This window comes from Streptomyces sp. NPDC088910, from assembly GCF_044749865.1.
Classification (GTDB): domain Bacteria; phylum Actinomycetota; class Actinomycetes; order Streptomycetales; family Streptomycetaceae; genus Actinacidiphila.
In genome coordinates, this window is record NZ_JBIVIV010000016.1 from 1 (window position 1) to 57,337 (window position 57,337).

The following is a 57,337-nucleotide window of genomic DNA, read 5'->3' on the forward strand; positions in this document are numbered from 1 at the left end:
ACATTCCGAACCCGGAAGCTAAGCCTTTCAGCGCCGATGGTACTGCAGGGGGGACCCTGTGGGAGAGTAGGACACCGCCGAACAATCTTTATGGACCCTCGGTCCTGGCCTAAGCGCTGGGACCGGGGGTCTTTTTTCGTTGTTCTTCGGTGCGCGTCCTCTCCGTCATGGCGAGAGACTCGCACTACAGCAGTACGATCCGACAGGAGTCACGTCGATGCCCAACTCGCCTGAAGACCGGCCCGAGCGTCCCGAACGCCGGGACTCGCGCCCGAACGGCGGCGGCGACCGCGGGGGTTACCGCAGCAGCGGTCCGCGGCGGGACGGTGACCGTCCCACCGGCGGCTTCCGTCGCGACGATCGACGTGACGACCGTCCGCGGGGCCCGCGTCGCGAAGACGACCGTGGCGGCTACCGCCCGCGCGACGACCGCCGCGACAGTGGTGGCCGTCCTCCGGCCGGCGGCGGCTACCGCCCCCGCGACGACCGCCCCCGCGACGACCGTCCGCGCCAGGACCGCCCCCGCGACGACCGCTCCGGCGGTGGCGGCGGTGGCTTCCGCCCGCGTGACGACCGGCCTCGTTTTGACCGTCCGCGTGAGGACCGTCCCGGCGGTGGTGGCGGTTTCCGTCGTGACGACCGTCCGCGTGACGACCGGCGCGACGACCGTCCCCGTGGCCCGCGCCGTGAGGACGACCGCGGCGGCTACCGCCCCCGCGACGACCGTCCCAGGGACGACCGCCCGCGCCAGGACCGCCCCCGCGACGACCGCTCCGGCGGTGGCGGCGGTGGCTTCCGTCCGCGTGACGACCGGCCTCGTTTTGACCGCCCGCGCGAGGACCGTCCCCGTGACGACAGGCCCCGTGACGACCGTCCCCGCTTCGACAGGCCGCGTGACGATCGGCGCGACGACCGGTCCGGCGGCGGCTTCCGTCCCCGTGAGGACCGGCCGCGCTACGACCGCCCGCGTGATGACCGCCCCGGTGGCGGCGGTGGCGGGTTCCGCAGGGACGACAGGCCCCGTGACGACCGTCCCCGTTTCGACGGCCCGCGTGACGACCGCCCGCGCGGTCCGCGCCGCGACGACGACCGTCCCCGTTTCGACCGGCCCCGCGATGACCGTCGCGACGACCGCCGTGACGACCGTCCGCGTGGCCCGCGCCGGGACGACGACCGGGACCGTGGCGGCCAGGGGCGTCGCCCCGTGGTCGAGGGCCGCGGCCGGTTCGAGAACCGGGGCAGGGACGACCGCCGTGAGGAGCGGGAGCCCGTCCGCAGGCTGCCGATCCCTGACGAGGTCACCGGCCACGAGATCGACCCGAGCGTGCGCCAGGAGCTGATGAGCCTGCCGAAGACGCTCGCGGAGGACGTGGCGCGCAACCTCGTCATGGTGGCCCGGCTGCTGGACGAGGAGCCCGAGCAGGCGTACGCGTACTCGCGCGTCGCGCTGCGTCTTGCGTCCCGCGTCGCGGCCGTCAGGGAAGCGGCGGGCTTCGCGTCGTACGCCAGTGAGCGGTACGCCGAGGCGCTGGCCGAATTCCGGGCGACCCGGCGGATGACCGGCACCGTCGACCTGTGGCCGGTGATGGCGGACTGCGAGCGCGGTCTCGGCCGTCCGGAGCGCGCGCTGGAGATGGCGGGCGCCCCCGAGGTGCACAAGCTGGACAAGGCCGGCCAGGTCGAGATGCGCCTGGTCGCGGCCGGGGCCCGGCAGGACATGGGCCAGGACGAGGCCGCGGTGGTCACCCTCCAGAGCTCCGAGCTGGCGTCCAACGCCGTGCACCCGTGGACCGCCCGCCTGCGGTACGCCTACGCGGACGCGCTGCTGCGCGTCGGCCGTGAGCGCGAGGGCCGCGACTGGTTCGCGAAGGCGCTCGAAGCCGACCACAACGGCACCACCGACGCCTCCGACCGCCTCGCCCAGCTCGACGGCGTGGAATTCGTCGACGCCATCGACGAGGACGACGCGGCCGAGTCCGAGTCCGAGCCCCAGCGGCCGGACACGGCGGACGAGGCGGCGGACGACGAGGACGACGCCGACGACACGGACGACGACGTTTCGGACGACGACGTTTCGGACGACGACGTCTCCGACGAGGACGACGTCGAGACCTCCGAGACCTCCGAGGAGCCCGTCGGCGGTACCGACGAGTCCGCGCCGGACGAGGACGACTCGGACGACGAGGTCGCCGACGAAAGCGCCCACGACGCAGAGGGCTCCGACGATGCCGAGAAGGCCGAGCAGAAGGCCGAGGCGGCCGACGGCACCGCCCCGTCCTCCTTCCTCGACTCGCCGTTCCGCGAGCCCGCCGCCCACGGCGAGCCGAAGAGCGACGACGAGGACTGACACCCGCACGCGTCCCACGTGAAGGGCGGCACCCGCACACCGCGGGTGCCGCCCTTTCGTATGCCCGGCTATGACCCGGCCGCGCCTCGACTCCGCCTCGCCTCCGCCCCGCCTCCGCCGCGCCTCCGCCACGACCCTGACGAGGCGCCGGATCAGCCGAGTCCGACGCTGCGCATCACCAGTCCGCTCGCCGGTTTCGGGCCGAAGGACGTGGACTTGCGAGGCATGGTCACGCCCTGGCGGGCGAGGTCGCGGACGACGTCCTCGTGCACCGGGTGCATGAGGACGGCCGTGCCGTGCAGCCGTTCCGCGAGGCCGACGGCGGCGGCCGTGTCGTGGATGTAGCGGATGTCCTCGGGGGAGTCGGGGACCTTCCAGACATCGTCGAGCAGCAGGCTGTGCAGGACGGCGGCGTCCAGGCGGCGCCATTGCGCGGGGCGGTCGGCCGGTACGCCGCGCTCGATGGCCGCCGGGTCGGGGCGGTCCAGCAGGTGGAAACCGCCGTCGCCCGCGACCAGGAAGGCGTTGCCGTCGTCCGCGGCCTGCGCCAGCGCGTCGAGCGCGCCGTCCAGCGAAGGACCGGGCAGCGGCCGTACGCGGAAGGTGGTGCGGGCGGCCTCCAGCGCGTCGGCCGGCGGCAGCCGCGGCAGGACGCGGTGGATGGCACGTACCCGCAGCGGGTAGCGGGCGGTGTCGACCAGCAGGACGAGGCCGTAGTCCCAGGGGGTGCCGGGGCGGTGGGCCGACTGGAGCAGCCGGTAGGTCGCCCAGCGGTGGTGGCCGTCGGCGATCAGGGCCTGGTGGGACGCGAGATCGGCCTCGACGGCCGCGTGGTCGACGGGGTCGGTGAGCGCCCACAGCCGGTGCCGTACCCCGTCCTCGGTGACCGTGGCCAGCAGCGGCTCGGCGTCGGCGGCGGTGCGGTCGATGACGGCGGCCGTCGCGTCGCCCTGGCGGTATGACAGCAGCAGCGGCTCCAGATTGGCGCCGGTCGCGCGCATCAGGGCCGCGCGGTCGGCGACCGGGCCGGGCATGACGTCCTCGTGCGGCAGGACGATGCCGTCCTCCGGCGGTGTGAGCCGCAGTGCGCCGATCACCCCGCGCTGGAGGTGGTCGCCGTCGCGCTGTTCGTAGACGTAGAGGGCGGGCAGCGGGTCGGCGGCGAGGACGCCCTCGTCGAGCCAGGCGGTGAGGGTCCTGGCGGCCTTGCCGTGCCGGGCGGCCGGTGTCTCGGCCTCGGGGAGGATGAGCCGGACGACGTTGTGCGGGTCGGCTGTCTCCAACCGCCGCTGGCCGTCGGGGCGTACGACGACGTCGTACGGCGGTGAGGTCACCGCGGCCAGGCTGCCGACGCGCTGTCGTACGTAGCGGAGCCCGCGGAAGGGCTTCAGACGCAGGCCGTGCTCGCCGTTGAGTCCGGAGTTGGTCATCAGCGCATGCTATGTCCGGGGCGGCCATGAGGGATGATCGGGGTCATCGACGACACCCCGAGGAGCGAGCCCGTCATGACCCACCGGACCAGTCCGAACGGCACCGAAGGACCGCTGGACACGGCGTACGACACGGCGCTCCTCGACCTCGACGGGGTCGTGTACGCGGGCGGTGACGCCATCGCGCACGCGGTCGAGTCGCTGGCCGCGGCGAGCGGGCACGGGATGCGCCTGGCGTACGTGACGAACAACGCCTCGCGTACGCCGCAGGCCGTCGCGGAGCACCTCACGGACCTCGGGGTGCCCGCGGAGGCCGACGAGGTGATCACCTCGGCGCAGGCGGTGGCGCGGCTGATCGCCGATCAGGTGCCGGAGGGGGCGAAGGTGCTCGCGGTGGGCGGCGAGGGGCTGTTCGCGGCGCTGCGCGAGCGCGGGCTGCGGCCGGTGGAGTCGGCGGACGACGAGCCGGTGGCGGCCGTGCAGGGATACGGGCCCGACCTGCGGTGGTCGCAGCTCGGGGAGATGGCGTACGCGGTGAACCGGGGCGTGCCGTGGTTCGCGTCCAACACGGATCTGACGATTCCGAGCGCGCGCGGGATCGCGCCGGGGAACGGCGCGGCGGTGGAGGTCGTACGGATCGCGACCGGCGGTGAGCCGCAGGTCGCGGGGAAGCCGCTGCCGCCGATGCACCGCGAGACGGTGATCAGGACGGGGGCGAAGCGGCCCCTGGTGGTGGGGGACCGGCTCGACACGGACATCGAGGGCGCGTACGCAGGCGAGGTGGATTCGCTGCTCGTGCTGACCGGGGTGACGGACGCGGCCCACCTGCTCGCCGCCGAGCCGCGCCACCGTCCCACGTATGTCGCCGCCGACCTGCGCGGGCTGCTGGCCGCGCAGCCGGAGGTCACGGCGGCCGACGGCGGCTTCCGCTGCGGGGGTTGGACCGCCTCCGCCGCCTCGGACGCGCTCGTGCTCGACGGTGACGGCGACGCGCTCGACGGACTGCGCGCGCTGTGCGCCGCGGCCTGGACGTCGGCGGGCGACGGCACATGCGGCCTGGACGCGGACAAGGCACTGGCGCGGCTGGGCCTTTGAGCGTGGCTGGGCCTTTGAGCCCGGCTGGGATTTTGCGGCGGGCCGGTGCTCGGAGGCGGGCCGGCGCTCTGAGCCCGGCCGGGGCTCTGAGGCGGGCTCCATGATGCGGGCCCGGACCGGCACTTGAGCCCGGCTGACCCGCGCGGGCGCGTCTGACCGCGCCGCACCCGCCCGCCTGACGCGGTGCGCGCCATGCCGTGCGCGCCCCGTGGCGCGCGGCCGGGTCAGGCGGGCGCGTCCGCCGTGGCCTCGCTCTTCGCGCCCGCCTCGGCTTCGGCTTGCGCGACGGCCGCCGCCAGCAGGTCGTCCTCGGTGACGCCGTGCCGCCAGTAGCCGGTGAATTTGATCGCCTTGCGGTCGATGCCGCGGTCGTTGACCAGGTGGCGGCGGAGCGCGCGTGCCGAGGCGGCCTCGCCCGCGATCCAGGCGTAGGGGGTGCCGGAGGGCAGGTCCCCGGCGTCGCGGACGGCGGCCAGCAGCGCGGCGGTGCGGTCGGCGCCGGGGTGCTCCCGTACCAGCCAGGTGATGTCGGCGTCGGCGTCGGTGGTCAGCGGGATGCGGTCGTCGGGGTGGGCGACCTCGATCCAGACCTTGACGGGCATGCCCGCGGGCAGCCACTCCAGGATGCTCGCCACGGCGGGCAGCGCGGTCTCGTCGGCGGTCAGCAGCACCCAGTCGGTACCGGCGGGCGGCTGGAAGTCGACGCCGCCGTTGTCCTCGCCTGCCGGGGCGAGGATGCTCACCGGGTCGCCGGGCTTGGCCTGTTGGGCCCAGCGGGAGGCGGGGCCGAGGTCGCCGTGCAGGGCGAAGTCGATGTCGAATTCCAGCGGGTCGCGGCGGACCGCGCGGATCGTGTACGTCCGCATGATGCCGCGGACGTCGGGGTCGAGGGCGCGCCAGTCGGCGTACCAGTCGGCGCCGAGCGGTTCCGGCAGCACCGGGCGGGTCTGGCCCCGCTGCGGCAGGAAGAGCTTGAAGCGCTGGTCCCGGCCGCCGCTCACGACGCCGGCCAGGTCGTCGCCGCCGAGCACGATCCGTACCAGAGTGGGCGACAGCCGCTCGGTGCGCAGGACGCGGGGGTGGAAGAAGAGGTAGGGCGCGGTGGACACGGCGTCAGCTCACCTTCTTCGCACCGGCGATGGCCTTGGTCAGCGCCTCGATCTGGGCGGCGCACTTGTCGTACGAGAAGATCGGCTCGCTCGGCCAGCCGATGACCTGTCCGGCCTTGACGGCGGCCAGTTGCGCCCAGGTGGGCTTGGCCGCCAGGTCCTTGGGCTGGAGGGTCGCGGTGCGGTTGTCGAGCATGATGATGTCGGGCTTGTACTTGTCGGCGTTCTCCCAGCTCAGCGTCTCGAAGAAGCCGCCTTCGACCTTGTCGGGGACGATGAAGTCGACGCCGAGGCTCTTGTAGTAGCTGAGGTCGGACGCGGAGGGCGGGGTGGAGACGTAGAAGGAGTCGGCGCTGCCGGAGGCGGCCATCACCTTGATGCCGCCGGACGCCTTGGCGGCGGCGCGCAGATCGGCGGACGCCTTCTCGAAGCGGGCCTTGGCGGCGGCGTTGGTGGTCGAGTTCATGTCCGCGCCCAGGGACGCGGCGAGTTCGGCGTACCGCTGGAGCGGGGTGGTGATCGGGACGCCCTTGAGGCTGATGCCGACGCTGGGCGCGATGCCGAGGATCTTCTTGGCGCTCTCGTCCGGCACGTACCAGAGGGTCGGCGCCTCGTACATGTGGCTGATCAGCAGTTGGGGGGAGAGAGCCGCGTACTTCTCGATGTTGAACTCGCCCCAGGTGTTGCCGACCACGGTGAGCTTGCTGACGTCGAGGTCGCCCGCCTGGGCGTCGGCGCCGCCGCCCTTGACCGTGGTCGGGCCGAAGACGCCGACGCACTCGACGCCGTAGTCGTGCAGCGCGGCGGCGGCGCCGACGTAGGCGACCAGCTTGGCGGGGGTCTTGTCGAGCTTCACCGTGGTCTTGCGGTCGTCGGTGAAGGACCAGGGGCCCGCGGGGGTCTTGGCGCCGGAGTCCGCCGTGCCGCCGGAGTCGGCGCCCGAGTCCTTGGAGTCCTTGTCGGAGGAGCCGCCGCAAGCCGCGAGCAGGGCGCCGATACCGACGGAGCCGCCCACGGCGAGCACGCCGCGCCGCGACATTCCGGACATGGGTGAGAAACGAGGGGGATTCATCAAGACAGCCGCTCTGCTCGGAGTTGAGGTGGCCAGGTTAGGCTAACCTAATCACCGTGTTGGTCGATCGTCACTCCCCACCCGCTCCGGTCACCGGACAGCAGGTCGCCGGCCCACCGGCCGTCGAACGCCGCGGCAGCGTCGCGCGGGCGAACGCGAAACGCGCCGCCGGACTGCTCGCCGCCGTCGGCCTGCTGGTCGTCGTGGCCCTCGCGAGCATCGCCATCGGCGCCAAGGACATACCCGTCGACCAGGTCTGGCACGGGCTGTTCCACTACGCGGGCACCGACAACGACGTGGTGATCCGCAAACTGCGGCTGCCGCGTACGGTCCTCGGACTCCTCGTCGGCGCCGCGCTCGGCGTCGCGGGCGCGGCCATGCAGGCCCTCACCCGCAACCCGCTCGCCGACCCCGGACTGCTCGGCGTCAACGCGGGCGCCGCGGCGGCCGTCGTCTCCGCGATCAGCTTCTTCGGCGTGACCAGCATGAGCGGTTACGTGTGGTTCGCCCTCGGCGGCGCGGCCGTGGTCTCGGCGCTGGTCTACGTCATCGGCGGCAGCCGGTCCGCGACCCCGGTCCGCCTCGCCCTCGCGGGCACCGCCGTCACCGCCGTGCTCCAGGGCTGGACCACCGCCGTCGAACTCAGCGACAACGCGGCCCTGGACCGGATGCGCTTCTGGCAGGTCGGCTCGCTCGCCGCCGCCGACATGGCGACCGTCCGCTACGTGACCCCGTTCCTCCTGGCCGGCGCCGTACTCGCGTTCATCAGCGGCCGGCCGCTCAACGCCGTCGCGCTCGGCGACGACACCGCCCGCGGCCTCGGGGCCAAACTGACCCGCACCCGCGTGCTGGTGATGATCTCCATCACGCTGTTGTGCGGCGCGGCCACCGCCGCCTGCGGGCCCATCGTCTTCATCGGCCTGATGGTGCCGCACGTCGTACGCGGCATCACCGGACCCGACATGCGCTGGATCCTGCCCTACGCGGCCGTGCTGTCACCGGTGCTGCTGCTCGGCGCTGACGTGGTCGGACGGCTCATCACCCGCCCGGCCGAACTCCAGGTCGGCATCGTCACCGCGGTCCTCGGCGGACCGGTCTTCATCGCCCTCGTACGCCGCCGAAGGATGGCCGAACTGTGAGAGAACCCGTACTGCGCACCCGCGGCGGACTGTCCGTCCGGTTCGACCGGCGCGCGGCCGTCGTCTCCTGCGTCCTGCTGCTCGCGGCCCTCGCCGTCTCCGTCGTCCTGATCGGCACGGGCGACTACGCCATCGCCCCGCTCGACGTCGTCCGCACCCTGACCGGACACGGCACCGCCGCCCAGGAGTTCATCGTCCGCGACCTGCGGCTGCCGCGGGTGATCGTGGCGCTGCTCGTCGGCGCCGCGCTCGGCATGGCGGGCGCCGCCTTCCAGACCGTCTCCCGCAACCCGCTCGGCAGCCCCGACGTCATCGGCTTCGGCCAGGGCTCCGCCGCGGGCGCGCTGATCGTCATCGTGCTGCTCAAGGGCAGCGCCTACCAGGTCTCCATCGGCGCGGTCGCGGGCGGACTGCTCACCGGCATCGCCGTCTACGTGCTGGCCTGGAAGCGCGGGGTGCACGGCTACCGGCTGGTGCTGATCGGCATCGGCGCCTCGGCCGTGCTGTCGGCCGTCAACAGCTATCTGCTGGTCAAGGCCGACTTCGTGGACGCCGCCCGCGCGATCGTCTGGATCACCGGCTCCCTCGACGGCCGCGACTGGAACCAGGTCTGGCCGCTGCTCGTCGCCTGCGGCGTCCTCATGCCCCTGCTGCTGTCCCAGGGACGCGCGCTGCGGATCAGCGAGATGGGCGACGACGCGGCGGCGGCGCTGGGCGTCCGCGTGGAGCGCACCCGGCTGATCGTCGTACTCGGCGCCGTCCTGCTCACCGCGTCCGCCACCGCGGCGGCGGGCCCCATCGCCTTCATCGCGCTGACCGCGCCCCAACTGGCCCGGCGCCTGACCCGTTCGCCGGGTGTCTCGCTGCTGTCGTCCGCGCTGTTGGGCGCCGCACTGCTCGTCGCCGCCGACCTGGCCGCCCAACGCGCCTTCGGCTCAGGCCAGGTGCCGGTCGGTGTCGCCACCGGCGTGCTCGGCGGCGGCTATCTGCTGTGGCTGCTGATCGCGGAGCGGAGGGCCGGACGGATATGAGGACGCGTACGGAACGCGAGGAGCGTACGGAGAACGCGCGGAGCGCGGTCGACCCGGAGCGTACGCAGGGCACGGCGGACCCGGAGCGTACGCAGGGCGCGGCCGGCCCCGAGCGTACGGCGCTCACAGCGCGGCTGAGACCGCGCCGCGGCGGCCGACGGAAGCAGCCGCGGCCACCGGCAGACACCACCCGCCAGACCCCTTCGGCAGAACACGGAGCGTCCCGCATGACCCGCCTCGCCGCCGAGTCCGTCACTCTCGCGTACGACCAGCGGGTCATCGCGAAGGAGCTGTCGGTCGCCATACCCGACCAGTCCTTCACCGTCATCGTCGGACCGAACGCCTGCGGCAAGTCGACATTGCTGCGCGCGCTGTCGCGGCTGCTGAAGCCGGCCGCGGGCCAGGTCCTGCTGGACGGCCAGGCCATTGGCACGCTGCCCGCGAAGGCGGTCGCCAGGACGCTGGGGCTGCTCCCGCAGAGCTCAGTGGCGCCCGACGGGATCACCGTGTCGGGGCTGGTGTCGCGCGGCCGGTACCCGCACCAGGGGCTGCTGCGGCAGTGGTCGCCGGAGGACGAGCGAATCGTCGACGAATCGATGGCGGCGACCGGCGTCACCGCCCTGGCCGATCGCTATGTCGACGAACTGTCCGGCGGACAGCGGCAACGCGTCTGGATCGCCATGGCCCTCGCCCAGCAGACCCCGCTGCTGCTGCTCGACGAGCCGACCACCTTCCTCGACATCCAGCACCAGCTCGACGTGCTCGACCTCTGCGCGGAACTCCACGAACAGCGCGGCCGTACGCTCGTCGCCGTTCTGCACGACCTCAACCAGGCCGCGCGCTACGCCACTCACCTGATCGCCATGCGCGACGGCCGGATCGAGGCGCAGGGGCCGCCCGCCGAGATCATCACCGCGGAGCTGGTGGAGCGGGTCTTCGGGGTGCGCTGCCGGATCATCGAGGACCCGGAGAGCGGTACGCCGCTGGTGGTGCCCGCCGCGCGGCGGGCCGGTGCGGTGGCGGCCGGCGCGACCCTCACCGACGCCGAGCCGGGCCAGGACTCGGAACCGGCTCCCGGCGTCAAGTCCGGTACGGGCTCCGACCCCGTCGATTCCGTGCCCGGTTCCGGGCCTGGTTCCGTGCCGGGGGCCGGGTCTGATGCCGTGCCAGGCTCGGGGCCGGGTTCGGTGTCGGATTCCGGGTCAGGTTCCGCGCGTGACTCCGCGTCGGCAGCCGGTTCCGTATCCGTATCCGGTGACTCCGCGCCCGGCCCGCTTACAGCAGAGACCGCAGACGCAGGACGTCCCGCAGGCCGGCCTGGAGCTTGACCCGGCCGCTGCCCCACGCCTTGGCGAAGTTCAACTCGCCGCCGACCAGGGCGACCAGGTCGTCGCCCGACATGGTCAGCCTGATCTGCGCCTTGTCGGCGGGCGTGCCCGGCACGGTCGTCACGTCCTCGATCCGGCCGCCGGACAGCCGCCCCACGAAGGTCACGTCCAGATCGGTGATCCGGCAGCTCAGGGAGCGGTCCATGGCGGCGGCTGAGCGCACGCCGCCCTCGGCGTCGGCGAGGTTCGCCGCCAGTCGGTCGAGCGCGCTGCGGCACTCCTCGATCGTCGCCATCGGTGCGGTGTCCTTCTGGATCGTGCCGGATCGTGCGCGGTCCGCGCGCACGTCCGGACGACGCTACCGCAGCACCGCGGGGCACCGTGCTCGGGCCGCGGTCGCGATACGCGGTAGCGTCGTGACCGGATACGTCAACGGCGAGGCGAGGAGTGTGAGCGATGCGGGACGCGCTGCGTACCTGTCTACAGATCGCGGGCGGCCTGACCGAGGCCACCCGGCGGCGCACGATCGACGCGGCGAGGGAGCTGCTCGACCAGACGGGAATAGACGTCGACGCCGTCCAGCGCAGGATCGGCTCCGCCATTCCGGCCGAAGTCCAGACCCTCGCCGACGAGCTGATGGCCTCGGGCCGGGCCAACCGTGACCTGCTCCTCGGGCTCATCCGGGACGAAGTCGACAAGACGATGAGCCGGGTCGGCCGCCTCGCCGACGAAGTGACGAAGGTCGGTGTCGTCCTCGAAACGCTCGAACGGCGCATCGGGAACCTGGAGTCCACCGACGAGGACGCGGCCGACAGCGGTGCCGGGCAGGCCCGGCCCTCGGAGGCGCCTTCCCGGCGCGGCGCCGCCCCGCCGGTCCAGCACGTCAAGGTCGAGCCGGACGCGGCGCCCGCCGCCGCGCCCGCGAAGAAGGCGGCCCCGGCCGCGGCGACCGCTCCCAAGGGCACGGCGTCGACCGCGGTCCGCAAGGCGGCGGCGAAGAAGGCGCCTTCGGCGCGGAAGACGGCGGCCAAGAAGTCGGCGACGACTCCTTCTCCGGCCGCTCCGGCTTCCCCGGCTTCCCCGGCCTCTCCGGCGGCGAAGAAGGCCGCCCCGACCCGGAAGACCGCCACCGCGGGTACGGGCCCGGCCGCCACGAAGACCGCGTCCGCCAAGAAGGCCGCGGCCAAGAAGACCGCGCCCGCGAAGAAGTCCGCCACCCGCAAGACCACCCCGGCCAGGCCCACTCCGGCCCAGGCGGCCCCTCCGGCGCCCGCGGCCCCCGCGACGCCGGAACAGCCGGAAGGCACCGCCCCGGCGAAGAAGGCGACGGCGAAGAAGGCGACACCCGAGAAGACGGTGGCCAAGAAGACGGCAGCCAAGAAGGCCCCCGCGGCGAAGAAGGCGTCCGCCGTCAAGAAGACCGCCGCGGTGAAGAAGTCGGCGACGGCCAGGACGGCCACGACGAAGAAGGCCGCGTCCAAGAAGGCGCCCGCCGCGAAGAAGGCCACGCCCGCGAAGAAGTCCGCACCGGGGCCGGAGGCGGGTAACGGCGGTGAGTGACCTCGATTTCGGGCCGTCCGGTGCCGCACCGGCACCGGACGGCGACGAGGCGCCGGACGCCGCACCGGCGCAGGACGCCGACGCGGCCGGACCGGCGGACGGGGCCGTTCACGCCCTGCCGGAGGCGGCCGGTCCCGTACCGCTCGGCGTGGTGCTGCGGGAGACGGGGAATGCCGACGTGGACGCGGCGGTTGCCCGGCTGTCGGACGCCGACGAACTGCCGACCGCGGGACACATAGAGGTGTACGAGGACGCGCACCGCGGATTGCGGGACGCACTCGCCGCGCTGGACGAGAACAGGAGCTGAACCGTACGTGGTGGCACGACGCCGACTCGACGCCGAGCTGGTGCGCCGGAGTCTCGCGCGCTCGCGGGAGCACGCAAGCCAGTTGATCGCCGCCGGGCGGGTGACCGTCGGCGGCGCGACCGCCACGAAGGCGGCCACGCAGGTGGAGACCAGCGCCGCCGTGGTGGTGGCGCGGGACGCCGACGAACCCGACTACGTGTCGCGCGGCGGCCACAAGCTGGCCGGCGCGCTCGCCGCGTTCCAGCCGCGCGGGCTGACCGTCGAGGGCCGCAGGGCGCTCGACGCGGGCGCGTCCACCGGCGGCTTCACCGATGTGCTGCTGCGGGCGGGCGCCGCCGAGGTCGTCGCGGTCGACGTCGGCTACGGCCAGCTGGCCTGGTCGTTGCAGAGCGACGACCGCGTCACCGTCAAGGACCGTACCAACGTCCGCGAGTTGACGCTCGACCACATCGACGGCACCCCCGTCGACCTGATCGTCGGCGACCTGTCGTTCATTCCGCTCGGTCTGGTGCTGCCCGCGCTCGTACGGTGCGCCGCGCCCGACGCCGATCTCGTCCTGATGGTGAAGCCGCAGTTCGAGGTGGGTAGGGAACGACTGGGCAGCGGTGGCGTCGTCCGCAGCACCCAGCTACGGGCCGAGAGCGTACGCAAGGTCGCCGCTCAGGGGGCGGAGCTGGGGCTCGGGGTGCTGGGCGTCACGGCCAGTCCGCTGCCCGGACCGTCCGGGAATGTGGAATATTTTCTGTGGCTGCGGGCCGGTGCGCCTCCTCTGGACCCGGCCGATGTCGACCGTGCTGTGGCGGAGGGGCCCCGTTGACCACCAAGACCGAATCCGAATCCGGAACCGGATCCGAAGCCGGACGCGACGCGCAGTGCGGACCGGGCGGCGCCCGTACCGTCTTCCTGCTCGCCCACACCGGCCGCCCGGCCGCCATCCGCAGTGCGGAACGCGTGGTCAAGGGGCTGCTGAGGTGCGGGATCGGCGTACGGCTGCTCGCCGAGGAGGCCGCGGACCTGCCGTTGCCCGCCGAGGTCGAGCACGTCACGGAGCCGGGGCCCGAGTCCGTCGAGGGCTGCGAGCTGATCGTCGTACTCGGCGGTGACGGCACACTGCTGCGCGGCGCCGAGTTCGCCCGCGCCTCCGGGGTCCCGCTGCTCGGCGTGAACCTCGGCCGGGTCGGCTTCCTCGCCGAGGCCGAGCGGGACGACCTCGACAAGGTCGTCGACCGCGTCGTCACCCGCGAGTACGAGGTCGAGGAGCGGATGACCCTCGACGTGCTGGTCCGCAACGACGGGCACATCGTGCACACCGACTGGGCGCTCAACGAGGCCTCGGTCGAGAAGGCGTCCCGCGAACGCCTCCTGGAGGTCGTCACCGAGGTCGACGGCCGCCCGGTCTCCCGCTTCGGCGGCGACGGCGTCGTCTGCGCCACCCCCACCGGCTCGACCGCCTACGCCTTCTCGGCCGGCGGGCCCGTCGTCTGGCCCGAGGTCGAAGCGCTCCTGATGGTGCCCATCAGCGCCCACGCCCTCTTCGCCAAGCCCCTGGTGACCTCGCCCCGCTCCGTCCTCGCCGTCGAGGTCCAGCCCAAGACGCCGCACGGCGTCCTGTGGTGCGACGGCCGCCGTACCGTCGAGCTTCTCGCCGGTGCCCGCGTCGAAGTCCGCCGGGGCGCCGTGCCCGTGCGGCTGGCCCGGCTCCACCACGCCTCCTTCACGGACCGTCTCGTCGCCAAATTCGCCCTCCCCGTCGCCGGATGGCGCGGCGCCCCCCAATGACCCGCCCGACGGCGAACCGTTCGCTACGCGCAGGCGGGCGCCCGTCGCGGGCGTGAGGACAGGGCGCTGCCCTTGCGCAGGGCCGGGTTCTTAGGGGCGCGGGGAACCGCGCGACCAGCCCCCGCCGGGCCGTCGGCCCGAGAACAGCCGATCTGCCCCGCTGGGGCCGGTGGTGCCCCGCGGGAGCGCTTCGGCGGGCCGCGCAGCCCCAGCCGCCCCTGAAAAGACCGGTGTGCCGCCCCGGCGAAGAAAGGCCCGGGGCCGCGCTCCGGAAGACGCTTGCCCACTCCGCAGGGGGGACCCGTTCGGGGCCGAGCCCCGGAGATGCGCACCGCCCCCCGCAGGGGACCGTCGCGCGGCGGGGCGCAAACCTCGTATGGTCGTACCCGTGTTGGAGGAAATGCGAATCCGGTCGCTCGGGGTCATCGAGGACGCCGTGGTGGAACTCTCACCCGGCTTCACCGCGGTGACCGGCGAGACCGGTGCGGGCAAGACCATGGTCGTGACCAGCCTCGGCCTGCTCCTGGGCGGCCGGGCCGATCCTGCGCTGGTACGCATCGGCGCGAAGGCGGCGTCCGTCGAGGGCCGGATAACGATGGCCCCCGGCAACCGGGCCTCCGTACGGGCGGAGGAAGCGGGCGCGGAGCTGGACGACGGCGCGCTGCTGATCAGCCGTACCGTCTCGGCGGAAGGCCGCTCACGGGCGTTCGTGGGCGGCCGTACCGTCCCGGTCGGGCTGCTCGGCGAGCTGGCGGACGACCTGGTGGCCGTGCACGGCCAGACCGACCAGCAGGGCCTGCTGCGCCCGGCGCGGCAGCGCGAGGCCCTGGACCGGTACGCGGGCGACGCCGTCGCGGCGCCGCTGGCGAAGTACGGGTCGGCCTACCGCAGGCTGCGTGAGGTCGCGGCGGAGCTGGACGAGCTGACGACGCGGGCCAGGGAGCGCGCGCAGGAAGCGGACCTGCTGCGGTTCGGCATCGAGGAAGTGGCGGCGGCCGAGCCGGTCGCGGGCGAGGACACCGAACTGGCCGCCGAGGCGGCCCGCCTCGGCCACGCCGAGGCGCTGGCGAGCGCGGCGGCCATCGCGCACGCGGCGCTCGCGGGGAACCCGGAGGACCCGGAGGGCGTGGATGCGGGCACCCTCGTCGCGGGGGCGCAGCGCGCGGTGGACGCGGTCAGCGCGCACGACCCGGAGCTGGCGGGCCTGGCGGCCCGGCTCGGCGAGATCGGCATCCTGCTCGGTGACGTCTCGGGCGAGCTGGCGGGATACGCCGACAATCTGGACGCCGACCCGCTGCGGCTCGCGGCCGTCGAGGAGCGCAGGTCCGTACTGGCGCATCTGACGCGCAAGTACGGCGTCGACATCGACGGCGTGCTGGCCTGGGCCGAGGAGAGCGCCGCGCGGCTCGGCGAACTCGAGGGCGACGACGAGCGGATCGAAGGACTCACCGCGGAGCGGGACGCGCTCCGCGCGGAGCTGGGCGCGCTCGCCCAGGACCTGACCGACGCGCGGGGCGAGGCGGCGGACCGTTTCGCCGCCGCCGTCACCGCGGAACTCGCCGAGCTGGCGATGCCGCACGCCCGTGTCGGCGTCGCGATCCGGCAGACCGAGACGGCCGAGCCGGACGCCGGGATCGAGGTGGGCGGCCGGGCCGTGGCCTTCGGCCCGACCGGCGCCGACGAGGTGGAGCTGCAACTGGCCCCGCACCCCGGCTCCCCGGCCCGGCCGATCGCCAAGGGCGCCTCGGGCGGTGAGCTGTCGCGCGTCATGCTCGCCGTCGAGGTGGTCTTCGCCGGGTCCGACCCGGTGCCGACGTACCTCTTCGACGAGGTGGACGCCGGAGTCGGCGGCAAGGCGGCCGTCGAGGTCGGCCGCCGCCTGGCGCGCCTGGCCCGTACCGCGCAGGTCGTGGTCGTCACCCACCTCCCGCAGGTCGCGGCCTTCGCCGACCGGCAGCTCCTGGTCGAGAAGACCAACGACGGGTCCGTCACCCGCAGCGGCGTCACCATCCTGGAGGGCGAGGCCCGGGTGAAGGAGCTCTCCCGCATGCTCGCCGGTCTCGAGGACTCCGAACTGGGCCGCGCCCACGCCGAGGAACTCCTCGCCGCGGCCAAGGCGGCCCGCTGACCCCCCGACACCCCGGCCCGCTGCCGCCAGCCGCGTCGCCGAGCCCCTGACCGCCCCGGTCTAACGTGCCCAAGGTCTCGCGGCGGTCCGGCGCAGGCCGGGGCTGCCGGGAGCGTCAGCCGTGTCGCTGAGCCCCGACCGCTCCGCTCGGACGTGGCCGGGGTCTCGCGGCGGTCCGAGGAGCGGGCCCGGACGCCGAGGTCCGGCTGCGCCGCCGGTCCTGGCGTGAGGTCACGTGGCCGTCCGGAGGCAGGCCGGTGCCGCCGGGGGCGTCAGCCGTGGCGCTGAGGCCCGGCCGTTCCGGTCGGAGCTGCCCGAGGAGCGGGCCTGGGACCGCAGGTCCGGATGGCGGCGTGCGGGTGCGCCGCCCGGGCGGGCGGGGGTCGCGTGGCCGCCAGTCGTTGCGGCGGCGGGCGGCGGGCGGGTGAGGTCGGTCGGGTGGCGGCCTGTCGAAGGAGGCCGGGTGCGCCGGGGTGCGGCGAGGGCGGTACGGCACCTCGGCCGCGGAGAGCCCTTGGCGCTCCGGGACAGGGGCGGGGCCGGACGCGGCGCGTCGGTCGAGCGGGCCTGCGGGCCCCTGGTGGTCCGGGTCCGGAGGACATCGGCGCGGTCGGATAATGTGCCGCGCGCGGCGGGAGCGCGCGGAGACGGCTTTCCGGGGGCGTGGCGGGGAAGGCTGTGCGGGCCGGGTAATTGCGCAGCCGGGCGCGGCGGTTGGCCGCGAGCGGACGACGGCGACGACGTGGAGGCAGCGGGATGAGCAGGCGTGGCTGGAAGGGGCGGTCGGGACGGCTGTCCGTCGGCATGGCGGCGGCCGGTGCGACCCGCGCGGCCTACGCGGAGCTGCGCAGGCGGCCCCCGGTCGAGGCCCGGATGTGGCAGCGCAGCAACTACGCGGGGCGCGGTGTGGAGCTGTACGGCGGCCTGGCCGCCGCGGCCGGGGCCGCGACCGCCCTGGGCACCGCGCGCGGCCTGACCGTACGCTCCCGGATCGCGGCCGTCGGCGCCGCACTGGCCGCGGGCGCCTGCGGGGCCTACGACGACCAGGCCGGCTCGCCCGACGAACGCGGCTTCGGCGCGCATCTGAAGGCGCTGCGCGAGGGCCGGTTCACCTCGGGCGCCGTGAAACTCCTCGGCATCGGCGCGGCCGGGCTCGCCGCGGGCACCCTGCTCAAGGTGCGGCCCTTCGACCAACTGCTCGCGGGCGTCGTCATCGCGGGCACCGCGCACGCGGTGAACCTGGTGGACATCTCGCCCGGCCGCGCCGCGAAGGCGGTCATCGCCGTCGGCGTGCCCGGCCTGCTGCGCCGCGGCCCCGCGGGAGTGCTGGCCGCGGCCCCCGTGGGCGCCGCGGCGGCCGTACTCGGCGACGACCTCAGCGAGCGGACGATGCTCGGCGACGGCGGCGCCCACGCGCTCGGCGCGGCGCTGGGCGCGGCGATCGTCGTCGCCAACGGCAGGACCGGGCTGCTGCTGCACGCGGCGGCGCTCATCGCGATGACCGCCGCGGGCGACCGGATCTCCTCCCACGAGCGGTTGTGGAACGCGCCCGGAGTGCGGCACGTTGACTCCTGGGGCCGCGTGGCACACCCGTATGGGTGATCCCAAGGGCGGGTGAGCGGGCCTGAGCGCGACCGTGACCGGTGACCCGCGGGTGCGGCCTGGCATCCTGGAGGGGTTGCCCGTACCCGCCAACACCCGCCGTCCCGTGCCGAGTCAGGAGCAGTGCCCCGCGTGAGCAGCATGTCCACCCCCTTCCAGGGGCAGCTCCACGCCGTGCACGTCATGGGCACGACGTCGGGAGCGCACGTCAGCTCGCTGGCGGGCGGCCTCGTGGCGCGGGGTGTCGCGGTCACCGTCTGCGGGCCCCCCGCCGCCGAGGCCGACTACGCCTTCTCCGGCACCGGCGCCCGCTTCGTACCCCTCGACATCGGCCGCAGGGCCGCCGCCGCCACCGACGCGCCCGCCGTCGCCGCCCTGCGCGCCGTCTTCTCCGGCGCCGGAATCGTCCACGCGCACGGCCTGCGCGCCGGACTGCTGGCCGCGATCGCGCTCGGCGGGCGCAGCACCCCACTGGTCCTCACCTGGCACGGCGGCGCCCCCGCGGAACACGACGGCGCGGGCCGCGCCGCGCTGCTGCGCTGGCTGGAGCGCCGGGCGGTACGCGGCGCCACCGTCGTCCTCGGCGTCTGCGCCGAACTCGTCGACCGGGCCCGCCACCTCGGCGCCAAGGACGTCAGGCTGGCACCGGCCGCCGTACCGCGCCCGGTCGCCCCGCCGCCGCGCCTGCCCGGCGACGGCGAGCGGCACACCCACAAGACCCGCGCCGAATTCGGCGCGATCGACCGCCCGCTGCTGCTGGCCGTCGGCCGCCTCGAAGCCCACAAGGGCTACGACCTGCTGCTGGACGCCGCCGCCCACTGGACGGGTCTCGAACCGCCGCCGCTGGTCGCCGTCGCGGGCGAGGGCAGTAGGCGCGCGGCCCTGGAGAAGCGGATCGAGGCGGAACAGCTCCCGGTGGTCCTGCTCGGCCGCCGCGACGACGTGCCGGAACTGCTCGCCGCCGCCGACCTCGTCGTGCTGCCCAGCCGCTGGGAGGCCCGCCCGCTGATCGCCCAGGAAGCCCTGCACGCGGGCGTTCCCCTGATCGCCACCGCCGTCGGCGGCACCCCCGAACTCGTCGGCGACGCGGCCGCCCTCGTCCCCTACGGCGACGCGGCGGCCCTCGCCCGCGCCGTCGTCACCCTGCTCGCCGACCCCGGCCGCCGTACCGCCCTGTCCGTGGCGGGCCGCGCCCAGGCCGCCACCTGGCCCACCGAGGACGACACGGTGGCCCAGGTGCTCAGCGTCTACGACGAGCTGACGCAGGTCTGACGGACCGGGGTCCGGGACCCGCTACGCGCGGAACGCCCCGGTGGCGGTGAGCCGCAGCGCCGTGTCGATCAGCGGCACATGGCTGAACGCCTGCGGGAAGTTGCCGACCTGGCGCTTACGGCGCGGGTCCCACTCCTCGGCGAGCAGACCCAGGTCGTTGCGGAGCGCCAGCAGCTTCTCGAAGAGCTTGCGCGCCTCCTCGACCCGGCCGATCATCGCGAGGTCGTCGGCGAGCCAGAACGAGCAGGCGAGGAACGCCCCTTCGTCGCCGGGCAGGCCGTCCAGATTCTCCTCGCCGTCGGCGCCGCTGGAGACGGGGTAGCGCAGGACGAAGCCGTCCTCGGTCGACAGCTCCCGCTGGATCGCCTCGATGGTGCCGATGACCCGCTTGTCGTCCGGCGGCAGGAAGCCCATCTGCGGGATGAGCAGCAGCGAGGCGTCCAGCTCCTTGGAGCCGTAGGACTGCGTGAAGGTGTTGCGCTCCCGGTCGAAGCCCTTCTCGCACACGTCGTAGTGGATGTCCTCGCGCAGCTCCTTGAGCCGCTCCAGCGGGCCGTCGACCTCGCCGGACTCGATGAGCTTGACGGTGCGGTCGACCGCGACCCAGGCCATCACCTTGGAGTGCACGAAATGGCGGCGCGGGCCCCGGACTTCCCAGATGCCCTCGTCCGGCTCGTTCCAGTGCTTCTCCAGGTAGCGGATCAGCTTGAGCTGGAGGACGCTCGCGTAGTCGTTGCGGGCCAGGCCCGTCATGTGGCCCAGGTGCAGGGCCTCGGTGACCTCGCCGTACACGTCGAGCTGGAGCTGGTGGGCCGCGCCGTTGCCGATCCGCACGGGGGAGGAGCCCTCGTAACCGGGCAGCCAGTGCAGCTCGTTCTCGCCCAGCTCGCGCTCGCCCGCGATGCCGTACATGATCTGGAGGTTCTCGGGGTCGCCCGCCACCGCGCGCAGCAGCCACTCGCGCCAGGCGCGGGCCTCGTCGCGATAGCCGGTGCGCAGCAGCGAGGACAGGGTGATCGCGGCGTCGCGCAGCCAGGTGAAGCGGTAGTCCCAGTTGCGGACCCCGCCGATGTCCTCGGGCAGCGAGGTGGTCGGCGCGGCGACGATCGCGCCGGTCGGCCCGTACGTCAGCGCCTTGAGCGTGATCAGCGAGCGCACCACCGCGTCCCGGTACGGGCCGGTGTACGTACACTGCTCGACCCACTCGCGCCAGAAGTCCTCGGTGGCGGTCAGCGACGCCTCGGGCTCAGGCAGCGAGGGCTGCGGCTTGTGCGACGGCTCCCAACTGATGGTGAACGCGATGCGGTCGCCGGGAGCGACGGTGAACTCGGAGTACGTCGTCAGATCCTGGCCGTAGGTGTCGACATCGGTGTCCAGCCACACGGAGTCGGGCCCGGCCACCGCGACCGTACGGTCGCCGACCTTGTGCACCCACGGCGTGATCTGCCCGTAGGAGAAACGCATCCGCAGGGCGGAGCGCATCGGGACGCGACCGTGCACGCCCTCCACGATCCGGATGACCTGCGGTGCGCCGTCACGCGGCGGCATGAAGTCGATCACACGGACCGTGCCGCGCTCGGTGTCCCACTCGGACTCCAGCACCAGCGAGTCGCCCCGGTACCTGCGGCGCGTCGCGGCCGGCGGCTGGTCGTCCTTGCCGTGCGCGGGGCCGAGCCGCCAGAAGCCGTGCTGCTCGGTACCGAGCAGTCCGGCGAAGACGGCGGGCGAGTCGAACCGGGGGAGGCACAGCCAGTCGACCGTGCCGTCCCGGCAGACCAGTGCGGCGGTCTGCATATCACCGATGAGGGCGTAGTCCTCGATGAGCCCGGCCACGTGCAACTCCAGTCGAACGACAGGCGCCGCCCCCGCTGGGGACGGTCTTGCGGTCTGGGGATTTTGGACGAGCTCATGATCCGGGAACTGGGCGGGGATAGTGCCGTGCCGGTCGGCTCGTAGCAATGCGTCCGTGCAGGATACGTCGTCCGAGGAGGGCGTGCGCATGTCTCCGCGATCTTCGCTCCGCCGGTCGGGTGTACCGGCCCCGCGGCGGCTCCACGACGGCCCCGCGGCTGCGCTACAACGCCTTACTACGGCCCTTCGACGGCGCTTCGACGGCCAGAAGAGCGCACGAAAGCTGCCCGAAGACCTCACGAAGACCTCACGAAGACCGCCGGGCGACCGCGCGATGGCCGTCCGGCGGCCGGGCGGTGGCGGCCCGGAGTGGCGAAAGTCATCGGTCGTGCCCGCCGGCCGCCGTGGCGCATCATTCGGCGGCCGGGGTCGCTGATACCCTGGTAGCCCGTGGGCCGGTGGGATGAACCACTGAACCGCCGCGACGGCGCTCCCAAGCACGAACGCCGTCCCGACCCTCACCTCGCGACCACGGGAGCCCCCTCTTGGCAGCTTTTCTGAAGAATGCGCCGAAATCCACGACGAAGCACATCTTCGTCACCGGTGGTGTGGCCTCCTCTCTCGGCAAGGGCCTGACGGCCTCCAGCCTCGGGGCGCTGCTCAAGGCACGGGGCCTGCGGGTCACCATGCAGAAGCTCGATCCTTATCTCAACGTGGATCCGGGCACCATGAACCCCTTCCAGCACGGCGAGGTCTTCGTCACGGACGACGGCGCCGAGACCGACCTCGACATCGGTCACTACGAGCGCTTCCTCGACGTCAATCTGGCGGGTTCCGCCAACGTCACCACCGGCCAGATCTACTCCACGGTGATCGCCAAGGAGCGGCGCGGCGAGTACCTCGGTGACACCGTGCAGGTGATCCCGCACATCACCAACGAGATCAAGTCCCGTATCCGCCGGATGGCCACCGACGACGTGGACGTCGTCATCACCGAGGTCGGCGGCACGGTCGGCGACATCGAGTCGCTGCCGTTCCTGGAGTCGGTCCGCCAGGTCAGGCACGAGGTCGGCCGGGACAACGTCTTCGTGGTGCACATCTCGCTGCTGCCGTACATCGGCCCCTCCGGCGAGCTGAAGACCAAGCCGACCCAGCACTCGGTGGCCGCGCTGCGCAACATCGGCATCCAGCCCGACGCGATCGTGCTGCGCGCGGACCGCCATGTGCCGGACGCCATCAAGCGGAAGATCTCGCTGATGTGCGACGTCGACGAGGACGCGGTGGTCGCCGCGATCGACGCGCCCTCCATCTACGACATCCCCAAGGTGCTGCACACCGAGGGCCTGGACGCGTACGTCGTCCGGCGGCTGGACCTGCCTTTCCGTGATGTGGACTGGGCCCAGTGGGACGACCTGCTCAAGCGGGTGCACGAGCCCGCCCACGAGGTGAAGGTCGCGCTGGTCGGCAAGTACATCGACCTGCCCGACGCCTATCTGTCGGTGACCGAGGCACTGCGCGCCGGCGGATTCGCCAACAACGCGAAGGTGCACGTCAAGTGGGTCACCTCCGACGACTGCCGGACCCCGGCGGGCGCGGCGGCGCAGCTCGGCGACGTGGACGCGATCTGCGTGCCCGGCGGCTTCGGCGACCGAGGCGTCGAGGGCAAGGTCACCGCGATCACCTTCGCCCGTGAGAACCGCGTCCCACTGCTCGGACTCTGCCTCGGCCTGCAATGCGTGGTCATCGAGGCCGCGCGCAACCTCGCCGGGATCGCCGACGCCAACTCCACCGAGTTCGACCCCGGCACCGGACACCCGGTCATCTCGACCATGGCCGAGCAGCTCGACATCGTGGACGGCAAGGGCGACCTCGGCGGCACGATGCGCCTGGGCACCTACCCGGCGAAGCTCGCCGAGGGCTCCATCGTCCGCGAGGTCTACGGCGACCAGCCGTACGTCGAGGAGCGGCACCGCCACCGCTACGAGGTGAACAACGCCTACCGCGCCGAGCTGGAGAAGGCGACCGGCATCGTCTTCTCGGGCACCTCGCCCGACAACAAGCTCGTCGAGTACGTCGAGTACCCGCGCGAGGTGCACCCGTACCTGGTCGCCACCCAGGCGCACCCCGAACTGAAGTCCCGCCCGACCCGGCCCCACCCGCTGTTCGCCGGGCTGGTCAAGGCGGCGGTCGCGCGCCAGCAGCAGGACGCGCAGGAGCGGCAGGGCTGAAGGCGGCGTTACGGGAGCGGGCCCGGCGCCCGCTCCCGGTCACTCGGTACGGTCACGGACTCGGAAGGCGCAGCATGCTGAAGGACACTCAGGAGGAGTGGCGGGTCACCGTGACCTCCACGCCGTTCACCGGCAAGAAGACGTCGGTACGCACGGACGAGGTGGTCATGCCCGACGGCACCACCGCCGTCCGCGACTACCAGGTCCACCCCGGCTCGGTGGCCGTCCTCGCCCTCGACGACGCCGACCGCGTCCTCGTACTGCGCCAGTACCGGCACCCCGTACGGCAGAAGCTCTGGGAGATCCCGGCCGGACTGCTCGACATCCCCGGCGAGAATCCGCTGCACGCGGCCCAGCGCGAGCTGTACGAGGAGGCGCACGTCAAGGCCGAGGACTGGCGGGTCCTCACCGACGTCTACACCAGCCCCGGCGGTACGGACGAGGCGGTACGGATCTTCCTCGCGCGCGGTGTCTCCGAGGCGGACGGCGAGCGCTTCGCGGTCGCCGAGGAGGAGGCCGACATGGAGCTGGCCCGCGTCCCGCTCGCCGACCTCGTCAGCGGGATCCTCGCGGGCGACCTGCACAACAACTGCCTGGTCGTGGGCGTCTTCGCGCTCCAGGCCGCGATGAACGGCGCCGGTCTCGACGCGCTGCGGCCCGCCGAGTCGCCGTGGCCCGCGCGGCCCTTCACACCCTGACCGTCCCCTCCACAGCTTCTTCACAGCTCCCTCATCGGTCTCGATGATCCGATGGAGTGATCATTTGCGCGGTCGGCCGCGTCGGAGCCCCGGACCGGCCCGACCGCGTGAACTAGGCTCGTCGCCGTAGCCGCGTACCCGCGCATCCGCGCCCCGCGCGGACGACCCCACTGAGCCGGGAGCGTAGGCCGTGACGGATCAGGCGCTGAACCCCAACGGGACCCCTGCGGGAGCGGACGCCCCGGCGGCACCTGAACCGGACACGGCCCCCGCACCCGCCAAGGCGCGCGCCCGCCGCCGACGGTCGGCTTCCGCCGGCTCCCCGACGCGCAAGGGCCCGGCCCCCGAGGCCCCTTCTGCCGCCGTCGAGTCCGGGCCGGAGCAGCCGCCCGCGAAGGACGCCGAGCCGTCGTCCGCGACCGGCCCCAAAGCCGAACGCACCGCCGCCGGACCGGACGCCGAGCCGGAACCCGAGTCCGAGTCCGAGTCGGCACCGGACACTCCGGCCGCGCGTCCGGCGAAGGCCGAGCGCACCGCCGCTGTCGCGCCGGGAACCGAGAACGGGTCCGGGGCGGACACCGGGGCCGACGTCGAGGCGGACCCCCAGCCTGATCCCACGCCTCATCGCAAGGCCGACCCCAAGGCCGACCCCAAGGCCGGGACCGCGCCCGCCGCGCCTTCGGACGTCGGCGCGGGCGCGGCCCGCCCGGTGAGCCGGACCGGCGAGGTCACGGTGCGGGTCGGCGCCGCCGTATGGGCGGGAGCCCAAGGCGAGGGTCAATTCGTGGGCCGGGAAAGGGAGTTGGCGGAGCTGCGCGGAGAGATCGGACGGCCGGGCCTCGGAAAGCAGGGGAAGGGGCGGGCGCGCGTGCTGCTCGTCGCCGGACGCCCCGGCGTCGGTCGGACCGCGCTCGCGCTGCGCCTGGCCGAAGACCTGGCCGACGACTACCCGGACGGCCAGGTCTTCCTGCGCATGACCTCCCCGGAAGGGGAGCCCGTACCCGCCGAGCAGGCCGTCCGCGCCCTCCGCCGAGCCCTCGCCCGTACTCCGGGAGCCGACGGATCGGCCGCCCCCGTAACACCCGCCGCTCCCGCCCCGGCCGCCCCGTCCGGCGGCCCCGCCGCCACCTCGCGCAAGACGCTCCTCGTCCTGGACGACGTCCTGCGCGCCGATCAGCTCGACGGGCTGATCCCCGACGCGCCCGGCAGCCTTGTCGTCGTCACCTCGGACGGCCCGCTGCCCGGAGTGCCGGACGTGCGGCCGTGCACGCTGGGCGGGCTCGACACGCCCGCCGCCGTGGAACTGCTCGCGCACAGCATCGGCTCCACCCGGGTGACCTGCGACCCGCGCGCCGCCGAGGCCCTGGTGCAGGAGATCGGCGGGCACCCCACCGCGCTGCGGCTGGTCGCCGCCTGGCTCGCGGCCCGGCCGACGCTGTCCGTGGCGGACGCCGCGACCCGGCTGCGTACCGTCTCGGCCGACGCGCCCGCCGCGCCCTCGGCCGAAGCGGACAGGACGGCGCCTTTGCGCGCCGCCGCGCAGGGCGAACTCGTGCGGTCCTTCCGGCTGGTCTACGAGGACGTGCCGCAGACCGCCGCGCGGATGCTGCGACTCCTGTCGCTGGCACCTGCGGGCATGGTCGACGCGCAGGTCGCCTCGGCGCTCGCGGGCTGTTCCGTGGCCGCCGCGCAGAGCACGCTCGACGACTTCGTCGGCGGCGCCCTGCTGGCGCCGGGTCCGGTGACGGGCGACGAGCTGCCGCCGCAGTACCGCCTGCCCGGCTGCTTCGAGCCGCTGCTGCGCGGGCTGCTCGAATCCCGCGACCGCCCGGAGGAGGTCCGGCTGGCCCGGGCCAGGATGCTGGAGCGGACCGTACGGCTGCTGCTGTCGTGCGGCTCGGCGCTCGTGCGGATGCGGCTGCCGGACGACGGCCCGCGCAGCCTCAGCTTCGACTCGCCCGCGACGGCCGCCGAGTGGCTGCGGTCCCGGCTGCCCGCGCTGCTGGCCTCCGCGCGGGTCGCCGTCGCGGACGGCGATCTGGACACCCTGGCCAGACGGCTGATCGCCGCCCAGGTGCAGGCGCTCGCCGCCTTCCCCGGCGGGAACGCGATGGCGGCCGAGCAGTACGAACTGCACGGCCTGGTCCTGGACGTCGCCGAGCGGCGCGGCCTGGACCGGGAGAAGGCGGCGGCGCTGATCAATCTCGGCGACCTGGACGCGGCGGCGGGCCGTTCCGACCGGGCGCTCGACCGGTACCGCGCCGCACTGGGCGCGGCCCGCAAGTGCGACGACGCGGAGGCCGAGGGCCGGGTGCTGGAAGCCCTCGGCGGTACGTATCAGGAGCGGCACGACCCGCAGCGGGCCGCCGACTGGTACGGCAGGGCGCTCGCGCTGCGCCAGGAACGCGGCGAGACCTTCCACGAGGCCCGGCTGCACGGCCGGATCGGCGCGCTGTTCACCTACGACGGCCGGTACGGGCCCGCGCTGCGCGAATGGCGCGCCGCCGCCGGGGCGTACCGGCGGCTGGCCGACCTGGGCGCGCAGGCCCGCGCGCTGACCGAGGCCGCGCGGGTGCAGGAGTACGCGGGCTACCCGGAGGACGCGCTGCGGACCTGCCGCGACGCGCTGTACTGGGCGCGCAAGGCGGGGGAGCGGCGGCTGGAGGGCGCGATCCTGCTGCGGCTCGCCGACACGCTCGACCGGCTGGGCGATCCCAGCGGCGCCACGGTCCAGCGCGCCGCCGCGAACCGCCTGCTCAGCGAGGGCGAATCGGCGCCGAACTGACGATCGCCGCGCTGTATACCTACGAAACTGCCAATGGTCTCGGCCAAAGTGGTCACTTTGTAAGGCTGGACAGAGAGTCTTCCTTCACTAGACTGGCTTTCTGCCGCCCCAAAGCGGTCATTCTTCCCTGAGCGCAAGGACCGTGATCGACGTGAAGGTGGGCATCCCCCGCGAGGTCAAGAACAACGAGTTCCGCGTGGCCATCACCCCGGCAGGCGTGCACGAACTCGTCCGCAATGGACACCAGGTCTTCGTGGAGCAGGGCGCCGGCGACGGCTCGTCCATCCCCGACGAGGAGTACGTCTCGGCCGGTGCGGGCATCCTCGCCACCGCCGACGAGGTGTGGGCCACGGCCGATCTGCTGCTCAAGGTGAAGGAGCCGATCGCCGAGGAGTACCACCGGCTCCGCAAGGACCAGACGCTCTTCACCTACCTGCACCTCGCCGCCTCCCGCGCGTGCACGGACGCGCTGCTGGAGTCGGGCACCACCGCCATCGCGTACGAGACGGTGGAGACCGCGAACCGCCAGCTCCCGCTGCTCGCCCCGATGTCCGAGGTGGCCGGCCGGCTCGCCCCGCAGGTCGGCGCCTACCACCTGATGCGCTCGGCCGGCGGTCGCGGCGTCCTGCCCGGCGGCGTCCCCGGTGTCCAGTCCGGCAAGGCCGTCGTCATCGGCGCCGGTGTCTCCGGCTGGCACGCCACCACCATCGCGCTCGGACTCGGCTTCCACGTCACGCTGCTGGACAAGGACGTCAACAAACTGCGCGAGGCCGACAAGGTGTTCGGCAACCGCGTGCAGACCATCGCCTCCAACGCCTACGCGCTGGAGAAGGCCGTGCTCGACGCCGACCTCGTGATCGGCGCGGTGCTCATTCCGGGCGCGAAGGCACCGAAGCTGGTCACCAACGAGCTGGTCTCGCGCATGAAGCCGGGATCTGTCCTTGTCGACATCGCGATCGACCAGGGCGGCTGCTTCGAGGACTCCCGCCCCACCACGCACGCCGAACCGACGTTCCCCGTACACCAGTCGGTGTTCTACTGCGTCGCGAACATGCCCGGCGCGGTTCCCAACACCTCGACGTACGCGCTGACCAACGCGACGCTGCCGTACATCGTCGAACTGGCCAACCGCGGCTGGCGCGAAGCGCTGCGACGTGACGCGGCTCTCGCTCTCGGTCTCAACACGCATGAGGGACAAGTTGTTTACGGTCCGGTGGCCGAGGCGCACGGCCTCGACTCCACCGACCTGCACGCGCTGCTGGGCTGACCGGCGGCCACTGTGACCAGGCGCGTCAACATCGCGCCAACACCGCACCACCGGCCGGGTCTTGTGTGTCGAGGCCCGGCCGTTCATGTGCTTACGCCCTTGACAGCGGGGTGTTCGGTTGCCGACACATCGTGCCGTGTCCGGCGGATTGTGTTGCTGTGGACCACCGACACGCCATAGAGTCGCGAATCGTCGGCTGTAGTCACGCTGACCTGTCTAGAAGTTTCCTGGTCACCAAGGAGGTAAGACGACTTGTGAATGAGTCGACATTTGCTCCCGGGGGTGGTCAACCAGGAATGACCGTCGGTTCCGTCGCGGTCCGCACCTTCGAGTCCCGCCGGCCCGAGACGAACACAGAGACGCAACCTGCTTACGCCATGGCGCCTTTCAACGACAACGACCTGCAGGACGGTCAGTTCTACGACCCGGATGCCGAGTACGAACCGGATCCGGAGTACGCGGCCACCCTCGCCCCGGACGCGGCCCGGCAGCGCCGCGAACGCGTCGGCCCCACCGGCCGGCCCCTGCCGTACTTCCCGATCCCCAATCCGCTCACCAACCACGGCCCCGCGAAGATCGTCGCGATGTGCAACCAGAAGGGCGGGGTCGGCAAGACCACCTCGACCATCAACCTGGGCGCGGCGCTGGCCGAATACGGCCGCCGGGTGCTCCTTGTCGACTTCGACCCGCAGGGCGCGCTCTCGGTCGGCCTCGGGGTCAACCCGATGGAACTCGACATCACGGTCTACAACCTGCTGATGGAACGCGGACTGGCGGCCGACGAGTGCCTGCTGAAGACCGCGGTGCCCGGCATGGACCTGCTCCCCAGCAATATCGACCTGTCGGCAGCGGAAGTGCAGCTCGTCAGCGAGGTCGCCCGCGAGTCGTCGCTCCAGCGCGCCCTCAAGCCGCTGATGGCCGACTACGACTACATCGTCATCGACTGCCAGCCCTCGCTCGGCCTGCTGACGGTCAACGCGCTCACCGCGGCGCACTCGGTGATCGTTCCGCTGGAGTGCGAATTCTTCGCACTGCGCGGGGTCGCGCTGCTCACCGAGACCATCGAGAAGGTCCGCGAGCGGCTCAACCCCGAGCTTGAGCTCGACGGCATCCTCGCCACCATGTACGACTCGCGCACCGTGCACAGCCGCGAGGTGCTGGCCCGGGTCGTCGAGGCGTTCGACGAGCACGTCTTCCACACCGTCATCGGCCGCACCGTGCGGTTCCCCGAGACGACCGTGGCGGGCGAGCCGATCACCACCTACGCGTCCAACTCCGTCGGCGCGGCCGCCTATCGCCAGCTCGCCAGGGAGGTGCTCGCCCGGTGCCACGCCGAGTGAGTCTGCCGGGCGCCGACGAGCTGTTCCGGACGACCGGAGGAGCGGCGCTCCAGGCCCCGCAGCCACGGCAGCACCCCGGCGGCCCCGGCCCCGGCGGCTCCGGTGGTTCCGGGAGCTCCGGCGGCTCCGGTGGTCCGGGCGAAGGACAGAACGGTACGCAGGCGGACGGCCGGCTGCGGTCCGTACCGGTGGCCGACCCGGCCGCCGGGAACGACGCGGCCGATCCCGCGGACGACGACGAAGGGACACGACCCTCCGGCACCGCGGGACAGGGCGAGGACAACGCGGAACACGGCGGCCGGGACATCCCGACCTCACGCCGCCCGCTGACCGCCGAACGGGCCGGTATGCCGTCGCCCGCCGCCTCCTCCGGCACCATGACCGCGCCCGCGCCGCAGCCGCAGGCCGCACCGGTCCAGCCCCCGATCACCGCCCAGCCGCAGCCCCAGCAGGCGCGGCGCAAGGCCGCCCGGCAGAACCGCCGTCCCAGCGGGCGCGAGCGGCACGACGAGAAGATCACCGTCTATGTCTCCGCCGAGGAGCTGATGGATCTGGAACACGCCCGGCTGGTGCTGCGCGGTGAGCACGGGCTCGCCATCGACCGCGGCCGGATCGTCCGCGAGGCCGTCGCCGTGGTGCTGGCCGATCTGGAGTCGCGCGGCGACGCGAGCATCCTCGTACGCCGTCTGCGGGGCCGCTGACGCCCCGACGGCGCGCGGTCGGGGAACGGGGCATGGCCTGCTGCGGCGAGTAGCCTGCACAGACCACTTCGTACCCTGGACCCCGATGCCGACCTCACCCGCCACTCCCCGCCGCAGCCTCGGGCTCGGCGCCGCCGCCGAGGCGGAACCGACGCCTGCCGTGACAGCGGAGCCGCCTGCCGCGGTGGCGGAACAGGCCGTGGAAGAGGCGGTGGAAGAGACCGAGCCCGCCGAGCCCGCGGCGCCGGTCGAAGCCGTTGAGGCCGAGCCGGCTCCGGCTCCGGCCGGAGGGGACCGTTTCACCGTACGGCTGGCGAATTTCGAGGGGCCGTTCGACCTGCTGCTCGGGCTGATCTCCAAGCACAAGATGGACGTCACGGAGGTGGCGCTGTCGAAGGTCACCAACGAGTTCATGACGTACATCCACGCCATGGGCCCGGACTGGGACCTCGACCAGACCACCGAGTTCCTGGTCGTCGCGGCCACCCTGCTGGACCTGAAGGCGGCCCGGCTGCTGCCGTCCGCCGAGGTCGAGGACGAGGCGGACCTCGCGCTGCTGGAAGCACGGGACCTGCTCTTCGCCCGGCTGCTCCAGTACCGGGCGTACAAGCGGATCGCGGCGATCTTCGCCGAGCGGCTGGACCACGAGGCGCTGCGCTACCCCCGTACCGTCGGCCTCGAACCGCAGCACGCGGAGTTGCTGCCCGAGGTCGTCCTCAGCATCGGCCCCGAGCGCTTCGCGCAGCTCGCGGTGAAGGCGATGCTGCCCAAGCCCAAGCCGCAGGTGTACGTCGACCACATCCACGCGCCGCTGGTGAGCGTCCGGGAGCAGGGCGAGCGGGTGATCGCACTGCTGCGGGAGCTCGGCGTGGCCAGTTTCGGGCAGTTGACCGAGGACGCGCCGGACACGCTGACGGTCGTGGCGCGCTTCCTCGCGCTTCTCGAGCTGTACCGGGAGAAGGCGGTCGCGCTGGACCAGGAGGAGGCCCTCGGGCTGCTCCAGGTCCGCTGGACGGGCGGGGAACAGGACACGGCGGCGCCGCTGGTGACCGACGAGTTCGACCAGGAGGCGGCGGCTCCGGCGCGCAAGCCGGAACCGCGGCGGGAGCCGGAACCGGTGCCGGTGCCGGAGTCAGTGCCGGTGCGTGAGCCGCAGCACGAGCAGGGAGAGGCCGAGGAATGACGGACGTGTCGGATATCACCGGGGCCCTTGCCGCGGCCGGCGCGGCAGGCGATACGGCGGCGCCCTCGGGCCTGCTCGCCGCCGCGACCGCCGAGCTGGAGCTGAAGCCCGCCCTGGAGGCCGTGCTGATGGTCGTCGACGAACCGGCCACCGAGGAGCACCTGGCCAAGGTCCTGGAACGGCCGCGGCGGGCCGTCGGCAGGGCGCTGCGCGAGCTGTCCGACGACTACACCCGCGAGGGACGCGGCTTCGACCTGCGGCTGGTCGCCGGTGGCTGGCGCTTCTACACCCGGCCCGCCTTCGCGCCCGCCGTGGAGAAGTTCGTCCTCGACGGCCAGCACGCCCGGCTCACGCAGGCCGCGCTGGAGACGCTGGCGGTGGTCGCGTACCGGCAGCCGGTCAGCCGTTCGCGCGTCTCGGCGGTCCGCGGAGTCAACTGCGACGGCGTCATGCGCACCCTCCTCCAGCGGGGGCTGGTCGAGGAAGGTGGGACGGAACCCGAGACAGGTGCGATCCTGTACAGGACGACGAACTACTTCCTGGAACGTATGGGCCTGCGCAGCCTCGACGAGCTGCCCGAGCTAGCACCGTTCCTGCCGGAGGCGGAAGCGATCGAGGCGGAGTCCCAGGAGGGGCTTCCGTCGTTCGATCCGGACGCGCCGGACGACACCTCGACAACGGACACTTGATGCGAAGCAGCGACAGGAACAGCGGCGGCAACCGGAACCCGCGGGGCGGCGGAGGCGACAGGCCCCGTGACGCCGACCGGCGTGGCGGTGCCGACCGGCGCGGCGACGGCCGCTCGGGCGACGGGCGCTCGGGGGACGCGCGCCGCGGTGAGGGCCAGAGCCAGCGGCCCAAGGGCACGCCGCGTCCCGAGGAGCGCCGCTACGACGTGGGCAGCACCGGCCAGTCCGGTGCGAACAAGCCCGGCGGCATGCCGCGTACCAAGCCCGGCAGCAACAAGCCGACCGGCAACCGCGGCCGCAAGCCGGTGCCGGCCCGGCCGCGCGAGCTGGACGCGCAGATCGAGGAGCGCAACCGGGAGCGGCACAGCAAGCCGCAGATCAAGACGCCCAAGACCTTCCCCGGCGCCGAGCAGGAGGGCGAGCGCCTGCAAAAGGTGCTCGCGCGGGCCGGAATGGGTTCGCGCCGCGCGTGCGAGGAGCTGATCGAACAGCACCGCGTCGAGGTCAACGGGCGGATCGTCACCGAGCAGGGCCTGCGGGTCGACGTGGACCACGACGAGGTGAAGGTCGACGGGCTGACCGTAGCCACCCAGTCGTATCTCTTCTTCGCGCTCAACAAGCCGGCCGGTGTCGTCTCCACCATGGAGGACCCCGACGGCCGCCAGTGCCTCGGCGACTACGTCACCAACCGCGAGACCCGGCTCTTCCACGTCGGTCGGCTCGACACCGAGACCGAGGGCCTGATCCTGCTCACCAACCACGGCGAGCTGGCCCACCGGCTGACCCACCCGCGCTACGGCGTGCAGAAGACCTATCTCGCCGCGATCCAGGGGCCGCTCCCGCGCGACCTCGGCAAGCAGCTCAAGAGCGGTATCGAGCTGGAGGACGGCTGGGCCCGCGCGGACCACTTCCGCGTGGTCCAGAACACCGGCAAGAACTACCTCGTCGAGGTCACCCTCCACGAGGGCCGCAAGCACATCGTCCGCCGCATGCTCTCCGAAGCGGGCTTCCCCGTCGACAAACTGGTCCGCACCAGCTTCGGCCCCATCCCCCTCGGCGACCAGAAGTCCGGCTGGCTCCGCCGCCTGACCAACACCGAGGTCGGCATGCTGATGCACGAGGTCGAGCTCTAACCCCACCGCCCCGCCCCCCGGCCCCGCCGGACCGCCGGGCCCGCAAGTGCGGACCCGCGAAGGCGTCCGTCCAGATGGACGGGCGCCTTCGCGCGGGTGAGCTACGCGGGCTTGGGGGGGAGTGGGAAGGTGGCTGAGGTGCGGCGGACGCGGGTGAGGAAGGCTTCTATGCGGGGGCGGTCGGGGTCGGGGGGGAGGGGGGAGCGGGCGGCGGCGGTGTCGGTCTCTTCGTGGAGCGTGCGCATCCAGGCGCGGACCTCGTCCCAGCTCAGTTCGCCGCGCTTGACGGACAGCAGGCGCTCGCGCTGGTCGCCCACGTCGATGGTGAGGCGGCCGGTGCGCAGCAGGTCGCGGCAGGACATCAGGAGCCGCAGCAGGTGCATGGCGTGCTTCCAGCGCGGCTGGCCGTGGGTGCGGATGTCCGCTTCGAGGCGGCCGAGCTGCTGGGCGGCGTAGCCGCGGAAGGTGGCGTCGGCGCGGCGGGAGAGGAACGCGTCGCGCAGGTCGAGGAGTTCGAGCCCGGTCGGGTCGGCGTACTCCACCAGCGGTGAGTGCAGGCATTCGAGCAGATTGGGGTTGGCGCGCAGCGCGAGCGAGCAGAATCGCTCCAGCTCCCAGGAGAACTGTTCGTGCCGCGGTCCTGTGACATGCGTCGGCGGCTTGTCGAAACGCCAGAACAATTCGGTGGGCGCCACGTACACACCCCGCCGGTCGGTGTCACTGCCGTCGGTGGCCAGACCGAAGGCGCGCGAGCCCATGACGCAGGCATAGACCGTGTGGTCCCGGACAAGGTCGTGCCCCAGCGGATCGCGCATGAGGGCGATTATCGCCATGAAGTCCGACCAAGCGCCGGAGTTTCCACTGCTTCGTGCGGTGATCACGTTGCGGACGGTGAGGGCGGGGCCCACGGTACCGCTGCGGCGGGGGAGATCCCGAGGGCCGTAGCGGGACTACGACCAGGCCGTCAGCCCGAGCGGACGGCCGTACGGATCCCGTACGACCTCCAGCATGCCGGTCACCGCGGGCCGGTCGATGGGGCCGTAGACGTGCGGGAAGGCCGTGCCCTCCGGAACGCCGGGCGGCGGCGCCGGATCGGCCGCCTCCCAGCGGACCTCGGCGCGCAGCGCGGCCTCCTCGATCAGCAGCACCATCAGCGGCCCCGCCACCTCCCGGTAGAAGGCGTCGGCCACCGCGAGGGTCACGGCCTCGTCGGGCGAGCAGTGCACAAAACCCTCCTCGTCCAGGGAGGCGGGGGCGTACGGGCGCTCGGGCGCGTGCAGCCAGTCGTCCAGCGGCACCAAGTGGAAGAGCATGGGGAAGTTCTACCTGGTCCGGGCGGGTGAGGCGGTGGCAAGTGGCGGCGGAGACGGGTTTGCGGGACATTGTCCGTGTTCGGTGCCGGGCGACGTGACGCGCGCCGACGGCCCGACTCCTGAAAGGGACGAGACCATGGCGGGAAACGACCTCGGAAGCCTTCTCGGCACTCTGCTCAGCGGCGCGAAGGGCGGCTCCTCCTCCGGCGGCGCGGGCGGCCTCCTCGGTTCGCTGCTGGGCCAGCTCGGCGGCAAGGGCGCGGCCGGTGGCACCGGCGCCGCCGCGGCCAACGGCGCCTCGGGCAACCCCCTCGAAGGGCTGCTGGGCATGCTCAACAAGTCCGGCCTTGGCGAGCAGGCCAGGTCGTGGGTGGGCCTGGGCGACAACAAGCCCGTCACCGGCGACCAGATCGCCCAGGCGCTTCCCGACGACGCCCTCCGGAAGGCGGCGCAGGACGCGGGCGTCTCCCCGCGGGAGGCCGCCGACCACCTCGCGGGCAGCCTCCCCGAGGCGGTGGACAAGCTGACGCCCGAGGGCGAGGTCCCGCAGGGGGAGTCCCTCCAGGACGTCATCAGCAGGCAGCTCGGCAAGCTCGGCGGCCTCGGCAAGTAATGTCCCCGCCCCCGTGGCGGTCCGGCTCGCGTACCCGGCCGCCACGGGGGCCTTGCCCGTACGCCTGCGCCGCCCGTACGCCTGCGCCGCCTGTACGCCTGCGCCGCCTGTACGCCCGCGGCACCCGTACGTCCTCGCCGCGCGTCTCGCAGTGCGGGCGTCCGTCTCGCGCCCCGCCCCCGGTGACTACCCTGGTCGGCAGGTACGTGAGCAGCCGAGGGAGCAGTGACGTGGCGGTACGAACGGTCCGCGGGAGCGGCCGACCCGAGCGGGACGCCTCCGGGAGCGTCGCCCAGTGAGGACCGCTCTGGTCGTCGGCAGCGGCCTGATGGGCACCTCCGCCGCCCTCGCGCTCACCGCGCGCGGTGTGGACGTCCACCTCACCGACCACGACCCGGGCACCGCGCGCACCGCGGCCTCGCTCGGCGCGGGCACCACGGGAGAGCCCGAGGGCCCGGTCGACCTCGTGATCGTCGCAGTGCCGCCCGCCCACGTCGCGGCCACCCTCGCCGACGCGCTGACCCGCGGCCTCGGCCGCGGCTACCTCGACATCGCCAGCGTCAAGGGCGGCCCGCGCCGCGACCTGGAGGCGCTGGGCTGCGACCTCACCCACTACATCGGCACCCACCCCATGGCGGGCCGCGAGCGCTCCGGGCCGCTGGCCGCGACGGCCGACCTCTTCGAGGGCCGCCCCTGGGTGCTCACCCCGACCCCGGCCACCGACACCGAGGTGCTCAACCTCGCCCTCGAACTGGTCGCGCTGTGCCGCGCCGTCCCCGTCGTCATGGACGCCGACGCCCACGACCGGGCCGTCGCCCTGGTCTCGCACACCCCGCAGCTCGTCTCCAGCATGGTCGCGGCCCGCCTGGAGCACGCCGAGGACACCGCCGTACGCCTGTGCGGCCAGGGCATCCTCGACGTCACGCGCATCGCGGGCTCCGAGCCCGGCATGTGGATGGACATCCTGGCCGCCAACCCCGGACCGGTCGCCGACGTCCTCGCCGACGTCGCCGTCGACCTGACCGAGACGGTCGCGGCGCTGCGCGCCCTCCAGTCCGCCGACGAGGACAAGCGGCGCGGCGGCGCGGCGGGCATCGAGGACATCCTGCGGCGCGGCAACGCGGGCCGCGCCAAGGTCCCCGGCAAGCACGGCACGGCGCCCAAGGCGTACGAGATCGTGGCCGTCCTCATCGGCGACCAGCCGGGCGAGCTGGCCCGCCTCTTCGCCGACGCGGGCGCGGCGGGCGTCAACATCGAGGACGTCCGCATCGAACACTCCACCGGACAGCAGGCCGGTCTGGTGCACCTCATGGTCGAGCCGCGCACCGCGCCCGCCCTGACCGTGGCACTGCGCGAACGCGGCTGGTCGATCCGGCAGTAGACGTACGGCGCGGGCCGGGCGGTGGCACGGTCAGGGCGCGGCCGGGCTCCGGCGGTACGGATCGGACGCGTGCCGGACGGGTCAGCCGCAGGACCGTACGCGGGCACAGGGCGCACATGGCTCACCCGGCGCACCCGGGCGCGAGCGTGACGGGCACCCGGCCCGGCACCCCGGCCCCGTGCCCGTCCCGGCAGGGAAAACCCGTGGCGTTCCGGCGTGCGGGCGGCCGGTAACCTTGGGGGAATGGCATCCGGCCCCTCGGCCGGCCCGCCCGCCCCCCGCTCCGCGCACGAGGAAGGCCACCCGCTGTGGAAAATCCGGTGATCGTCGCCATCGACGGCCCTTCCGGTACCGGCAAGTCCAGCACGTCCAGGGCGGTCGCGGCGAAGCTGGGGCTGAGCTACCTCGACACCGGGGCGCAGTACCGCGCGATCACCTGGTGGATGCTGAGCAACGGCATCGACGTCAACGACCCGGTGGCCGTCGCCGACTGCGCGGGCAAGCCCGCCATCGTCGCGGGCCACGACCCGGCGGCCCCCGGCATCACCGTGGACGGCGTGGACGCCTCGGGCCCGATCCGCACCCAGGAGGTCACCGCCGCGGTCAGCGCCGTCAGCGCGGTCCCCGAGGTACGGACCAGGATGGTCGAGTTGCAGCGCGCCGCCGCCACCGCGTCCCCCGGCGGCATCGTGGTCGAGGGCCGGGACATCGGCACGACCGTCTTCCCTGACGCCACCGTCAAGATCTTCCTCACCGCGTCCGCCGAGGCCCGCGCCGCCCGCCGCAGCGGCGAGCTGAACGGCGCGCTGAGCGTCGCGGACACCCGGGCCGCGCTCATCAAGCGGGACGCGGCCGACTCGGGCCGCAAGACCTCCCCGCTGGCCAAGGCCGCCGACGCGGTCGAGGTCGACACCACCGACCTCACCCTCGACCAGGTCATCGAGTGCATCGTCACTCTGGTCGAGGAGAAGCGGGCGCCCAGGTGACCGCAGAGCAGGGCACGGCGCCGGGACCGCGCGGAGCGGCCGTCGGACGCCGGATCGGCATCGTCTTGATGAACGGCCTGTGGCGGCCCCGGGTGCTCGGCGCCTGGCGGGTACCGGCGCACGGCCCGGTCATCCTGGCGGGCAACCACTCGCACAACATCGACGGCCCGATGCTGATCGGCATCTCGCCGCGCCCGCTGCACTTCCTGGTGAAGAAGGAAGCCTTCGTCGGGCCGCTCGACCCGTTCCTGCGCTCCATCGGGCAGCTCAAGGTCGACCGCGAGACCGCCGACCGTACGGCGATAACCGCCGCGCTCGGCGTCCTGGAGCGCGGCGGGATGCTCGGCATCTTCCCCGAGGGCACCCGGGGCGACGGCGACTTCGCCGAGCTGCGCTCGGGTCTGGCGTACTTCGCGGTGCGCTCCGGCGCGCCCGTCGTGCCGGTCGCCGTCCTCGGCAGCACCGCCAAGGGCCGGGCGGTCCCGGCACTGCCGCCGCTGCGCTCGCGGATCGACGTCGTCTTCGGGGAGCCCTTCGAGGCGGGCGACGGCAGCGGGCGCCGCACCCGCAGCGCGATGGACGCCGCCACGCTGCGCATCCAGGAGCGGCTCACCGCCCACCTGGCGCACGCCAAGCAAGCCACCGGCCGCTGACCGCGCAGACGGAAAACGCGCAGGCCGAACCGCACCGGCTGCACCACACTGGTTACCGCAGCCGCCACAGTTGATCGACGGAGATACCTCATGGACCACGCAGACGAGCAGACCGAGCACGGCGGGACCGGCGCGCTCGGCGACGCCGAATACGCCGAGTTCATGGAGCTTGCCGCCGAGGAGGGCTTCGACCTCGAAGAGGTGGCCGACGACCTGGCCGAGGCCGGGCACGGCCCGCTGCCGGTGCTCGCCGTGGTCGGCCGTCCCAACGTCGGCAAGTCGACGCTGGTCAACCGGATCATCGGCCGCCGCGAGGCGGTCGTGGAGGACAAGCCGGGCGTCACCCGCGACCGCGTCACGTACGAGGCGAACTGGAACGGCCGCCGCTTCAAGATCGTGGACACCGGCGGCTGGGAGCAGGACGTCCTCGGCATCGACGCCTCCGTGGCGGCGCAGGCCGAGTTCGCCATCGAGGCGTCCGACGCGGTGGTCTTCGTCGTGGACTCCACCGTCGGCGCCACCGACACCGACGCGGCGGTCGTACGGCTGCTGCGCCGCGCGGGCAAGCCGGTCGTGCTGGCCGCCAACAAGGTCGACGGACCGTCCGGCGAGGCCGACGCGGCCGCGCTGTGGAACCTCGGCCTCGGCGAGCCCTACCCGGTCTCCTCGCTGCACGGCCGCGGCACCGGCGATCTGCTCGACGCCATCATCGGGGTGCTGCCCGAGGCGCCCGCGCTGACCTTCGGCGACGTCGTCGGCGGCCCGCGCCGGATCGCGCTCATCGGCCGCCCGAATGTCGGCAAGTCGTCCCTGCTGAACAAGGTGGCCAACGAGGACCGGGTGGTCGTCAACGAGGTCGCGGGCACCACCCGCGACCCGGTGGACGAGCTGATCCAGCTCGGCGGTGTCACCTGGAAGTTCATCGACACCGCGGGCATCCGCCGCCGCGTCCACCTCACCGAGGGCGCGGACTATTACGCGTCGCTGCGTACGGCGGCGGCGCTGGAGAAGGCCGAGGTCGCGGTCATCCTGGTGGACGCCAGTGAGACGCTGGCCGAGCAGGACACCCGGATCATCACCATGGCCGTCGAGGCGGGCCGCGCGGTCGTGATCGCGTACAACAAGTGGGACCTGCTGGACGAGGAGCGGCGCTACTACCTGGAGCGCGAGATCGAGAAGGACCTCGTGCAGGTGCAGTGGGCGCCGCGGGTCAACGTCTCGGCGCGCACCGGGCGGCACATGGAGCGGCTGGTCCCGGCGATCGAGACGGCCATCGCGGGCTGGGAGACCCGGGTGCCGACCGGCCGCCTCAACGCGTTCCTGGGCGAGCTGGTCGCCGCGCACCCGCACCCGATCCGCGGCGGAAAGCAGCCCCGCATCCTGTTCGGGACGCAGGCGGGCATCAAGCCGCCGCGGTTCGTGCTGTTCGCCTCGGGCTTCCTGGAGGCGGGCTACCGGCGCTTCATCGAGCGTCGGCTGCGCGAGGAGTTCGGCTTCGCCGGTACGCCGATCCAGGTGTCGGTCCGGGTCCGCGAGAAGCGCGGGCGCAAGAAGTAGCGGCGCGCACGGGCCCCCGCGAGCCGGGGGCTCCCGGGGTCAGAGCCCGGGCATCCGATTGTCGGGACGGCCCGGCGGCAGCGCCGCCGGGCCGTTGCCGCGGTGTCTGCCGGGGGCGTACGCCGGCTGCTCCGCGTGCCAGGTGGTGAAGCCGTTGAACTGCAACGCCTCCTCGCCGGTCCGGTCGCCGGGCAGCGTGCGGAAGAGCCGCTGGTACTCCGAGTAGAGCGCGTCGTAGATGGGTGTTTCTGTGGCACCGCCCCCGGTCGCGTCCAGCGCGCTGCGCATGGACGGGATGTAGCGCTGGAAAGGGGCCCGGGAGGAGGTGTCAAAGGTGTGCACGTATGTGCCAACGAGCCGGTGTTGTCCGGGATGCGGGCCAGTCGGTTGAATTGCAGATCTTTGACCCGGGCGGCAGTGGGCGCGCGGAAGGGGCGCGCACGGTGTCCCGTACACGCCCCTCGTTTCCGGTGAGACGGGTGGCTCAGGTCCCCGACAGCGGCATCGTCGCGGCCACCAGCAGGCCCCGCGAGCACGCCCTGGCCAGGGCGTCCCGCATCAGGTCCTCGCGCGGCTGACGGCCGATGGAACCGGCCGGGGCGGCGTAGACGTACACCTCGTTGGTCCGGTTGACGGCGTTCCGCCAGCCGTCGCTGACCTGGAGCGGCTGGTGGGCCTGCCACCACGCGGTGCCGGGGGTGCCGCCCGCGCCGGGCTGGAGCACGGCGTGCAGCCGCCCGGTGGCCAGCAGCACCGACCAGCCCGACAGCGGCGACGGCGGCACCTCCAGGTCGAGCTGCGGCATGAAGCCCTGCTCGATCAGGAGCGGCAGGAAGTCGTCGCCCGCGCCGGTGGCGCCGACCCGTGCGACCGGCCCGGTGGGCTCGATCACGAGCGCCGGGCGCAGCGTCTCCTCGACGATGATCAGACCGCAGGTGATGCCGAGCACCGCCTGCCGGGGCGCGGTCTCCACGGGCGGCGCGTCGGCCTGGCCGCCGATCGAGGGCCCCGCCGCCGTCTCGGGGCCGCCGATGCTGCGGACGGCGCCCTGCAACTGCTCCTCGGTGACCGGGACGACCTGCGAGGGGATGCAGGCGGCGTGCGCGAAGGCGAGGACCGCCGTCTCGTCGCCCACGAAGAGCACGGTGCTGGTCCGCTCCTGCCCGGTGTCCCCGGGGGTGCGACAGGACGTGCAGTCGTACGTGCCAGGAGCGTTGGCGCCGTTGAGGAGCCGCTGGGTCTCCTCGTCGCCGATCTCGGCTCGTACCTCGTCACTCACGTCGAGCATGGGCGGCACGGGAGTCTCCTTGAAGTGCGGTGGTGCGGTCACGAATCCGGCCGGAACGCCGGACCTGTCCCGGCGCATAGTGACAACGGATGATCTGTGGTGGGAGTCACGCTTTGCGGGGGGATGTATTCCGTTACCGGTCGCCGAGGGTGAGATTCCCGGCGAATCGCTCACGCAGCGTCGAACGGCCGTGTGGGTGACGAAAGTTGGGCCTGTGAGGCTACTCACGGAGCGCGCCGTTTAGATCCTCATTTACGACGATACGTACGCGCCAATCACCCGTAAACCTCGTCTTCTTACCGCCGGTAACCCTCAACTGGCCTGCGGCGGACGGCAATTGTTTGGTGCGAGGGGGTGCGGCTGCCTAGATTCGCCCGCCGTGTGCAAATCGCACCGCCCGGGTTCGGACGGGCGCCGCATCCGTGGGGGAGCGGCGCCCGTCGTGACGCAGCAAGGGGGACACCCGGGTCCGTGGAGAGGGAATCCATGGTCTTGAACTGCAAGTACCGGCACACCGCGCTCCTGACCGGCGTCGCCGCACTGGCGCCGCTGGGCGTGCTGGCCGCCGCGGGAGAGGCGTCGGCGGCCGACAACGGGGTGTGGGACCGTATCGCGCAGTGCGAGAGCGGCGGGAACTGGCACATCAACACCCACAACGGCTACTACGGCGGTCTCCAGTTCGCCCCCGGCACCTGGCGGTCCTACGGCGGCACCGCGTACGCGCCGACCGCGGACCTCGCCAGCCGCGAGCAGCAGATCGCCATAGCGACAAAGCTCCAGCGCGCCAGCGGCTGGGGCGCCTGGCCCGTCTGCTCGCGCCGCGCGGGAGCCTACGGGGACGCGCCGTCCGCGGGCACGCCGTCCGCGAAGTCGACGGGCAAGTCCCTCGACAAGCCCGTCAGGAAGACCGTCAAGCCCGCCGCCGAGCCGAAGAAGCGGGAACCGGCGAAGGTCGTACGGCGGACCATGCCGCGCTACGAGTCGGCCGCCGAGGGCCGGGCCGACCGCAACGCGACACGCACCGCCCTGATCGCCGTCGTGCGCGGCCCGGCGGAGCGGGGGCAGGGCCCGGTCGTTCCGGCGTGGTGGCCGCACTGGTGACGGACCGTCCGCCGGCGGGGCGGTTCGGGCGCCCGTCCGGCCGGGGCGCCCCGGGACCGCGCTCGTTCGGTGCCGGAGCGTCGTAAGGCCGCCGTAAACCGGACCCGCCGCGTTCCCCCGTGTGCCCCACCCCGTTGTGGTCCGACCGGGTGGGGTACGCGCGACGTACGGACGCGATGCCCCCGATCCGGGGTGCGGCCGTGCTTAGCGTGGCCCGATGAGCGATCAGTCGTCTTATCGTCATATCGTCTCCCCGCGTGCCTCGGTGCGCGTCGCCGTGGCCGTCGCACGCGCCGCCGCCACGCTGGCCGCGCTCGGTGCGGCCGTGCTGCTGCCGGTGGCCGCCGCGCCACCCGCGACGGCCGCCCAGGGCGCGCCGGCCGTCCCACCGCCCGTGGAGCGGCCGGGACAGCCGCAGCAGCCCGAGCGGTCCGGCGGGTCCCCGCAGTCGGTGCCGTCGGTACAGGCGGCCATCGCCTTCCAGGCCGCGCGGGCCGCCGCCGGGTCCCCGACCGTCTGGGACCGGATCGCCATGTGCGAGAGCAGCGGGAACTGGCACATCAACACCGGCAACAGCTACTACGGCGGACTCCAGTTCTGGCAGCCCACCTGGGAGCTGTTCGGCGGTCGCGCCTATGCCCGGCGCGCCGACCTCGCCACCCCCGCCGAACAGATCTCGGTCGCGGAGGAAGTGCTGAAGGTGCAGGGCTGGAACGCCTGGCCGGTCTGCGCGCGGCGCAACGGCTTCACCGGCCACCGCCACATCGTGCACACCGTCAAGAGCGGCGAGACCTTGTCGGCCATTGCCCGTTCCTATGGAACCCAAGGGGGCTGGCAGTACCTCTACCAGCTCAACAGGGACCTCATCGGCCCCGACCCCGACCGGCTGATCGCGGGAACCGTCCTCACCGTCAACTGACGCGGCGGCCCACCCGAGTCAACCCCGTTCACCCGTTCGTGGCGCGTCCGGCAAAGGGACGCGCCACGGTCGCTACGGTCGGTCGCGCGGGCCGACCGACCCGCGTCCAGCGGGGGAACAGGAACACGGGCACGCCCATGCGCATCACCTTCCTGATACACACCACGTACGGCATCGGCGGCACCATTCGCACGGTGCGCAATCTGGCGGCGCGGCTGGCCGACGAGCACGAGGTCGAGATCGTCTCGGTCTTCCGCGACCGCGACCGGCCCGAGTTCACGTACGACCCCCGGATCCGGCTGAGATATCTGGTCGACATCCGCAAAGGCGCCCAGGACGGCGTCCTCGACGACCCGCGCCACCAGCGGCCGTCGGCGATCTTCCCGTCCACCGACCGGCGGCACGCCCTCTACAGCCCGATCACCGACGAACGCATCGGCGCGTGCCTGGCGGAACTCGACACCGACGTGGTGGTCGGCACCCGGCCGGGCCTCAACGTGCACCTCGCCCGCCAGGCGCCGCGCGGCCTCGTCCGGGTCGCCCAGGAGCACCTGACGCTCGACACGCACTCCACGCGGCTCGTGCTGACCCTGCGCCGCCACTACCCGGGTCTGGACGCCGTCACCACCACCACGGAGGCCGACGCGGCCGTCTACCGCCGCCGTATGCCGGGCGTCCGGGTCGCCGCCGTCCCCAACAGCGTGCCGCCCACCGGCGCCGCCCCCTCCGACTGCACCGCGCCCGTCGTGGTCGCCGCCGGACGGCTCGCCCCCGCCAAGCGCTACGACGACCTGATCCGCGCCTTCGCCCTCGTCCGCGACCGCCGCCCCGACTGGACGCTGCGGCTGTACGGCTCGGGCCGCGAGCGCGCGAAGCTCGACGCGCTCGTCACCGAACTGGGCGTGCGCGACAACGTGAAGCTGATGGGCGCGGTCTCGCCGATCGAACCGGAGCTGGCCAAGGCGTCGGTGCTCGCCGTCACCTCGACCCTGGAGTCCTTCGGCATGACGTTGGTGGAGGGCATGTGCGCGGGGCTTCCCGTGGTCTCCACCGACTGCCCGCTCGGGCCGCGGGAGATCGTCGACGACGGCGTGAACGGTCTGCTGGTGCCGCCGCGCGACATCGACGCGATCGCCGCCGCGCTGCTGTCGCTCATCGAGGACGACGAGCGCCGCCGGGAGATGGGCCGCGCCGCGCTGGCCTCCTCGGCGCACTACGACCCCTCGGTCATCGCCCGGCGCCATGTGGACCTCTTCCAGCGGCTGCTGGACGACCGGGCGCGCGGCGGCGCCCGTCCGCGCGCCGCGGTCCGCGCGTCGGTCGGGCGGACGATGGGCGCCCTGCTGTCCGCGGGGGACATGACGGGGGCCGCGGTCAGGAAGGCCGGACGCCGAAGGCAACACATCGTCAGTTAAAGACGGCCGTCTACCCAATTCCTATCTCTTCATGCTCATGGACCCGCGAGTAACCGGAGGCATTGCGAAGATGCTGTGCGGGAGTTGTGTGGACAGGTAATTCAGTGACCTGCGGGTATTCACGGGGACGGAGCGAACCGTAGGGCACGATCTGTGACAGAAACGTGATGATCAAGGTCGTTCCGTGCCGGGGACGCCTACCGTGAAGGTATGCCTCACAACCCTCAGACCCCACAGGATCCGCGGCCCCCACGGAGCCCGGCCGACGACCCCGACGCCTACACCGGCCTCGACGCGCGGGAGGCCGAGCGCCTGGCCGAGCAGCGGGGCTGGCAGACGGTGCGCAGCCTGCCGCCCGGCGCGATCGTGACCATGGAGTACGTCGTCGGGCGGCTGAACTTCACCGTGGAAGGGGGCCGCGTCCAGCGCTGCTGGGTCGGCTGACGGGCCGAGCCGCCCGGCTCAGCCCGCGATGCCCCGGCCGCGCACCTGCTGGTGCGCGAGCGGGGTCGTGGGCCTGGCCGGGCGCTCGACGGGCGGACGGCGGCTGCCGACCGGAGTGAGCGGTGTGCGCTCGTTGCGTCCGGTGGGCGGCCTGCCGGGCGCGTGCGGGGCGGCGGCGACCGGAGTGGTCGTGGTGGCCGTGACCGCCGCGGTGGCGCCCCGGGCGACCGCGCCGACCGTCGCGCGGCTCGGCGCGTGCTCCTCCTGCTCCGCGTCCGGGTCCTCGTCCTGCGCGGAGGCCGGGGAGCGCTGGGCGACCAGCACCGGGCTCACGGCCTCCGGGCGGAGGACCGCTTCGGCGGAACCGGTGCGCATCCGGGCCCAGGCGTAGGCCAGGAAGTCCTCGGCCCGTGCCATCGCGGGCTCGAACCACGGCAGCGCCAGCAGGATCAGCAGACCGGCCGCCCAGCCGAGCAGCACGTCGCTCACCCAGTGCGTACCGAGGTAGACCGTCGTGGCGCCCACGCCGAGCGCGAGCAGCGCGCTCACCACGGACCCCAGCCTGCGGGCGCGCGGAGTCGTGGCCAGATACGCCAGAACGCCCCAGGTCACGACCGCGTTGGCGGTGTGACCCGAGGGAAATATATCGCCGCCGGCGAACATCTCGGCGGAGCCGACGGTCGTCGCGTAGTGCGGACCGAGCCGCCCGAGACCGTATTTCACGGCTCCCACGGTGATGTTCAACAACAGCAGTGAGGTGCCGAGGACCAGCAGCGGGTGCAGCGTGCGGTGGCGCCACGCGCGCCACCCCAGCCACGCGAGCACCATCACCGCGGTGGGACCTCGTTGGCCGAGGACGACGAAATAATCCAGGAACGCGTGGATTTGCGGCCATTGTTTGTAAGGACGCCAGAGCATGACCTGCCAGTCCAGCGTCACCAGTTTGGAAGTGGTGAGGACGCCCACGACGATCGCCACGTAGACCGCCAGCGTCGAACCGAACAGCCACACGCGTGTTCGGCTCATCCGCGGCAGGTCGCGGGTGGTCGGGCGCTCCGCCGTACGGAGGCGCTTCTCATCGGTTCGCACTCAATCGACGTTACAGCGTGTGACGGCATAGTTCGGCCGTACGAGCTGCTTTGTAATGACGATGTGATGTGGAGTGCGTCTCAGGGAGCCCTTTGGCGGCCGGTGATTCGGGCGGAATGCGGGAGTGGCTGGAGTTTATGTTCGGGTGTTGATACTCACAGGGTCGGCAAGGTGCGGCCTTCTTATTTATTGCTTATTTCCCTCACCTTTCTCCGCAGTTTCCCCGTCCATACCCGGGCCGACGTGATCGAACGGGGCCGCGCACGGGCGGCGCCGGGGCGCGCGACGGGTGTCCGAGGGGGTCCCGCGGGGGCGGTGACCGGGTGTTGTGAGCCCGTGACCAGCGCGTGGTCTCGCGTACGCTGACGACTCACTCGTTCGTGGAGGTATGCGTATGACGAGGCCGGTCAGCAGGTGGACCATTCTGTTCGTCCTCTGCGTCAGCCTGCTGATCGTCGCTCTCGACGCGACGGTGCTGCACGTGGCCGTCCCCGCCCTCACCGAGGATCTGCGGCCCGGCGCCCAGGACCTGCTGTGGATCGTGGACGCCTATCCGCTGATCGCCGCCTCTCTGCTGATCCTTTTCGGGACGCTCGGCGACCGCATCGGCCGCCGCAAGGTCCTGCTGATCGGCTACGCCCTCTTCGGCGTGGCCTCCGCGCTCGCCGCCTTCGCGCCGACGCCCCACGTACTGATCGCCGCCCGCGCGCTGCTCGGCGCCGGCGGCGCGATGATCATGCCTGCCACTTTGTCGATACTTCGACAGGTCTTCCCCGACCGCCGCGAGCGCGCGACGGCGATCGGCGTGTGGAGCGCGGTCGCCGCGGTGGGCGCCGCCGTCGGCCCGGTGCTCGGCGGCTTCCTCGTCGAGCACTTCTGGTGGGGCTCGGTCTTCCTGATCAACATCCCGCTGATGGCGGTGATGCTGCCGCTCGGCCGGATACTCCTGCCGGAGTCCCGGGGCAGCACCGGCGGCCCGTGGGACGTGCTCGGCGCGGTCACCGCCGCCCTCGGCGTCCTCGGCGTGGTCCTCGGCATGAAGCGGCTCGGCGGCGGCGCGAGCCCGCTGGACGCCTCCGCCTTCGTCCCGCTGCTGGCCGGAGTGGGCCTGCTGGTCTGGTTCATACGCCGCCAGCGCCGCCGCGAGCACCCGCTGATCGACGTCCGGATGTTCTCCCAGCCCGCCTTCTCCACCTCGGTCGGCTGCATCGTGCTCGCCATGCTCGCCCTGGTCGGCCTGGAACTGATCGCGGTGCAGTACCTGCAACTGGTCCTCGGCCTCAGCCCGCTCCAGACCGGACTGCGCCTGCTGCCGCTCACCTTCGCCGCCATGGCCGCGGGACTCACCGGCTCCCGCATGCTGCGCGGCTTCGGTCCACGCCGCATGGTCTGCGGCGGCTTCGTGCTCACCGCCGTCGCCGTACTCGCGCTGACCGCCATGGGCCAGAGCGACCGGCCGGTCCTGCTCACCACCGCCTTCGTCCTGCTCGGCTTCGGCCTGGAGGCCACCCTCTTCGGGGCCTACGAGTCCATGCTCAGCGAATCCCCCGCGCACCAGGCGGGCGGCGCGGCGGCGATCGGCGAGACCTCGTACCAACTGGGCGCCGGGATGGGCATCGCGCTGCTCGGCAGTGTGATGAACGCCGCCTATGCGCCGGGCGTCGCCCGCACCCCGGGAGTGAGCGCCGCCGACAGCACCGCCGCGGGCCACTCGCTCGGTGAGGCGTACGACGTCGCCGACCGGCTCGGCGGCGGCTCGGGCGCGGCGCTGCGGCACGCGGCCCGGCACTCCTTCGTCACCGGGCTGCACATGACCCTGCTGGTGAGCGCGGGGCTGCTGCTCACCGGGGCGCTGGCCGCGCTGCGGCTGCCGCGGGTCATGGAATGCGGCGCGGACAAGGGGCAGGCCACCTGCGATCTGGTGGTCCCGGCCCGCCAGGAGCCCGCGGCGGCCGTACGGTCCGGCGCGCCGGGGGAGTGAGCGGCGTCCGGCCCCCGGCGGCCGGGCCACGGGGCGCGCGAAGGTCCCGGCGCCGGGCTCCCACCCGCTGCCTTTGGCCATGAGATCGGGCTCCCGCCGGCCGGGACATCCGGCTCCCGACGCTCCCGGCGCGCGGCGGGCCGAGCGGTCTGGACGCGCGGCAGACTGAAACGTAACGTCGGCGCCGAGCCGTAGGTTACCGCCGCTAGTTTCCGTGTCCTTCTGTGCCGGAGGTCCCCCGTCATGCCCGGAGTCGCAACCCCGCCCTTCGACCCGTACGACCCGCTGGGCCTCGACGACCTGCTGACGCCCGAGGACCGCGCGGTCCGCGACACCGTACGGAAGTGGGCCGCCGACCGCGTGCTGCCGCATGTCGCCGACTGGTACGAGCGCGGCGAACTGCCCGTCATCAGGGAACTCGCCCGTGAGCTGGGCGCGATCGGCGCCCTCGGCATGCCGCTGACCGGCTACGGCTGCGCGGGCGCGAGCGCCGTCCAGTACGGCCTGGCCTGTCTGGAACTGGAGGCCGCCGACTCCGGCATCCGGTCGCTGGTCTCGGTCCAGGGCTCGCTCGCGATGTACGCCGTCCACCGCTACGGCTCCGAGGAACAGAAGCGGCGCTGGCTCCCGTCGATGGCCGCGGGCGAGGTGATCGGCTGCTTCGGCCTCACCGAACCCGACCACGGCTCCGACCCGGCCGCCATGACCACCCACGCCAGGCGGGACGGCTCCGACTGGGTGCTCAGCGGCCGCAAGATGTGGATCACCAACGGCTCGGTGGCCGGTGTCGCCGTCGTCTGGGCCCAGACGACCGACGCGCCCGGCGGCATCCGCGGCTTCGTCGTCCCCACCGACACCCCCGGCTTCTCCGCGCCGGAGATCCACCACAAGTGGAGCCTGCGCGCCTCGGTCACCAGCGAACTCGTCATGGACGACGTCCGGTTGCCCGCCGACGCTGTGCTTCCCGAGGTCACCGGCCTGCGCGGACCGCTGAGCTGCCTCAGTCACGCGCGCTACGGAATCGTCTGGGGCGCGATGGGCGCCGCGCGCAGCAGCTTCGAGGCCGCCTTGTCGTACGCGACGACGCGCGAGCAGTTCGGCAGGCCGATCGGTGGCTTCCAGCTCACCCAGGCCAAACTCGCCGACATGGCGGTCGAACTGCACAAGGGCATCCTGCTCGCCCACCACCTGGGACAGCGGATGGACGCCGGACGGCTGCGGCCGGAACAGGTGAGCTTCGGCAAGCTCAACAACGTCCGCGAGGCGATCGAGATCTGCCGCACCGCCCGGACGATCCTGGGCGCCAACGGGATCTCACTGGAGTACCCGGTGATGCGGCACGCCACCAACCTGGAGTCCGTGCTCACCTATGAGGGCACGGTCGAGATGCACCAGCTCGTCCTGGGCAAGGCGCTCACCGGACTCGACGCCTTCCGCGGATGACGCGGTGCGGCCGTACCGGCCCGGTGAGCGCCCTGCCCGGTCCTGATCGGGGGTTGTCCCCGGGGAGACAACCCCCGGCCCCCGGCAGGGGCGGGACCGGCGGGCGGGTGAGAGAGCGGCGGCCAGAATGTCGGTTCTGGTCGAACCAGAGTGTCAGTTCTGGTTGAAGAAGCCGTCGCCGCCGCGCTTGGCGTCGGCGTTCATGACCATGTAGTCGGCGGGAGTCAGCAGGAAGACCCTGGTGGCGACGCGCTCGATGGAGCCGCGCAGCCCGAACGTGAGACCGGCGGCGAAGTCGACGACGCGCTTGGCGTCGCTCGGCTCCATGCCGGTGAGGTTGACGATGACCGGGACGCCCTCGCGGAACAGCTCCCCGATGCCGCGCGCGTCCCGGAAACCGTCCGGGGTCACGGTGGCGATCCTGCGGCCCTGCTCTTCGGCGGTCTCGGTGGCGACCCGCACCCGCGGGTCGGTCACCCACGTGTCAGCCCGCTCGGAGCCCTCGCCGTAGTCGGCGTACTCCTCGTCGTAGTAACCCTCGCCGCCGTTGTCGTCAACGAGGCCCAGCCAAGCACTCGCCCGTCGAACCGATCCCATGGACGCCTCCTCTCTCACACGGTCAGTACCGTCCGCAGTCCTATGGTCGTCCATGATGTGGATGATGTGCCAAGCGGATTGCCGCCAGTCAGGCGTCTTGTGACGGTACTGGTGCACACGATAGTGGCGGATCGTCAGGCAGGCCCAGGGATATGGCCCCTGACACTTCGTTGGGAGCGCTCCCCACTTCCGGGTGACACGCGGGGCCGTCCGGCCGTACGCGCGCTCGTAGGCACGGCCGTACGTGTCGTCGTAAGTCCGCTCGTATCCGGCGCCGACCGGCCGGCCCCGAACCGTCGTACGCGATCCGCGCGTCGTGGTGAGCGGCCGACCGTGGGCCCGGACGGACCCGTACGGCTGCCGCCGACGACTGACCCCTGTCCCCGGCTGCGGATAATATGTCCGCCGGTCGCAGGGGTCGGCCCTGCGGGCGGGCCAGTTCAACGGGGGAGCACGCGATGTTCGGGATCATCAGGCCGTGTCGGCACCGCATGTCCGAGGGGCTCGCGGCCTCCTGGACGGCCCACTTGTGCGGCCTGTGTCTCGCGTTGCGGGACGGGCACGGCCAGTTCGCGAGAATCGCCACCAACTACGACGGACTCGTCGTGTCGGTGCTCGTCGAGGCGCAGACAGCCCTGTCCGGTGACGCCGACAGCCTGCGCCGCAAGGCCGGGCCGTGCCCGCTGCGCGGGATGCGGACGGCGCCGGTCGCCATGGGGGAGGGCGCGCGGCTGGCCGCGGCCGTCTCGCTGGTGCTCGCCTCGGCGAAGATGCGCGACCATGTGGAGGACGCCGACGGGGCGTTCGCCCGGCGGCCGGTCGCCGCGGCGGCCCGTACGGTCGCCCGCCGCTGGGACCGGGCCGGGGCGCGTACCGGCGACAGCCTGGGCTTCGACACCGCGGTGCTGCTCGACGCGGTCGGGCGGCAGGGCGGGATCGAGGCGGCGGCCGGACTCGGCACCTCGCTGCTGACCGTCACCGAGCCCACCGAGACGGCGACCGCCGCGGCCTTCGCGCACACCGCCGTACTCGCCGGGCGGCCCGCCAACCGGGAACCGCTGGCGGAGGCCGGACGGCTCTTCGGACGGCTCGCCCACCTCCTGGACGCGGTCGAGGACCTGGCCGAGGACACCCGCTCCGGCGCCTGGAACCCGCTCACCGCGACCGGCACCGACCTCGCCGAGGCGCGGCGGCTGTGCGACGACGCGCTGCACGGCATACGCCTCGCGCTCCGCGACACCGACTTCGCCGGGTCCGCCTCGGGCAAGCTCACCCATGTCCTGCTCGTCCACGAATTGGGACGGTCGGTGGACAGGGCCTTCGGCACCGGCGGTTGCGCGCACCAGGGCGCGGCGCCGTCCGCCGCCTCGCCCCCGCCGGGCAACCCCTACGCGCCGGGCGCGCCCGGCGGCACTCCGCACGGTCCGGGCCAGCGGCCGAACGCGCCCGGCGGCCCCGGTTTTCCCGGCGGCTTCCCGCCGCCCGAGCCGCCGCGCAGGCGCGGACTGATCATGGGCTGCCTGGTCTACGCCGGGATGTGCTGCACCTGTGAGCTGTGCTGCCGCGAGCACGACGACCCGTGGAGCGGGCAGCGCCGCGACTCCTGGTGCAGCAACTGCGACTGCGACTGCGACGGCTGCTCGGACTGCGGTGATTGTTGCGATTGCTGTGACTGCTGCGACTGCGGGTGCGACTGCTGAGGCTGTACGGCGGGGCGTGCGGATGAGCTGTTCGGGTGAGGTGTTCGGGTGAGCTGTACGAATGAGCTCTACGAATGAACTCTGCGAATGAGGTCGGGCCCGTAGCGGGAGCCCGGTGGGCGGGACGGCCTGCGGGGGTGACCTGCGAGGGGAGCGCCCGAGGGAGGGCGGCCAAACGGCGGGGCTGCGTGCGCGCGTGTGTGAGGACGGGACGATCCGTCGGAGAAAGGTCAGCTACAACAACACGACGCCGACCACACCCGACCGAAGTCGATGTGGCCGCGAGTGACGAGCCGACAGCTACGCATGCCCACAGTGCAGCAGCCCATCAGGGCATCCGTCAACCACGCTGAGACGCGTGGTCCAGCACCTGGACATGCTTGACAGCGGGTGACGGCGTCGGCATAGCCTCGTGTCAAGGCCCTTGACGGGCCCAGCCGCGTTGAGGGACGCGGCGGCCTGTGTGAAGACGACTCCCGTGCCCCTTCCGCGTGTCCACGGAGCCTTCGCATGCCTGCTGCCTTCTCCCCTTCTTCTCCCTCGCCTTCTTCCTCTTCTTCCCCGGCCGCCGCGTCGCGGGGTGCCTCCGTGACCGCCGCCGCTGCCGCCGCTGCCGCCGCGCCGCCCGCACCCGCCGTCCGGCGCCGTACGCGCTCGCTGCATCTCGCCGCCGCGATCGACGTCCCCGACCGCTACGAGGTGGCCTCGTACGGGGAGTTGGCCCGGCTCGCGGAGGGCGGCGCGCTGGACTTCGTCACCCTGGACGGCGCGGCCGACGCCGATCCGCTCGCCGTACTCACCGCGGTGGCCGCCGAGACCGGCCGGATCGGGCTCGTCCCCGCGGTGCCCGTGACCCGCGCCGGGCCGCGTGGTGTCGCGGCGGCGGTCGGCGCCCTGGATTCGGCCAGCCGGGGCCGGGCCGGCTGGACGCCCCGGGCGGTGCCAGAGCCGGTGCCTGAGTCGGCGTCCGGTCCGGCGTCCGGTCGGAGGTCCGAGTCGAGGGCCGGGGGGACGGCCGGGGGGACGGCCGACCTGAGATCCGGTCCGAGATCCGCGCTCACGCTGAAAGCGAGAGCCGAGGCGATGTGGCGGGAGACGGCGGCCGTCGCCGAGGCGGTCGCGCGGGAGTGGGACGGCGGCGCGCCCGGCCCGCGGGTGCGGCAGGGGCGGCCGGTCACGGCGGTGGACGCGACCGAACCCGCCGCCCGCGCCGTCGCGGCCCGGTACGCCGACCTCGCCTTCGTCCGCGCCGCGGGTCCCGAGACCGCCGGGCTGGTACGGGACGAACTGCGGCGGCTGGCGGTCGGAGCGGGGCGGGACCCGGACCGGCTGCTGGTGCTCGCCGAACTCTCCGTCGACCTCGGCGGCGGCGAGATCGGCCCGGAGCCGGGCGCCGAGATCACCCTGGTGCCGGACGGCGCGGGCGGCGTGCTGTTCTGCGGCGGCCCCGTCGACCTGGCCGAGCTGATCGCCGCGTGGCAGCAGGCGGGCGCGGTCGACGGCTTCCGCGTCCGGCCGGTGGAGCCCCGACGCGATCTGGAGCGCTTCGTGAACGGGACCACCGCGCTGCTCCAGCACCGGGGTCTGTTCCGCTCCTTCCACCCGGGCGCGACACTGCGCGAACACCTGGGCCTGCACCGCCCGTTACCGGACCTCCGGTGAACCGCCCGTCTCACCGGTCGGACGGCGGTGCGTCGCCGCGCGCCTCCTTCCGAGGCTTCGCACGTCCTGTCCCATGACTCCGCGCGCCGCCTCCCGAGGCTTCGCACGTCCTGTCCCATGACTCCGCGCGCCCTCTCCCGCGACACTCCCCGTACCCCCTCACGGCACACTCCCCGCAGGTCACCGCCGTGCGAGCGCGTCCGGCTCGCACGGCCCGTATGGAAGGCTTGGTCGGCATGAGCGCAGAAACGGTTCTTGCTTGGAAGCGGTGGCACGAGCGGCGGGCCGAGACCGTCGCGGCGCCGTACGGTCCGCTGGCCCTGATCGGTACGTACTGGCTCGACGACGTGGCCGGGGACGGGACGATCCCCGGACTGCCGGGCCGGTGGCGGCAGGACGGCGGGGCGGTGGTGCACGAGGCGGACGGCGTGTCGACCGTGCTGGAGGCCGAGGGCGAGCCGGTGTTCCTGCCGGACGGCAGGAAACTGCTGGCGATCGTCCGCGAGGGCCTGCTCGCCGTACGGGTCTGGGACCCGCGGTCGCCCGCCCGTCTGGCCTTCGCCGGGATCGCGGCCTTCGACCCCGACGAGCGCTGGGTGCTGCCCGCGGTCTTCCGCCCGTTCGAGGCCGACCGCACCGTCCGGGTACCGAACGCGGACGGCCGTGAGCGCGGTCTCGGCCTCGGCGGCGAGCTGGCGTTCACGGTGGACGGGACCGAGCACACGCTCGCCGTGACGGTCGAGGACGACGGCCGGCTGTGGGGCGTCATCGCGGACGCGACCAGCGGAACCAGCACCTTCCGGTTCCGCTTCCTGCACGCGCCCGCGCCGGACGCCGACGGTTCGCTGACGCTGGACCTGAACCGTACGACGCTGCCGCCGTGCGCTTTCGCGGACGCCTTCATCTGCCCGTTTCCGCCGCCGGGCAACACCCTGGCCTTCGCGCTGGAAGCGGGGGAGCGGGCAGTTCTCACCAACTGAGACGGCGTCACATCCGGTTGCCCCGGCGGTTTTTGGACCGCCGGGGCAGCGCTGTGTCAGGCGCCGTACGGACATTCGGCCGAACTACCCGGCCGAAAGGCCCCCTTGTGTGTTGCCTGTGGGATCTGAATACTCCTGTGAGTGCTTGTCAGGCGTATGAGGCGTTCGAATATCGGATCGAGTCTGACAGTACACCGACAAATCCCCCCGCAACCTCCCACCCCCACAGGAGGAAACGAGTGAAGACCACCCGGCGCATACAGCTTCTGGCCGTCACCTCCGGCCTGATCGCCGCCACCGCCATCGCACTCCCGTCGGCGAGCGCCACCCCCACCCCCAAGGCCACGCCCGACGCGGCCGCCACCCTCGCGACCCACCTCGGCGCGAACAGCACCGCGGGCACCTACTACGACGCGGCGAGCAAGACCACCGTCGTCAACGTCACCACCCAGGCCGCGGCCGACAGCGTCCGCGCCGCGGGCGCCACCCCGCGCCTGGTCAGCCACAGCGCCGCGCAGCTCGCCAAGGCGGGCGACGCGACCAAGGCGGCCGACGTCGCGGGCACCGCCTGGTCCGTCGACCCGCGCAGCAACACCCTGGAAGTCAGCATCGACAGCCGGGTCACCGCCTCCCAGCTCGACCAGCTCAAGAAGTCCACGGCCGGCTTCGGCGACGCCGTGCGCATCAACCGGGTCGAGGGCACCTTCAACACGCTGCTCTCCGGCGGCGACGCGGTGCAGACCACCCAGTGGCGCTGCTCGGTGGGCTTCAACGTCCGCAGCGGCAGCACGTACTACTTCCTGACCGCGGGTCACTGCACCGAGGGCAAGCCCGCGTACTACACCACCTCCGGCACCTACATCGGCCCGACGACGGGCACCAGCTTCCCGACCAACGACTACGGCATCGTCCGCTACGACTCGACGGTCGCCCATGACGGCACCGTCGGCAGCCAGGACATCACCAGCGCCGCCAACGCCTACGTCGGCGAGTCCGTCACGCGTCGCGGCTCGACCACCGGCATCCACAGCGGCACCGTCCAGGCCCTCAACGCCACCGTCAACTACGGCAACGGCGAGATCGTCTACGGTCTGATCAAGACCAACGTCTGCGCCGAGCCCGGCGACAGCGGCGGCTCCCTCTACGACGGCACCAAGGCCATCGGCCTGACCTCCGGCGGCAGCGGCAACTGCTCCTCCGGCGGGACCACGTACTTCCAGCCCGTCACGGAGGCGCTGAGCGCGTACGGCGTCAGCGTCTACTGAGCCGTCCGCCGAAACCCGCGCGAGTAAGCGAGGCCCGCGCGAGTCGGCGTGAATCGGCCGAGCGGGCGGAAGCCTTGCGGGCAAAGGCAGTTCACCCGCTCAACAGCTCCACCGTCCGACGCCCCCACCGCACCCCGCGCGGTGGGGGCGCCGGTTCGTACAGACTGGACGGCATGCTGGAAACCTCGGCGCGGCTGTTGCGCCTGCTCTCGCTGCTCCAGTCACGCCGCGACTGGACGGGGCCCGACCTCGCCGAGCGGCTGGACGTCACCGCGCGCACGGTCCGCCGTGACGTCGAGCGGCTGCGGGCGCTCGGCTATCCCGTGCACGCGGCGCCCGGCACCGCGGGCGGCTACCGGCTGGGCGCGGGCGCCGCGCTGCCGCCGCTGCTGCTCGACGACGAGGAGGCGGTGGCGGTCGCGCTCTGCCTGCGCACCGGGGCGGGCAGCAGCGTCGAGGGGATCCAGGAGACGTCGGTACGCGCGCTGACCAAGCTGGAGCAGGTGCTGCCGTCCCGGCTGCGGCACCGCGTCCAGGCGATGCAGGCGGTCACCGTACGGCCGCGCGCCGCCGGTCCGACGGTCGGCCAGGAGGTGCTGACCGTGATCGGCGCCGCGTGCCGGGACCGGGAGTTGCTGCGCTTCGACTACCGCGACTACGCGGGCAAGGCCAGCCGCCGGGCCGTGGAACCGTACCGGCTCGTCCACCACGGATGGCGCTGGTACCTGCTCGCCTACGACGTCGACCGCGCGGACTGGCGGACCTTCCGCGTCGACCGGATGGAGCCCAAGCCGCCCACCGGCCCGCGCTTCACGCCCCGCGAACTGCCCGAGGACGCGGCGGAGTACGTGGCCAAGGGCGTCACCTCGCACGCGTACCGCTTCCAGGCGCGCGTGGTGCTGCATGCGCCCGCCTCGACCGTCCGGCAGATCTGGGCGGGTTTCGGAGCGGTCGACCCGCTCGACGCCGACACCTGCGAACTGACCACCGGCTTCGAGTCGTTGGACGCGCTGGCGATGTTCGTCGGCATGCTCGGGGTGGACTTCGAAGTGCGGGAGCCGCCCGAACTCGCCGAGTATCTGCGGGTGGTGGCGGGGCGGCTGACGCGGGCGGCGGACCGCGGGGTGGCCGACGGGACGGAGGCGTCCTCGGGGCCGGGGTGAGCAAGGCTCAGTCGAAAGCGACCGCTTGACGGAGCGTCACAGTCCGTTCGCCCAAGTAGGTGGTGTGCGAGCTGACCACCGGCGGCACCCGCAGCGCCTCGTGCTCGCGCGGGAGACGGCGGATTCCGGTGAAGGGGCCGCCCGCGGCGCTGAGTTCGGCGACCGCGTCGAGCAGCGCCACGTCGTCGGCGCCGAGCGCGTCGAACGGCTGGTCCCTCGGCGGGTCGGCCAGCCCCCAGCCGTCCCACACCAGCAGTTCGGTGCTGTTGAGCATCGCCAGGTCGAGCAGCAGATTGTGCTGCACGAACCACCACCCTTGCAGACCGAGGAGTTCGACCCCGTACGTCCGCGGGTCCGCCGTGCCCGACCGGCAGTCCTGCCACGCCCGGCCCGCCACCACGAACCGGTCGCGCGGCACGTCGAACGGGTCGAAGTCGATGCCGTGCGCGCTGATCAGCTCGGGCGCGGCCATCTGCGCGTCGACCAGCCGCCAGCTCGCGCGGTCCGCGTCCCAGTACTCGGTGATCCAGTGGTCGTCGTGGAAACCCGGTGTGAAGTACGTGGCGTAGCCGCCGCGGACCCTGGCGGGGACGCCCTTCTCGCGCAGCGCGGAGCACAGCAGCAGCGCGAAGTCCCGGCAGGTACCGGCGAATCGCTCCTCCGGGCGGCGCGGGCGGTCGAGCGGCGCGTCGCACAGGCCGCGCGCCACCGCG

At 73.0% G+C, this 57,337-nt stretch carries 49 protein-coding genes, 1 rRNA gene and 1 pseudogene (1 of these 51 cut by a window edge); 38 read left to right on the forward strand and 13 right to left on the reverse strand.

The features are described from left to right. Window positions 1-83 (forward strand): 5S ribosomal RNA (gene rrf / locus ACIP4Z_RS30340); the annotation flags it as partial. A 101-nt stretch (window positions 84-184) separates the two neighbouring features. On the opposite strand, the gene ACIP4Z_RS30345 is transcribed toward rrf, so the two are convergent. Further along, window positions 185-1,309: a hypothetical protein gene (locus ACIP4Z_RS30345; protein WP_401313465.1), complete on the reverse strand. Its 1,125-nt coding sequence runs from the start codon at window positions 1,307-1,309 to the stop codon at window positions 185-187. 15 nt (window positions 1,310-1,324) lie between these two features. Between ACIP4Z_RS30345 and ACIP4Z_RS30350 the strand changes: the two genes are divergently transcribed. Continuing rightward, window positions 1,325-2,347, forward strand: a complete 1,023-nt coding sequence (locus tag ACIP4Z_RS30350; RefSeq protein WP_401313467.1) for a hypothetical protein — start codon at window positions 1,325-1,327, stop codon at window positions 2,345-2,347. A 152-nt stretch (window positions 2,348-2,499) separates the two neighbouring features. Here ACIP4Z_RS30350 and ACIP4Z_RS30355 read toward each other — a convergent pair whose 3' ends face one another. Then, complete coding sequence (locus tag ACIP4Z_RS30355) at window positions 2,500-3,777, reverse strand: DUF1015 domain-containing protein (protein WP_401313469.1); 1,278 nt, start codon at window positions 3,775-3,777, stop codon at window positions 2,500-2,502. Between the two features lie 75 nt (window positions 3,778-3,852). On the opposite strand from ACIP4Z_RS30355, the gene ACIP4Z_RS30360 reads away from it, so the two are divergent. After that, the gene (locus tag ACIP4Z_RS30360; protein WP_391161361.1) at window positions 3,853-4,872 is read left to right on the forward strand and encodes an HAD-IIA family hydrolase; all 1,020 of its coding nucleotides are present in this window, start codon (window positions 3,853-3,855) and stop codon (window positions 4,870-4,872) included. A 224-nt stretch (window positions 4,873-5,096) separates the two neighbouring features. On the opposite strand, the gene ACIP4Z_RS30365 is transcribed toward ACIP4Z_RS30360, so the two are convergent. After that, window positions 5,097-5,981: a siderophore-interacting protein gene (locus ACIP4Z_RS30365; RefSeq protein ID WP_401313471.1), complete on the reverse strand. Its 885-nt coding sequence runs from the start codon at window positions 5,979-5,981 to the stop codon at window positions 5,097-5,099. A gap of 4 nt (window positions 5,982-5,985) precedes the next feature. Next, window positions 5,986-7,029, reverse strand: a complete 1,044-nt coding sequence (locus tag ACIP4Z_RS30370; protein ID WP_391048636.1) for an ABC transporter substrate-binding protein — start codon at window positions 7,027-7,029, stop codon at window positions 5,986-5,988. A 197-nt stretch (window positions 7,030-7,226) separates the two neighbouring features. Here ACIP4Z_RS30370 and ACIP4Z_RS30375 point away from each other — a divergent pair, with 197 nt between their 5' ends. The 3 genes and pseudogenes from ACIP4Z_RS30375 to ACIP4Z_RS30385 all read left to right on the forward strand — a co-directional run. Continuing rightward, window positions 7,227-8,192, forward strand: a complete 966-nt coding sequence (locus tag ACIP4Z_RS30375; protein WP_355333618.1) for an iron chelate uptake ABC transporter family permease subunit — start codon at window positions 7,227-7,229, stop codon at window positions 8,190-8,192. After that, window positions 8,189-9,223 (forward strand): FecCD family ABC transporter permease, encoded by a 1,035-nt coding sequence (locus tag ACIP4Z_RS30380; RefSeq protein WP_401313473.1) that lies wholly within the window; start codon window positions 8,189-8,191, stop codon window positions 9,221-9,223. Before ACIP4Z_RS30375 ends, ACIP4Z_RS30380 begins: the two co-directional genes overlap by 4 nt. Window positions 9,224-9,450: 227 nt before the next feature. Further along, window positions 9,451-10,248 (forward strand): annotated as a pseudogene (locus ACIP4Z_RS30385) (ABC transporter ATP-binding protein); the annotation flags it as partial. Window positions 10,249-10,498: 250 nt separating this feature from the next. Here ACIP4Z_RS30385 and ACIP4Z_RS30390 read toward each other — a convergent pair. Further along, on the reverse strand, window positions 10,499-10,846 hold the full coding sequence (locus ACIP4Z_RS30390; protein ID WP_355333615.1) for an SCP2 sterol-binding domain-containing protein: 348 nt from the start codon (window positions 10,844-10,846) through the stop codon (window positions 10,499-10,501). Between the two features lie 161 nt (window positions 10,847-11,007). Between ACIP4Z_RS30390 and ACIP4Z_RS30395 the strand changes: the two genes are divergently transcribed. From ACIP4Z_RS30395 to ACIP4Z_RS30425, 7 genes are all read left to right on the forward strand, one after another. Beyond that, window positions 11,008-12,111, forward strand: a complete 1,104-nt coding sequence (locus tag ACIP4Z_RS30395) for a histone (RefSeq protein WP_401313475.1) — start codon at window positions 11,008-11,010, stop codon at window positions 12,109-12,111. Further along, window positions 12,104-12,418: a hypothetical protein gene (locus ACIP4Z_RS30400; protein WP_401313477.1), complete on the forward strand. Its 315-nt coding sequence runs from the start codon at window positions 12,104-12,106 to the stop codon at window positions 12,416-12,418. Before ACIP4Z_RS30395 ends, ACIP4Z_RS30400 begins: the two co-directional genes overlap by 8 nt. Before the next feature lie 10 nt (window positions 12,419-12,428). Then, window positions 12,429-13,235 carry a TlyA family rRNA (cytidine-2'-O)-methyltransferase gene (locus ACIP4Z_RS30405; protein ID WP_391048624.1) on the forward strand — a complete coding sequence of 269 codons (807 nt, stop codon included), beginning with the start codon at window positions 12,429-12,431 and terminating at the stop codon, window positions 13,233-13,235. Next, a complete protein-coding gene (locus ACIP4Z_RS30410) occupies window positions 13,232-14,197 on the forward strand; it encodes an NAD kinase (RefSeq protein WP_401313479.1) in 966 nt (321 codons plus the stop codon). The genes ACIP4Z_RS30405 and ACIP4Z_RS30410 overlap by 4 nt, the downstream gene beginning before the upstream one ends. Before the next feature lie 376 nt (window positions 14,198-14,573). Then, window positions 14,574-16,325: a DNA repair protein RecN gene (gene recN, locus ACIP4Z_RS30415; RefSeq protein WP_391048619.1), complete on the forward strand. Its 1,752-nt coding sequence runs from the start codon at window positions 14,574-14,576 to the stop codon at window positions 16,323-16,325. 756 nt (window positions 16,326-17,081) lie between these two features. Then, window positions 17,082-17,927: a hypothetical protein gene (locus ACIP4Z_RS30420; protein WP_355333523.1), complete on the forward strand. Its 846-nt coding sequence runs from the start codon at window positions 17,082-17,084 to the stop codon at window positions 17,925-17,927. Between the two features lie 141 nt (window positions 17,928-18,068). Beyond that, window positions 18,069-19,199, forward strand: coding sequence for a glycosyltransferase family 4 protein (locus ACIP4Z_RS30425; RefSeq protein ID WP_401313668.1), 1,131 nt, complete (start codon window positions 18,069-18,071; stop codon window positions 19,197-19,199). Between the two features lie 21 nt (window positions 19,200-19,220). Here ACIP4Z_RS30425 and ACIP4Z_RS30430 read toward each other — a convergent pair whose 3' ends face one another. Next, a complete protein-coding gene (locus ACIP4Z_RS30430) occupies window positions 19,221-21,038 on the reverse strand; it encodes a glycoside hydrolase family 15 protein (protein WP_391048613.1) in 1,818 nt (605 codons plus the stop codon). A gap of 569 nt (window positions 21,039-21,607) precedes the next feature. Between ACIP4Z_RS30430 and ACIP4Z_RS30435 the strand changes: the two genes are divergently transcribed. The 9 genes from ACIP4Z_RS30435 (at window position 21,608) to ACIP4Z_RS30475 (ending at window position 33,074) form a co-directional block, all read left to right on the forward strand. Beyond that, complete coding sequence (locus ACIP4Z_RS30435) at window positions 21,608-23,278, forward strand: CTP synthase (RefSeq protein WP_355333611.1); 1,671 nt, start codon at window positions 21,608-21,610, stop codon at window positions 23,276-23,278. A 74-nt stretch (window positions 23,279-23,352) separates the two neighbouring features. After that, on the forward strand, window positions 23,353-23,976 hold the full coding sequence (locus ACIP4Z_RS30440) for an NUDIX hydrolase (protein ID WP_355333518.1): 624 nt from the start codon (window positions 23,353-23,355) through the stop codon (window positions 23,974-23,976). Window positions 23,977-24,166: 190 nt separating this feature from the next. Next, window positions 24,167-26,761, forward strand: a complete 2,595-nt coding sequence (locus ACIP4Z_RS30445) for a tetratricopeptide repeat protein (protein WP_401313483.1) — start codon at window positions 24,167-24,169, stop codon at window positions 26,759-26,761. 151 nt (window positions 26,762-26,912) lie between these two features. Beyond that, on the forward strand, window positions 26,913-28,028 hold the full coding sequence (gene ald / locus ACIP4Z_RS30450) for an alanine dehydrogenase (protein WP_355333609.1): 1,116 nt from the start codon (window positions 26,913-26,915) through the stop codon (window positions 28,026-28,028). 377 nt (window positions 28,029-28,405) lie between these two features. Next, a complete protein-coding gene (locus tag ACIP4Z_RS30455; RefSeq protein ID WP_355333513.1) occupies window positions 28,406-29,368 on the forward strand; it encodes a ParA family protein in 963 nt (320 codons plus the stop codon). Continuing rightward, complete coding sequence (locus ACIP4Z_RS30460) at window positions 29,353-30,069, forward strand: hypothetical protein (protein WP_401313485.1); 717 nt, start codon at window positions 29,353-29,355, stop codon at window positions 30,067-30,069. The genes ACIP4Z_RS30455 and ACIP4Z_RS30460 overlap by 16 nt, the downstream gene beginning before the upstream one ends. A gap of 85 nt (window positions 30,070-30,154) precedes the next feature. After that, complete coding sequence (locus ACIP4Z_RS30465) at window positions 30,155-31,252, forward strand: segregation and condensation protein A (RefSeq protein WP_401313487.1); 1,098 nt, start codon at window positions 30,155-30,157, stop codon at window positions 31,250-31,252. Then, on the forward strand, window positions 31,249-31,941 hold the full coding sequence (gene scpB, locus ACIP4Z_RS30470) for an SMC-Scp complex subunit ScpB (RefSeq protein ID WP_391161353.1): 693 nt from the start codon (window positions 31,249-31,251) through the stop codon (window positions 31,939-31,941). Before ACIP4Z_RS30465 ends, scpB begins: the two co-directional genes overlap by 4 nt. Beyond that, window positions 31,941-33,074 (forward strand): pseudouridine synthase, encoded by a 1,134-nt coding sequence (locus ACIP4Z_RS30475; protein ID WP_188285806.1) that lies wholly within the window; start codon window positions 31,941-31,943, stop codon window positions 33,072-33,074. Before scpB ends, ACIP4Z_RS30475 begins: the two co-directional genes overlap by 1 nt. 101 nt (window positions 33,075-33,175) lie before the next feature. Here the strand turns inward: ACIP4Z_RS30475 and ACIP4Z_RS30480 are convergent, their stop codons facing one another. Beyond that, entirely contained in the window at window positions 33,176-33,889 is a 714-nt protein-coding gene (locus ACIP4Z_RS30480; protein WP_391048599.1) for a DNA polymerase beta superfamily protein, read from the reverse strand. 135 nt (window positions 33,890-34,024) lie between these two features. Then, entirely contained in the window at window positions 34,025-34,387 is a 363-nt protein-coding gene (locus ACIP4Z_RS30485) for a DUF952 domain-containing protein (protein ID WP_355333500.1), read from the reverse strand. Between the two features lie 136 nt (window positions 34,388-34,523). Between ACIP4Z_RS30485 and ACIP4Z_RS30490 the strand changes: the two genes are divergently transcribed. The 5 genes from ACIP4Z_RS30490 (at window position 34,524) to der (ending at window position 39,577) form a co-directional block, all read left to right on the forward strand. Beyond that, the gene (locus ACIP4Z_RS30490) at window positions 34,524-35,000 is read left to right on the forward strand and encodes a YidB family protein (protein ID WP_401313490.1); all 477 of its coding nucleotides are present in this window, start codon (window positions 34,524-34,526) and stop codon (window positions 34,998-35,000) included. Window positions 35,001-35,295: 295 nt separating this feature from the next. Then, complete coding sequence (locus ACIP4Z_RS30495; RefSeq protein WP_355333494.1) at window positions 35,296-36,381, forward strand: prephenate dehydrogenase; 1,086 nt, start codon at window positions 35,296-35,298, stop codon at window positions 36,379-36,381. Between the two features lie 308 nt (window positions 36,382-36,689). Then, on the forward strand, window positions 36,690-37,367 hold the full coding sequence (gene cmk, locus ACIP4Z_RS30500) for a (d)CMP kinase (RefSeq protein ID WP_401313492.1): 678 nt from the start codon (window positions 36,690-36,692) through the stop codon (window positions 37,365-37,367). Continuing rightward, window positions 37,325-38,020 (forward strand): 1-acyl-sn-glycerol-3-phosphate acyltransferase, encoded by a 696-nt coding sequence (locus ACIP4Z_RS30505; protein ID WP_391048590.1) that lies wholly within the window; start codon window positions 37,325-37,327, stop codon window positions 38,018-38,020. Before cmk ends, ACIP4Z_RS30505 begins: the two co-directional genes overlap by 43 nt. Before the next feature lie 90 nt (window positions 38,021-38,110). Then, window positions 38,111-39,577, forward strand: coding sequence for a ribosome biogenesis GTPase Der (gene der / locus ACIP4Z_RS30510; RefSeq protein ID WP_355333489.1), 1,467 nt, complete (start codon window positions 38,111-38,113; stop codon window positions 39,575-39,577). Between the two features lie 39 nt (window positions 39,578-39,616). Here the strand turns inward: der and ACIP4Z_RS30515 are convergent, their stop codons facing one another. After that, the gene (locus tag ACIP4Z_RS30515; RefSeq protein ID WP_355333486.1) at window positions 39,617-39,865 is read right to left on the reverse strand and encodes a hypothetical protein; all 249 of its coding nucleotides are present in this window, start codon (window positions 39,863-39,865) and stop codon (window positions 39,617-39,619) included. Window positions 39,866-40,061: 196 nt separating this feature from the next. Further along, window positions 40,062-40,874, reverse strand: a complete 813-nt coding sequence (locus ACIP4Z_RS30520) for a hypothetical protein (RefSeq protein WP_355333484.1) — start codon at window positions 40,872-40,874, stop codon at window positions 40,062-40,064. A 477-nt stretch (window positions 40,875-41,351) separates the two neighbouring features. Here ACIP4Z_RS30520 and ACIP4Z_RS30525 point away from each other — a divergent pair, with 477 nt between their 5' ends. From ACIP4Z_RS30525 to ACIP4Z_RS30540, 4 genes are all read left to right on the forward strand, one after another. Continuing rightward, window positions 41,352-41,966 (forward strand): transglycosylase family protein, encoded by a 615-nt coding sequence (locus ACIP4Z_RS30525; protein ID WP_355333481.1) that lies wholly within the window; start codon window positions 41,352-41,354, stop codon window positions 41,964-41,966. Between the two features lie 217 nt (window positions 41,967-42,183). Then, complete coding sequence (locus ACIP4Z_RS30530) at window positions 42,184-42,885, forward strand: transglycosylase family protein (protein ID WP_401313495.1); 702 nt, start codon at window positions 42,184-42,186, stop codon at window positions 42,883-42,885. A gap of 137 nt (window positions 42,886-43,022) precedes the next feature. Next, window positions 43,023-44,300, forward strand: a complete 1,278-nt coding sequence (locus ACIP4Z_RS30535; protein ID WP_401313497.1) for a glycosyltransferase family 4 protein — start codon at window positions 43,023-43,025, stop codon at window positions 44,298-44,300. Between the two features lie 210 nt (window positions 44,301-44,510). Beyond that, entirely contained in the window at window positions 44,511-44,744 is a 234-nt protein-coding gene (locus ACIP4Z_RS30540; protein WP_188285797.1) for an I78 family peptidase inhibitor, read from the forward strand. Between the two features lie 18 nt (window positions 44,745-44,762). Here the strand turns inward: ACIP4Z_RS30540 and ACIP4Z_RS30545 are convergent, their stop codons facing one another. Beyond that, window positions 44,763-45,833, reverse strand: a complete 1,071-nt coding sequence (locus ACIP4Z_RS30545) for a phosphatase PAP2 family protein (protein WP_401313499.1) — start codon at window positions 45,831-45,833, stop codon at window positions 44,763-44,765. Between the two features lie 388 nt (window positions 45,834-46,221). Between ACIP4Z_RS30545 and ACIP4Z_RS30550 the strand changes: the two genes are divergently transcribed. Both ACIP4Z_RS30550 and ACIP4Z_RS30555 read left to right on the forward strand, forming a co-directional pair. Next, window positions 46,222-47,814: an MFS transporter gene (locus ACIP4Z_RS30550; RefSeq protein WP_401313501.1), complete on the forward strand. Its 1,593-nt coding sequence runs from the start codon at window positions 46,222-46,224 to the stop codon at window positions 47,812-47,814. Between the two features lie 243 nt (window positions 47,815-48,057). Further along, window positions 48,058-49,257: an acyl-CoA dehydrogenase family protein gene (locus ACIP4Z_RS30555; protein WP_401313503.1), complete on the forward strand. Its 1,200-nt coding sequence runs from the start codon at window positions 48,058-48,060 to the stop codon at window positions 49,255-49,257. A gap of 153 nt (window positions 49,258-49,410) precedes the next feature. Here the strand turns inward: ACIP4Z_RS30555 and ACIP4Z_RS30560 are convergent, their stop codons facing one another. After that, window positions 49,411-49,854: a cell division protein SepF gene (locus ACIP4Z_RS30560; protein WP_188283772.1), complete on the reverse strand. Its 444-nt coding sequence runs from the start codon at window positions 49,852-49,854 to the stop codon at window positions 49,411-49,413. 458 nt (window positions 49,855-50,312) lie between these two features. On the opposite strand from ACIP4Z_RS30560, the gene ACIP4Z_RS30565 reads away from it, so the two are divergent. The 5 genes from ACIP4Z_RS30565 (at window position 50,313) to ACIP4Z_RS30585 (ending at window position 56,624) form a co-directional block, all read left to right on the forward strand. Next, complete coding sequence (locus ACIP4Z_RS30565; RefSeq protein WP_401313505.1) at window positions 50,313-51,554, forward strand: DUF5685 family protein; 1,242 nt, start codon at window positions 50,313-50,315, stop codon at window positions 51,552-51,554. A 588-nt stretch (window positions 51,555-52,142) separates the two neighbouring features. Then, the gene (locus ACIP4Z_RS30570) at window positions 52,143-53,216 is read left to right on the forward strand and encodes an FMNH2-dependent monooxygenase (RefSeq protein WP_401313507.1); all 1,074 of its coding nucleotides are present in this window, start codon (window positions 52,143-52,145) and stop codon (window positions 53,214-53,216) included. Window positions 53,217-53,452: 236 nt separating this feature from the next. Continuing rightward, window positions 53,453-54,196 carry a DUF1684 domain-containing protein gene (locus ACIP4Z_RS30575; protein ID WP_391048572.1) on the forward strand — a complete coding sequence of 248 codons (744 nt, stop codon included), beginning with the start codon at window positions 53,453-53,455 and terminating at the stop codon, window positions 54,194-54,196. Window positions 54,197-54,435: 239 nt separating this feature from the next. Then, window positions 54,436-55,461 (forward strand): alpha-lytic protease prodomain-containing protein, encoded by a 1,026-nt coding sequence (locus ACIP4Z_RS30580; RefSeq protein WP_391161321.1) that lies wholly within the window; start codon window positions 54,436-54,438, stop codon window positions 55,459-55,461. Between the two features lie 173 nt (window positions 55,462-55,634). Beyond that, window positions 55,635-56,624 (forward strand): YafY family protein, encoded by a 990-nt coding sequence (locus ACIP4Z_RS30585; protein ID WP_355333457.1) that lies wholly within the window; start codon window positions 55,635-55,637, stop codon window positions 56,622-56,624. Between the two features lie 7 nt (window positions 56,625-56,631). On the opposite strand, the gene ACIP4Z_RS30590 is transcribed toward ACIP4Z_RS30585, so the two are convergent. Continuing rightward, window positions 56,632-57,337, reverse strand: the 3' portion of a protein-coding gene (locus ACIP4Z_RS30590) for a transglutaminase family protein (RefSeq protein ID WP_401313510.1). Its footprint extends 218 nt past the window's final position; only the last 706 of its 924 coding nucleotides appear in the window; the start codon falls outside the window, past its right edge; the stop codon is at window positions 56,632-56,634.

Bases quoted from the DNA above. Each gene is read 5' to 3' on its own strand.
- ACIP4Z_RS30585 (WP_355333457.1), top strand. From the start codon at position 55,635: ATGCTGGAAACCTCGGCGCGGCTGTTGCGCCTGCTCTCGCTGCTCCAG.
- ACIP4Z_RS30535 (WP_401313497.1), top strand. From the start codon at position 43,023: ATGCGCATCACCTTCCTGATACACACCACGTACGGCATCGGCGGCACC.
- ACIP4Z_RS30440 (WP_355333518.1), top strand. From the start codon at position 23,353: ATGCTGAAGGACACTCAGGAGGAGTGGCGGGTCACCGTGACCTCCACG.
- ACIP4Z_RS30550 (WP_401313501.1), top strand. From the start codon at position 46,222: ATGCGTATGACGAGGCCGGTCAGCAGGTGGACCATTCTGTTCGTCCTC.
- ACIP4Z_RS30485 (WP_355333500.1), bottom strand. From the start codon at position 34,387: ATGCTCTTCCACTTGGTGCCGCTGGACGACTGGCTGCACGCGCCCGAG.
- ACIP4Z_RS30425 (WP_401313668.1), top strand. From the start codon at position 18,069: ATGTCCACCCCCTTCCAGGGGCAGCTCCACGCCGTGCACGTCATGGGC.
- der (WP_355333489.1), top strand. From the start codon at position 38,111: ATGGACCACGCAGACGAGCAGACCGAGCACGGCGGGACCGGCGCGCTC.
- ACIP4Z_RS30555 (WP_401313503.1), top strand. From the start codon at position 48,058: ATGCCCGGAGTCGCAACCCCGCCCTTCGACCCGTACGACCCGCTGGGC.
- ACIP4Z_RS30490 (WP_401313490.1), top strand. From the start codon at position 34,524: ATGGCGGGAAACGACCTCGGAAGCCTTCTCGGCACTCTGCTCAGCGGC.
- ACIP4Z_RS30395 (WP_401313475.1), top strand. From the start codon at position 11,008: ATGCGGGACGCGCTGCGTACCTGTCTACAGATCGCGGGCGGCCTGACC.
- ACIP4Z_RS30540 (WP_188285797.1), top strand. From the start codon at position 44,511: ATGCCTCACAACCCTCAGACCCCACAGGATCCGCGGCCCCCACGGAGC.
- ACIP4Z_RS30560 (WP_188283772.1), bottom strand. From the start codon at position 49,854: ATGGGATCGGTTCGACGGGCGAGTGCTTGGCTGGGCCTCGTTGACGAC.
- ACIP4Z_RS30370 (WP_391048636.1), bottom strand. From the start codon at position 7,029: ATGTCCGGAATGTCGCGGCGCGGCGTGCTCGCCGTGGGCGGCTCCGTC.
- recN (WP_391048619.1), top strand. From the start codon at position 14,574: ATGGTCGTACCCGTGTTGGAGGAAATGCGAATCCGGTCGCTCGGGGTC.
- ACIP4Z_RS30530 (WP_401313495.1), top strand. From the start codon at position 42,184: ATGAGCGATCAGTCGTCTTATCGTCATATCGTCTCCCCGCGTGCCTCG.
- scpB (WP_391161353.1), top strand. From the start codon at position 31,249: ATGACGGACGTGTCGGATATCACCGGGGCCCTTGCCGCGGCCGGCGCG.
- ACIP4Z_RS30455 (WP_355333513.1), top strand. From the start codon at position 28,406: ATGGCGCCTTTCAACGACAACGACCTGCAGGACGGTCAGTTCTACGAC.
- ACIP4Z_RS30480 (WP_391048599.1), bottom strand. From the start codon at position 33,889: ATGCGCGATCCGCTGGGGCACGACCTTGTCCGGGACCACACGGTCTAT.
- ACIP4Z_RS30575 (WP_391048572.1), top strand. From the start codon at position 53,453: ATGAGCGCAGAAACGGTTCTTGCTTGGAAGCGGTGGCACGAGCGGCGG.
- ACIP4Z_RS30420 (WP_355333523.1), top strand. From the start codon at position 17,082: ATGAGCAGGCGTGGCTGGAAGGGGCGGTCGGGACGGCTGTCCGTCGGC.
- ACIP4Z_RS30355 (WP_401313469.1), bottom strand. From the start codon at position 3,777: ATGACCAACTCCGGACTCAACGGCGAGCACGGCCTGCGTCTGAAGCCC.
- ACIP4Z_RS30525 (WP_355333481.1), top strand. From the start codon at position 41,352: ATGGTCTTGAACTGCAAGTACCGGCACACCGCGCTCCTGACCGGCGTC.
- ACIP4Z_RS30360 (WP_391161361.1), top strand. From the start codon at position 3,853: ATGACCCACCGGACCAGTCCGAACGGCACCGAAGGACCGCTGGACACG.
- ACIP4Z_RS30465 (WP_401313487.1), top strand. From the start codon at position 30,155: ATGCCGACCTCACCCGCCACTCCCCGCCGCAGCCTCGGGCTCGGCGCC.
- ACIP4Z_RS30515 (WP_355333486.1), bottom strand. From the start codon at position 39,865: ATGCGCAGCGCGCTGGACGCGACCGGGGGCGGTGCCACAGAAACACCC.
- ACIP4Z_RS30475 (WP_188285806.1), top strand. From the start codon at position 31,941: ATGCGAAGCAGCGACAGGAACAGCGGCGGCAACCGGAACCCGCGGGGC.
- ACIP4Z_RS30390 (WP_355333615.1), bottom strand. From the start codon at position 10,846: ATGGCGACGATCGAGGAGTGCCGCAGCGCGCTCGACCGACTGGCGGCG.
- ACIP4Z_RS30565 (WP_401313505.1), top strand. From the start codon at position 50,313: ATGTTCGGGATCATCAGGCCGTGTCGGCACCGCATGTCCGAGGGGCTC.